The sequence below is a fragment of the Pseudoalteromonas sp. SR41-8 genome, from assembly GCF_014163915.1.
GTDB lineage: Bacteria > Pseudomonadota > Gammaproteobacteria > Enterobacterales > Alteromonadaceae > Pseudoalteromonas > Pseudoalteromonas rhizosphaerae.
The window spans coordinates 1-57,671 of sequence record NZ_JACJEE010000003.1 but is presented as its reverse complement, the minus strand read 5'-3'; the positions used below and the strand labels follow the sequence as shown (position 1 = coordinate 57,671).

48 protein-coding genes and 1 tRNA gene (1 of these 49 running past the window's edge) are annotated in these 57,671 nt (G+C 40.3%); 34 read left to right on the top strand and 15 right to left on the bottom strand.

The window, feature by feature from the left end:
• Positions 1-229, bottom strand: partial view of a spermidine synthase gene (locus H5162_RS03155; RefSeq protein WP_182777622.1) — the start only. It extends 536 nt beyond the left edge of the window; 229 of the gene's 765 nt are visible here — the first part of the coding sequence; its start codon is at positions 227-229; its stop codon lies beyond the left edge, outside the window.
• A gap of 135 nt (positions 230-364) precedes the next feature.
• Between H5162_RS03155 and H5162_RS03150 the strand changes: the two genes are divergently transcribed.
• From H5162_RS03150 to H5162_RS03130, 5 genes are all read left to right on the top strand, one after another.
• A complete protein-coding gene (locus H5162_RS03150) occupies positions 365-838 on the top strand; it encodes a DUF1456 family protein (RefSeq protein ID WP_145233406.1) in 474 nt (157 codons plus the stop codon).
• 334 nt (positions 839-1,172) lie between these two features.
• Positions 1,173-2,525, top strand: coding sequence for an NADP-specific glutamate dehydrogenase (gene gdhA, locus H5162_RS03145; RefSeq protein ID WP_145233158.1), 1,353 nt, complete (start codon positions 1,173-1,175; stop codon positions 2,523-2,525).
• 203 nt (positions 2,526-2,728) lie between these two features.
• Positions 2,729-4,126: a M28 family peptidase gene (locus tag H5162_RS03140; protein WP_182777620.1), complete on the top strand. Its 1,398-nt coding sequence runs from the start codon at positions 2,729-2,731 to the stop codon at positions 4,124-4,126.
• Positions 4,127-4,342: 216 nt separating this feature from the next.
• A complete protein-coding gene (locus H5162_RS03135; protein WP_182717430.1) occupies positions 4,343-4,774 on the top strand; it encodes a hypothetical protein in 432 nt (143 codons plus the stop codon).
• 14 nt (positions 4,775-4,788) lie between these two features.
• Positions 4,789-5,259, top strand: a complete 471-nt coding sequence (locus tag H5162_RS03130; protein WP_182759326.1) for a hypothetical protein — start codon at positions 4,789-4,791, stop codon at positions 5,257-5,259.
• A 147-nt stretch (positions 5,260-5,406) separates the two neighbouring features.
• Here H5162_RS03130 and H5162_RS03125 read toward each other — a convergent pair whose 3' ends face one another.
• Positions 5,407-6,582 carry a putative zinc-binding metallopeptidase gene (locus H5162_RS03125; RefSeq protein ID WP_149982509.1) on the bottom strand — a complete coding sequence of 392 codons (1,176 nt, stop codon included), beginning with the start codon at positions 6,580-6,582 and terminating at the stop codon, positions 5,407-5,409.
• Between the two features lie 128 nt (positions 6,583-6,710).
• Complete coding sequence (locus H5162_RS03120; protein ID WP_149982508.1) at positions 6,711-7,511, bottom strand: SHOCT domain-containing protein; 801 nt, start codon at positions 7,509-7,511, stop codon at positions 6,711-6,713.
• 575 nt (positions 7,512-8,086) lie between these two features.
• On the opposite strand from H5162_RS03120, the gene H5162_RS03115 reads away from it, so the two are divergent.
• The 5 genes from H5162_RS03115 to H5162_RS03095 all read left to right on the top strand — a co-directional run bounded on the left by H5162_RS03115 (position 8,087) and on the right by H5162_RS03095 (position 17,368).
• A complete protein-coding gene (locus H5162_RS03115) occupies positions 8,087-11,398 on the top strand; it encodes a DUF2126 domain-containing protein (protein ID WP_145233164.1) in 3,312 nt (1,103 codons plus the stop codon).
• Between the two features lie 146 nt (positions 11,399-11,544).
• Positions 11,545-14,064, top strand: a complete 2,520-nt coding sequence (locus tag H5162_RS03110) for a circularly permuted type 2 ATP-grasp protein (RefSeq protein WP_182777618.1) — start codon at positions 11,545-11,547, stop codon at positions 14,062-14,064.
• Positions 14,061-14,939: a transglutaminase family protein gene (locus tag H5162_RS03105; RefSeq protein ID WP_182777616.1), complete on the top strand. Its 879-nt coding sequence runs from the start codon at positions 14,061-14,063 to the stop codon at positions 14,937-14,939. Before H5162_RS03110 ends, H5162_RS03105 begins: the two co-directional genes overlap by 4 nt.
• A gap of 43 nt (positions 14,940-14,982) precedes the next feature.
• Positions 14,983-16,437, top strand: coding sequence for a circularly permuted type 2 ATP-grasp protein (locus H5162_RS03100; protein WP_182777613.1), 1,455 nt, complete (start codon positions 14,983-14,985; stop codon positions 16,435-16,437).
• 1 nt (position 16,438) lies between these two features.
• Positions 16,439-17,368 (top strand): alpha-E domain-containing protein, encoded by a 930-nt coding sequence (locus H5162_RS03095; RefSeq protein ID WP_182777611.1) that lies wholly within the window; start codon positions 16,439-16,441, stop codon positions 17,366-17,368.
• 81 nt (positions 17,369-17,449) lie between these two features.
• Here H5162_RS03095 and H5162_RS03090 read toward each other — a convergent pair whose 3' ends face one another.
• The 3 genes from H5162_RS03090 to H5162_RS03080 all read right to left on the bottom strand — a co-directional run bounded on the left by H5162_RS03090 (position 17,450) and on the right by H5162_RS03080 (position 20,922).
• Positions 17,450-19,195, bottom strand: coding sequence for an AMP-binding protein (locus H5162_RS03090; RefSeq protein WP_182777609.1), 1,746 nt, complete (start codon positions 19,193-19,195; stop codon positions 17,450-17,452).
• Positions 19,196-19,395: 200 nt separating this feature from the next.
• The gene (locus tag H5162_RS03085; RefSeq protein ID WP_145233170.1) at positions 19,396-19,842 is read right to left on the bottom strand and encodes a DUF3010 family protein; all 447 of its coding nucleotides are present in this window, start codon (positions 19,840-19,842) and stop codon (positions 19,396-19,398) included.
• Between the two features lie 66 nt (positions 19,843-19,908).
• On the bottom strand, positions 19,909-20,922 hold the full coding sequence (locus H5162_RS03080; protein ID WP_182734231.1) for an endonuclease/exonuclease/phosphatase family protein: 1,014 nt from the start codon (positions 20,920-20,922) through the stop codon (positions 19,909-19,911).
• Positions 20,923-21,180: 258 nt separating this feature from the next.
• Here H5162_RS03080 and thrS point away from each other — a divergent pair, with 258 nt between their 5' ends.
• The 6 genes from thrS (at position 21,181) to H5162_RS03050 (ending at position 26,569) form a co-directional block, all read left to right on the top strand.
• Positions 21,181-23,091 carry a threonine--tRNA ligase gene (gene thrS / locus H5162_RS03075; RefSeq protein WP_145233174.1) on the top strand — a complete coding sequence of 637 codons (1,911 nt, stop codon included), beginning with the start codon at positions 21,181-21,183 and terminating at the stop codon, positions 23,089-23,091.
• Between the two features lie 59 nt (positions 23,092-23,150).
• Positions 23,151-23,714, top strand: a complete 564-nt coding sequence (infC, locus tag H5162_RS03070) for a translation initiation factor IF-3 (protein ID WP_145233176.1) — start codon at positions 23,151-23,153, stop codon at positions 23,712-23,714.
• Positions 23,715-23,922: 208 nt separating this feature from the next.
• A complete protein-coding gene (gene rpmI, locus H5162_RS03065; RefSeq protein WP_004587840.1) occupies positions 23,923-24,123 on the top strand; it encodes a 50S ribosomal protein L35 in 201 nt (66 codons plus the stop codon).
• A gap of 15 nt (positions 24,124-24,138) precedes the next feature.
• Complete coding sequence (gene rplT / locus H5162_RS03060; RefSeq protein WP_008110477.1) at positions 24,139-24,501, top strand: 50S ribosomal protein L20; 363 nt, start codon at positions 24,139-24,141, stop codon at positions 24,499-24,501.
• Positions 24,502-24,674: 173 nt separating this feature from the next.
• On the top strand, positions 24,675-25,748 hold the full coding sequence (locus tag H5162_RS03055) for a sensor histidine kinase (protein ID WP_145233178.1): 1,074 nt from the start codon (positions 24,675-24,677) through the stop codon (positions 25,746-25,748).
• On the top strand, positions 25,745-26,569 hold the full coding sequence (locus H5162_RS03050) for a LytTR family DNA-binding domain-containing protein (protein ID WP_145233180.1): 825 nt from the start codon (positions 25,745-25,747) through the stop codon (positions 26,567-26,569). Before H5162_RS03055 ends, H5162_RS03050 begins: the two co-directional genes overlap by 4 nt.
• A 105-nt stretch (positions 26,570-26,674) precedes the next feature.
• Here H5162_RS03050 and pyk read toward each other — a convergent pair whose 3' ends face one another.
• Entirely contained in the window at positions 26,675-28,111 is a 1,437-nt protein-coding gene (gene pyk, locus H5162_RS03045) for a pyruvate kinase (protein WP_182777607.1), read from the bottom strand.
• Positions 28,112-28,515: 404 nt separating this feature from the next.
• Between pyk and gndA the strand changes: the two genes are divergently transcribed.
• Positions 28,516-29,889, top strand: a complete 1,374-nt coding sequence (gene gndA / locus H5162_RS03040) for an NADP-dependent phosphogluconate dehydrogenase (protein ID WP_145233185.1) — start codon at positions 28,516-28,518, stop codon at positions 29,887-29,889.
• Between the two features lie 86 nt (positions 29,890-29,975).
• Here the strand turns inward: gndA and ansA are convergent, their stop codons facing one another.
• Positions 29,976-30,986, bottom strand: a complete 1,011-nt coding sequence (gene ansA, locus H5162_RS03035; protein ID WP_182730605.1) for an asparaginase — start codon at positions 30,984-30,986, stop codon at positions 29,976-29,978.
• Positions 30,987-31,056: 70 nt separating this feature from the next.
• The gene (gene sppA / locus H5162_RS03030) at positions 31,057-32,922 is read right to left on the bottom strand and encodes a signal peptide peptidase SppA (protein ID WP_182759323.1); all 1,866 of its coding nucleotides are present in this window, start codon (positions 32,920-32,922) and stop codon (positions 31,057-31,059) included.
• A gap of 218 nt (positions 32,923-33,140) precedes the next feature.
• Between sppA and H5162_RS03025 the strand changes: the two genes are divergently transcribed.
• The 7 genes from H5162_RS03025 to H5162_RS02995 all read left to right on the top strand — a co-directional run bounded on the left by H5162_RS03025 (position 33,141) and on the right by H5162_RS02995 (position 38,437).
• Positions 33,141-35,102 carry an FAD-dependent oxidoreductase gene (locus tag H5162_RS03025; protein ID WP_182759322.1) on the top strand — a complete coding sequence of 654 codons (1,962 nt, stop codon included), beginning with the start codon at positions 33,141-33,143 and terminating at the stop codon, positions 35,100-35,102.
• A 64-nt stretch (positions 35,103-35,166) separates the two neighbouring features.
• Positions 35,167-35,844, top strand: a complete 678-nt coding sequence (locus H5162_RS03020) for a DoxX family protein (RefSeq protein ID WP_149982495.1) — start codon at positions 35,167-35,169, stop codon at positions 35,842-35,844.
• Between the two features lie 114 nt (positions 35,845-35,958).
• Entirely contained in the window at positions 35,959-36,507 is a 549-nt protein-coding gene (locus tag H5162_RS03015; RefSeq protein ID WP_182777605.1) for an NAD(P)H nitroreductase, read from the top strand.
• 202 nt (positions 36,508-36,709) lie between these two features.
• Complete coding sequence (locus tag H5162_RS03010) at positions 36,710-37,087, top strand: hypothetical protein (RefSeq protein WP_145233198.1); 378 nt, start codon at positions 36,710-36,712, stop codon at positions 37,085-37,087.
• 101 nt (positions 37,088-37,188) lie between these two features.
• Positions 37,189-37,279 (top strand) — tRNA-Ser (locus H5162_RS03005).
• A 49-nt stretch (positions 37,280-37,328) separates the two neighbouring features.
• Positions 37,329-37,715 (top strand): hypothetical protein, encoded by a 387-nt coding sequence (locus H5162_RS03000; protein ID WP_179959208.1) that lies wholly within the window; start codon positions 37,329-37,331, stop codon positions 37,713-37,715.
• Between the two features lie 104 nt (positions 37,716-37,819).
• Positions 37,820-38,437: an FKBP-type peptidyl-prolyl cis-trans isomerase gene (locus H5162_RS02995; protein ID WP_182717447.1), complete on the top strand. Its 618-nt coding sequence runs from the start codon at positions 37,820-37,822 to the stop codon at positions 38,435-38,437.
• A gap of 70 nt (positions 38,438-38,507) precedes the next feature.
• Here H5162_RS02995 and H5162_RS02990 read toward each other — a convergent pair whose 3' ends face one another.
• The gene (locus tag H5162_RS02990) at positions 38,508-40,901 is read right to left on the bottom strand and encodes a TonB-dependent receptor domain-containing protein (RefSeq protein ID WP_182777603.1); all 2,394 of its coding nucleotides are present in this window, start codon (positions 40,899-40,901) and stop codon (positions 38,508-38,510) included.
• Between the two features lie 150 nt (positions 40,902-41,051).
• Here H5162_RS02990 and H5162_RS02985 point away from each other — a divergent pair, with 150 nt between their 5' ends.
• Positions 41,052-41,579: a YaeQ family protein gene (locus H5162_RS02985; RefSeq protein ID WP_182717449.1), complete on the top strand. Its 528-nt coding sequence runs from the start codon at positions 41,052-41,054 to the stop codon at positions 41,577-41,579.
• A 4-nt stretch (positions 41,580-41,583) separates the two neighbouring features.
• Here the strand turns inward: H5162_RS02985 and yfaE are convergent, their stop codons facing one another.
• The 5 genes from yfaE to ubiG form a co-directional block, all read right to left on the bottom strand.
• Positions 41,584-41,856, bottom strand: coding sequence for a class I ribonucleotide reductase maintenance protein YfaE (yfaE, locus tag H5162_RS02980; protein ID WP_145233207.1), 273 nt, complete (start codon positions 41,854-41,856; stop codon positions 41,584-41,586).
• Positions 41,856-42,986 (bottom strand): class Ia ribonucleoside-diphosphate reductase subunit beta, encoded by a 1,131-nt coding sequence (nrdB, locus tag H5162_RS02975; RefSeq protein WP_145233209.1) that lies wholly within the window; start codon positions 42,984-42,986, stop codon positions 41,856-41,858. Before nrdB ends, yfaE begins: the two co-directional genes overlap by 1 nt.
• A 69-nt stretch (positions 42,987-43,055) precedes the next feature.
• On the bottom strand, positions 43,056-45,338 hold the full coding sequence (gene nrdA / locus H5162_RS02970) for a class 1a ribonucleoside-diphosphate reductase subunit alpha (RefSeq protein ID WP_145233211.1): 2,283 nt from the start codon (positions 45,336-45,338) through the stop codon (positions 43,056-43,058).
• A 401-nt stretch (positions 45,339-45,739) separates the two neighbouring features.
• Positions 45,740-46,423, bottom strand: a complete 684-nt coding sequence (locus H5162_RS02965) for an HAD family hydrolase (protein ID WP_182777601.1) — start codon at positions 46,421-46,423, stop codon at positions 45,740-45,742.
• A complete protein-coding gene (ubiG, locus tag H5162_RS02960; RefSeq protein WP_145233215.1) occupies positions 46,423-47,133 on the bottom strand; it encodes a bifunctional 2-polyprenyl-6-hydroxyphenol methylase/3-demethylubiquinol 3-O-methyltransferase UbiG in 711 nt (236 codons plus the stop codon). The genes H5162_RS02965 and ubiG overlap by 1 nt, the downstream gene beginning before the upstream one ends.
• 179 nt (positions 47,134-47,312) lie before the next feature.
• Here ubiG and gyrA point away from each other — a divergent pair, with 179 nt between their 5' ends.
• From gyrA to pyrF, 9 genes are all read left to right on the top strand, one after another.
• Positions 47,313-50,012 (top strand): DNA topoisomerase (ATP-hydrolyzing) subunit A, encoded by a 2,700-nt coding sequence (gyrA, locus tag H5162_RS02955; RefSeq protein WP_182734225.1) that lies wholly within the window; start codon positions 47,313-47,315, stop codon positions 50,010-50,012.
• 113 nt (positions 50,013-50,125) lie between these two features.
• A complete protein-coding gene (gene serC / locus H5162_RS02950; RefSeq protein WP_182777599.1) occupies positions 50,126-51,208 on the top strand; it encodes a 3-phosphoserine/phosphohydroxythreonine transaminase in 1,083 nt (360 codons plus the stop codon).
• Positions 51,208-52,485, top strand: a complete 1,278-nt coding sequence (gene aroA / locus H5162_RS02945) for a 3-phosphoshikimate 1-carboxyvinyltransferase (RefSeq protein WP_182717452.1) — start codon at positions 51,208-51,210, stop codon at positions 52,483-52,485. The genes serC and aroA overlap by 1 nt, the downstream gene beginning before the upstream one ends.
• Positions 52,486-52,592: 107 nt before the next feature.
• The gene (gene cmk, locus H5162_RS02940; RefSeq protein ID WP_149982486.1) at positions 52,593-53,303 is read left to right on the top strand and encodes a (d)CMP kinase; all 711 of its coding nucleotides are present in this window, start codon (positions 52,593-52,595) and stop codon (positions 53,301-53,303) included.
• Positions 53,304-53,396: 93 nt separating this feature from the next.
• Positions 53,397-55,064, top strand: a complete 1,668-nt coding sequence (gene rpsA, locus H5162_RS02935; RefSeq protein WP_029216020.1) for a 30S ribosomal protein S1 — start codon at positions 53,397-53,399, stop codon at positions 55,062-55,064.
• A 62-nt stretch (positions 55,065-55,126) separates the two neighbouring features.
• Complete coding sequence (gene ihfB, locus H5162_RS02930; protein WP_016707218.1) at positions 55,127-55,414, top strand: integration host factor subunit beta; 288 nt, start codon at positions 55,127-55,129, stop codon at positions 55,412-55,414.
• Positions 55,415-55,435: 21 nt separating this feature from the next.
• Positions 55,436-55,717: a lipopolysaccharide assembly protein LapA domain-containing protein gene (locus H5162_RS02925; protein WP_016707217.1), complete on the top strand. Its 282-nt coding sequence runs from the start codon at positions 55,436-55,438 to the stop codon at positions 55,715-55,717.
• Between the two features lie 2 nt (positions 55,718-55,719).
• Positions 55,720-56,856 (top strand): lipopolysaccharide assembly protein LapB, encoded by a 1,137-nt coding sequence (lapB, locus tag H5162_RS02920; protein WP_145233226.1) that lies wholly within the window; start codon positions 55,720-55,722, stop codon positions 56,854-56,856.
• A 49-nt stretch (positions 56,857-56,905) separates the two neighbouring features.
• The gene (gene pyrF / locus H5162_RS02915; protein ID WP_182777597.1) at positions 56,906-57,610 is read left to right on the top strand and encodes an orotidine-5'-phosphate decarboxylase; all 705 of its coding nucleotides are present in this window, start codon (positions 56,906-56,908) and stop codon (positions 57,608-57,610) included.
• Positions 57,611-57,671 lie beyond the last annotated feature (61 nt).

Here is a 57,671-nt window from a genome sequence, read left to right as displayed (position 1 = left end):
ATATCTGTGAGTAGGGTTCGCTACAAAGCAAAAATAGCAGCATAGCTTGATTTACCGGATTACATACTTGCTGCGGTTGTGATTTTTCCATTACACCTTGTAAAGTTAGCTTATCCCCGAGTGTAAGCCAACGATAATCAGCATTTTCAAAAATCTTTAGCGTGTCTTGCTTACTTTGGATCGTTGCTACTAGGTATGCATCGGTAGTAAATGGCGTTAAATCAATCATGCCGTTCCTTCATAATGGGGATGTTGAGCAAAACAAAAAATCAATAGGGTGGCCTTGTTAACTCTGCTAAACTGTATGGCTACTCATAAGCCAGCAATACCTGCTTGGTTGTCTTATCTTACTCTGGAATTTACTTTGACTAATAATGATATTTTACGCCGCCTTCGCTATACCTTTAATTTAGCTGATACTACCATGATTGAAATTTTTGCTGCAGCAGATCATGACGTGACTCAACAACAAGTGATTGGTTGGCTAACCAGAGAAGGGGAAGAGGGTTACGTAGATCCAAGTGATACTGAGTTTGCCATTTTTTTAAATGGTTTTATTAATACAAAGCGCGGTAAGCGCGACGGTGAGCAACCAGCGCCAGAAAGTAAATTAAATAATAATATTATTTTAATGAAATTACGTATCGCATTAAATATGAAAACGGAAGACGTGATCGATGTCCTTGCCTTAACTGATTTTAGTTTGAGTAAGCATGAGTTAAGTGCATTTTCTCGTAAAGCCGATAACAAGCATTATCGCGTATGTAATGACCAAATATTACGTAACTTTTTAACTGGTTTACAGCTACAACTTCGTCCAGAGGCAAGCGGCGAATAATTTACGTGTTCATATCCGTATTTATATCGTACGGATATGATTTTTAACCCCACTTTAAGCATCGGTGTTTTAAGCTGCTCTCTGCGTTAGTATTTAAATCTTTATTTATTCACATCTCATAAATTTATATTCTTTTTTAATGAGCGTTAATTGTTGCTCTTGCGTATCAACTCAAAAATAATTCACGTTATCGAACGTTAAATATATAGGTTTATCATGTTACAGTGTTAAAAATATTACAATTTTTAAGGCTCTTAACTAGATGACCCATAAACTTGATCACGTCTATTTTAACATCTGAGACAAGCATAACTTTTAACACGGAAGAATAATTATGAATTATATCCATGATACCATTGCACATTTAAAACAAACTAGCCCAGCACAATGCGAATTTTATCAAGCCGTTGAAGAAGTGCTTGAATCACTTGAACCTATTCTTGAAAACTCAGCCGACTATCAAAAAAATGCGATTATTCAACGTCTAGTTGAACCTGAACGTCAAATTATGTTTAGAGTCCCTTGGGTTGATGATGACGGTAATATTCATGTCAATAAAGGCTATCGAATTGAATTTAACTCAAGCTTAGGTCCATACAAAGGTGGTTTACGTTTCCATCCAAGTGTAAATGCCAGCATCATAAAATTTTTAGGGTTTGAGCAAATTTTTAAAAATGCGTTAACTGGCTTACCGATTGGTGGTGGTAAAGGCGGCGCAAACTTTGATCCTAAGGGCCGCTCTGACAGCGAAATAATGCGTTTTTGCCAATCATTTATCAACGAGCTGTATCGTCATATCGGCCCAACCACCGATGTGCCTGCGGGTGATATTGGCGTTGGGGCACGCGAAATAGGCTATATGTTTGGTCAATATAAACGGTTGACCGGACGTTACGACGGTGCGTTTACCGGCAAAAGTTTATTGTGGGGTGGATCATTGGCTCGAAAAGAAGCGACAGGATATGGCGCTGTTTATTTTGCCAATTACATGTTGCAAGACAATGATGACTCACTTAAAGGTAAGCGCTGTTTAGTTTCTGGTGCCGGGAACGTGGCAATTTACGCGATGGAAAAACTTTATCAATTAGAGGCAACACCTATCACTTGCAGTGATTCAAGCGGTACGCTGTATCATGAATCAGGTATTGATGTTGCACTTGTTAAAAAGCTTAAAGAAGGTGCGCGTGAAAGTTTAGCTGTCTATTTAGAAACCCACAGCGATGCGAAGTATATTGCTTGTGCAGATTACCCAAGTGATGGACATGCGGTATGGCGTTTTGTTGCTGATGCTGCTTTTCCCTGTGCGACGCAAAACGAGTTAACTGAAGCTGATGCGCGAACGTTAATAAGCAATGGCTGTATATTAGTTTGTGAAGGCGCAAATATGCCAAGTACTAAAGAAGCGGTCGATGTGTTGCTTGCTGCTAAAATAGCCTATGGCCCTGGCAAAGCAGCTAATGCGGGTGGTGTTGCGACGAGCCAATTAGAAATGGCGCAAAATGCCAGTATGCAAATGTGGACGTTCGAAGAGGTCGATACTAAGCTGCAACAAATAATGAAAAATATCTTTGATACTGCAAGTAATACAGCCGCTGAATTTGATCAACCTGGTAATTTAGTGTTAGGTGCTAATATTGCTGCTTTTCGTCGTGTAGCAGATGCTATGATTGAGCAAGGTGTTGTTTAACATACGATAGTTTTACTATGCATAAGCCCACTATATTGGTGGGTTTTTTATTGACGTATATTTGTTCATACCGCGATTATTATCCCGTTTATCTAACCAATCAGTGATTGAACGAGTTAAACAGGTGTTGGTCTCAAAATTATTTGCAGCAGGTAACTGCTCACGTATTGTATATTTATCAAATAATAAAGAGCATCAACACTATGTCTGATCATAAAACCTATCAGCTATCGACCCTCAAGCCCGCTATTTTAATAACTACATTGTTTATTTCAACAAGCACCTTGGCCGCTGAGCTAAATTATCAAGATCAAACCAAGCTTCATGATATTGCCACTGATGTTTCAGCAACACGTATTGGCAGTGATATTCAAACACTTGTTGATTTTGGCACTCGTCATACGTTATCAGAAACGAAATCAAACACCCGAGGAATTGGTGCAGCTCGGCGTTGGATCAAGGCTGAGTTTGAGAAAATTTCTCAGCAATGCGGTGGCTGTTTAGAAGTAATAGAAGTTAAAGATACCATTTCTGGCGAAAAGCGTATTCCAAATCCTGTTGAAGTGGTGAATATTATTGCTATTCAACGCGGTACTGATCAGCCAAACCGGATGGTGATGATGTCGGGCGATATTGATTCACGGGTCAGCGATGTAATGGATTTTACCAGCGACGCACCAGGGGCGAATGATAATGCATCGGGTGTTGCTGGGGTGATTGAATCAGCTCGCGTGTTATCTAAATATAAATTTAATGGCTCAATTGTTTATGCCGCGCTTTCAGGCGAAGAGCAAGGACTTTTTGGTGGTAAAATTTTAGCCGACTATGCACAAAAGCAAGGCTGGCAAGTACACGGTGTACTCAATAATGACATGATTGGTAATATTACTGGTATTAATGGCGTTACTGATAACACGACTGCACGTATTTTCTCTGAAGGTACGCGGGTTATTGAAACCAAAGAGCAAGCGCATAAACGCCGTTTTACCGGTGGCGAGGTCGATTCAGCTAGTCGTAATTTAGCCCGTTATATCGATACCATTGCCGATCGCTATATTCCCAATCTTGACACATTGTTAGTTTATCGACTCGATCGCTTTGGTCGAGGAGGGCATCATCGCCCGTTTAACGACATGGGTTATGCTGCTGTAAGGGTAATGGAAACGAACGAAAATTATAACCATCAACATCAAGACTTACGCACTGAGGATGGTATGGTTTATGGTGATACCATTGATGGCGTTGATTTTGATTATACCGCAAAATTAACAGCGCTTAATGCGGTAAGTTTAGCGTCAATGGCATGGGCACCTGCACCACCTAATAACGTTGAAATATCAGGTGCTGTGCAACCTAGTACGACCTTAAAATGGCAAAAAAATAATGATAAAACGACCACGGGGTACAGACTCTATTGGCGTTATACCAGTGAACCACAATGGCAGTTTAGCCGCTATGTGGGTGATGTAAGTGAAGCGACTCTTAAAAATGTAGTCATTGATAATTATTATTTTGGGGTTGCTGCGGTTAATAAAGACGGTATTGAATCACCGGTGGTTTTCCCTGGCGATGTAGGTGCGTTTGAGCAAACACTAAAGTAATGTGTAGCGTCTGATATTCAAGCGTAATTACAGTTGCGCTTGAATATCAGGCAAGACAATTTAGTAGCGGACTTCACAATTGAACAGCAATAGTTGTATTTTATGTTGACCTTAGTTTATGAATGTACGCTTTTCATACAATAATTTCAGTGAATACTTGAAGTTAATAGCTTTTTCGTATTATGGTGGAGTTAAATGTGAATTAGTTGACAGTGTATGAACCTATTTTTGCTGATTGCAGGCAGCTTAAGTGCTTTAGCCGCACTCGCTCACCTTGGTTGTATTGTTTTTGGTGCGCCGTGGTATCGCTTTTTCGGTGCTGGTGAGCACATGGCAATGCTCGCAGAGCAGGGTAAGTTGACGCCTTCGCTGATCACTTTCTTCATCGCTTTTGTATTAAGCGTTTGGTCGTTATATGCTTTTTCAGCCGCGGGTTTGTTCAAACAGCTACCTTTCATACGCTTTGTGTTAGTTGTGGTAACTGCGATTTATTTATTTCGCGGTATTGCAGGATTATATTTAATGACTAATCCGCTAGGACGCAGTGAGATGTTTTGGCTTTGGAGCTCGATCATTTGTTTACTGATTGGCGGCTTTCATTTTATAGGATTAAAACAACAATGGCTGGTTTTATCAGTTAAATATTAGCAAGGAAGGAAGCAATGTCTTTATTTGTATCGACGGATTTTAACCCCCCAGAAGCGCTGCAAACAACTGCGTTTTATTTTACTCCATTAAATGAGCAGGTAGTCGAGCTTGATTTTACTGCTGTAATGTCAAGTGTGCCGCAGCTAAAAGGTATATTCGCCCCCAAGCCTGATTGGCCAAAAGCCGATATGACCCTTGAAGAGAATCGTCAAAGCTTAGCTCAACATGCCGCAGAGTTTAACGAAAAAAAAGCATTTGCTTATGCGATATTAAACTCGAAAAAAACACGCTGCCTAGGCTCAGTGTATATTGATCCTGGGGTGAACAATGAATTCGATAGTGAGATTACTTTTTGGCTACGTAATGATAGTCAGGAATTAAATAATACCTTACGGTTATGCATCTTACATTGGCTCGCTGAGCATTGGCCATTTGAACGAGTACGATTAATTTCAACTAAGTATCAGGCAAGCTTTAGTTTGTAATACCAAAAGTTTATAACGCAATACAGGTCATACTCATTAGCGGATGTGTTGTGTTAGCTGGCTGATAACGTACTGCGGTTTGTTATCTGTGTCAGTGCTGTTAATCCGGATAGAGCATTTGCCGAAATTACATTATCAAAGCCGTTGTTATGTGTTCTCAGCTGTTGTATTTAAATCAGGCATAAGGTTAAGTCTGTTATGGATCGCGTGATGAACAAACGAAAGCTTAGTGCGTACCGCCTGTGTTAAAACAAATGGATAAGCATCAGCTAAGCCCATGCTGCGATTTAACGAATTTAAAATAATCGAAAATTCCATCCAGCTATCCAACATTACTGAGATTGATGTTTGGCTATTAAAGTAATACGAGTTTTGCGGTAGCCTTAACTCATCAGTGTCCTCAACTTCAAATTCATTACCGAGTGTAGAACCTGTAATAGAGAAATTTTTTGCTGTCTCTAAAGTATCAATAATATGCATGTAGTGCGCCCAAGTTTCTGCCCAGTCTTCAAAAGGGTGCATGGTGGCGTATTCACTAATATAGTTTTCATGCCAATTAGCAGGAGCGCCATTTTTATAATGGGCATCAATCGCTTGTTGGTAATCTAAAGAATCATCGCCAAAATATTGTTTACATAAAGCATGTTTTTGCGGTGAATTTGCAATTAACTGGTCAAAATAATAATGCCCTAACTCATGACGAAAATGACCAAGCAAAGTGCGATAGCGCTCACCCATAGCATGCTTTGTTTGTGATCGAGCGACATCATCAGCTTCAGCCAAATTAATTGTAATATGGCCGCAGTTATGGCCAGTAAAAACATTTTCTTGACCTGCTAATTTAGTCACGAAATGGTCATTAACACTGCGGTCGGTTATAAAATCAAAACTAAGGCCACCTTCGGCATCTTGGCTGAGGTTATTTAATGGTAAAGAAAGCGCTTTAAGCGTATACAATGCCCGGCGTTTTGCTGTTTCCATTTTGGTCCAAAGTGGAATGTGTTGATTAATACTTAGATCTGGGATTGTTTCATTAAACCGACATGCGAAACACAGCACTTCTTCTGTGTCTGGCGCTGGTACAAAACTGTCGATATCAACCATGCCATTGCATGCCTTATAGTGTGCATTGTTATCACATTTTTGATAGGGCACATCAGGGGCTGACGCTTTGTAATATAAGCCCGTTGTGTCATTAAATTCGTAGGGTTCTACAAGGTTAAAATTGTCATCAATACCAACAGTTTTGCCACAGGCAAGGCAGTGACTACTTTCAAAAAACAATATTTGATTATCTTTGCAGTTACATTTAAACGTTTTCATATTTTTTACCGTATCCGTTGATAAATACAATGACAAATTATTCAGTGAACAGACTTACATTAGCTATATTGCTAACAAATTATAAAGTTAGCAAATTATAAAATTAATAAGCCTGAGATTACTTGCCGTTAAATTCGTTGCAATAAATCTGATTTTTTCTCATTAAACTCAGCATCAGTGAGTGCGCCTAAATCACGTAATTGTGCTAATTTTTCAATAATGTCGAGGGTTTCATTCACTGAGTATTGCGAAGCATTAATAGCTGTCGACTCGCTACTCATCATTTTATCATTTGAGCCTGTCTCAGGGGGGGATTGCTGTTGTTTTGCAAAGTCTGTTGATTGGGCAAAGTTGGTATTGTGACTTGAATGCGTCTGAGTGAAGCTATCATCAGCTATCACTGGCAAACTATTTACGCTAATGTTTCCCCACTGGCTACTAAAGGTAAGCGATATATCGTTGCCTTGTTGCTGGCTTACTCCCCCGATCTGGTGATCGAGCGTATCATAGAGTGTGACCTGACCATTTTTTTCAATGGCTAAGCGATTAGGAAAAACAGCATAACGGGTGTTGTTTTGTGAACCGGTACTCGATGGATTACCTAAATTAACTGGCCACCACTGGTTGCTACCTAAAGTACCGGCAGGAATGACGGGGAAAACTTGGTTGTTTGCTAAAATAGTGGCAAGTTCGTTACATAAGTTATCAACGGTGTTTTTCAAGCCATTATTGAACATGTCTCCTACCATTGTCATTCCACCGCGCATCCATTGACCTGAGCCGCCAAGCTCTGGGCAATTAAACTGCGCCATTGAACCGCCGCCATTATTTACTGCAACTAACATATGTACTACTGCCTCATAACTTAAACCATAGCGGGCAGATATTCCTTTAACCAAGTTGTCACCAATGTTTGTTAATGTTTGCATAAATAGAGTCCTTAATATGAAGATAGGCGGGATGTGTATTACGTCATGATCTAACTGTGAACAATCTACCTTAAGCATTGATGCTAATAATAAATTAGCAAAATAAAATGCCAACATTGCTTGTTTAAAGACACTAAGCTTGCTAGTTTGGCTTTCAGGGCGATTAAAAATCAAACTACTATAACACTGTTAAGAAGCTTAATCGTGGTTTTATTGTGAACTATTTTTTAAGTTCGTTTTAGCGAAGCATTTAACTGGTGTTGTGATTAATTGGGACTTTTTTCTATTTAATCGCTAGAAAAAACAGGCATGCTTTATTGGTGAATTACATAAAATAATAAGCGCTGTGTGATTTTTAATACTTAGCTTTGTGCTAATTTGGTGCGAATGTCGCACCAAATAATTCTTCACAGCGCTCGCTCTTTGATTCTAAACAGTCAATAGTGACCAATATATAGGCTAACAGCCTAATTTTATTATGTAATCTATATGGAATGTATATTGCTTAAATAGCAGGCAGGTAGTAGTAAGTTATACTTAAATGGCTATACAAAAAATTAAAGAGGGATTAATCGATGACAATTACTGTTGGTATAGCGCACCATACTCAATACAAGTACGACCGCCCAGTAAATATGGGGCCGCATATTTTCCGCTTACGTCCAGCACCGCATAGCCGAACTAAAATTAAAAGCTATTCATTAAAAATAGTGCCGGAAGATCATTACATCAATTGGCAGCAAGACCCTTTTGGTAATTATCAGGCAAGAGTGGTATTTAATAGCCCCACAACTGAGTTTAGTTTTACTGTTGATTTAGTGGCTGAAATGACGGTAATTAATCCGTTTGATTTCTTTTTAGAAGAATATGCTGAAGAGTTTCCATTTGAATACGATAAAGTCGCAAAGGCTGAGCTTAATCCCTATTTAAAAAAACGTAAGGCGAGTCCTAAGTTTTTAGAATTGATTGATTCGTTACGTCCAGAAAAACCAATCAGAAGTGTTGATTTTTTAGTTGCGGTCAATCAGTCAATTTATAATCTTGTTGGCTACGGCATTCGTTTAGAGCCTGGAGTTCAAACGGCGAACGAAACCATCACAAAAAAAACCGGTTCATGTCGAGATTCTGCGTGGTTGTTAGTACAACTGTTTCGTCATTTAGGTTTGGCTGCTCGTTTTGTATCTGGTTATTTAATCCAACTTACATCAGATCAAAAATCACTTGATGGCCCAAGTGGTCCTGATGAAGATTTTACTGATTTACACGCATGGACGGAAGTATATATTCCAGGCGCAGGTTGGATCGGGCTTGATCCTACCTCCGGCTTATTTGCTGGCGAAGGCCATATTCCGCTTGCGTGCACACCTGAACCTAGCTCAGCAGCACCTGTCTCTGGTGGCATAGATAAGTGCGAATCAGAATTTAGTTTTTATAACAAAGTAACGCGCGTACATGAAGACCCTCGCGTTACAAAGCCGTATTCAGAAACACAATGGGCTGCAATAAACCGCTTGGGTCAGCAAGTTGATGATGTATATGTTAAGGAAGGTGTTCATTTAACAATGGGCGGTGAGCCGACGTTTATTTCTATTGATGATATGGAACATCCCCAATGGAACACAGAAGCCGACGGTAAAGAAAAACGAGTGTTAGCACAAAGCTTATTTATTGCGATGAACAAAGCATATACCAAAGGTGGCTTTACACATTATGGGCAAGGTAAATGGTATCCGGGAGAGTCACTGCCTCGCTGGCAATATGCATGTTATTGGCGAAAAGACGGTGAAGCTTTGTGGCAAGATGCCAGTTTATTAGCTGATCCCAATAAAGATTATAAATTAGACCACACAGATACCAAGCGTTTTACAGAACAGCTATGTGCAGAAATAGGCCTTGAAACCAAGGCTATCACTACAGCCTATGAAGATATTTTATATCATTTATGGCAAGAGGCATCGTTACCCAAAGAGGTGGGGCCTAAACAGCCTGAACTTCTTAGTGCAATGAGCCGTAAAGGCTTTTTAGCTAAAATGGAACAAGGTATTGAAAAGCCTGTTGGTTATGCATTGCCGCTGCAGTTTAATCAAGCGAAACATTGCTGGCAGTCATGCAAATGGGAATTTAAACGCGAATACTGTTTTTTATTACCAGGTGAATCACCCCTTGGTTATAGATTACCGCTTGATAGCCTTGAGTGGACAAGCAACATTATTGAGCGAGATCCGTTTGATATTCCAGATAACTTTACAAAAGCTAAAAAACTGCAAAAAGGCTTTATTGGTCAACAAATGATCAAAACCGCAATGGCATTGGAAGTAAGAGAAGGGCGGTTGTACATCTTTATGCCCCCAACGAGCCATTTTGAACATTATATGTCGCTATTAAATGCGATTGAAAGCACCGCAAAAGCCCTGCAAATCCCAGTTGTTATTGAAGGCTATAGCCCGCCTAAAGATAGTCGTGTAGAAAAATACGCCGTGACACCTGATCCAGGTGTCATTGAAGTGAACATCCACCCATCTTCGTCATGGCAGCAATTGGTAGATAGAACAACGACACTTTACGATCTAGCCAAACAAGCACGTTTAGGAACAGATAAGTTTATGGCGGACGGTCGTCATACCGGCACCGGGGGGGGTAATCATGTCACTTTAGGTGGTGAAACGCCGCAGCAAAGCCCGTTCTTACGACGCCCAGATATTTTAAGAAGTTTTATTACTTATTGGCAGCACCATCCTGGATTATCTTATTTATTTTCAGGTTTATTTATTGGCCCTACAAGCCAAGCACCTCGTGTGGATGAAGCACGTGATGAGTTGCTCTATGAGCTTGAAATCGCATTTTCACATATGCCTGAAGGGGAAGTACCTGAGCCATGGCTCGTTGATCGTTTGTTACGCAACTTACTTGTTGATTTAACAGGTAATACACACAGGGCGGAGTTTTGTATTGATAAGCTATATTCACCCGATTCAGCAACAGGACGACTAGGTATTGTCGAGTTTAGGGGGTTTGAAATGCCACCTCACTCACAAATGAGCTTAGTGCAAATGTTGTTATTACGGACTTTATTAGCTTGGTTTTGGAAAAAGCCTTATCACAAACCGTTGATCCGTTGGGGCACCGAATTACATGATAAATTTTTATTACCTCAGTATGTTGAAAATGATTTAGCTGAGGTTGTTAGAGATCTGCAGCAAGCTGGTTTTGCATTCCAAGTAAGTTGGCTAAACCCATTTTTTGAGTTTAGGTTCCCTGTTTGCGGCACCCGAGAACTCGATGATGTGACGTTAGAGCTTAGAACCGCGATTGAACCGTGGCATGTACTGGGTGAAGAAGCCAGTGCATCTGGTACTGCTCGGTATGTTGATTCGTCATTAGAACGCGTGCAAATCAAAGTAATTGGCACAATGAGTGACCGCTATATCGTTACATGTAATGGCCGACGCGTGCCGCTTAAAATTGTTAAAGGCAAAGCGAAAGATGAAATGGTTGCCGGGATCCGTTACCGTGCATGGCAGCCACCAACAGCGCTGCATCCTACAATTGGTGTACATGCACCGTTAGTATTTGATCTGATCGATACCTGGGAAGGCCGCTCAATGGGTGGTTTTGTCTACCATGTTAGTCATGCTGGTGGGCGAAATCCAGAAACATTACCCGTTAATGCATTTGAAGCTGAAGGGCGAAGGGTTGCACGATTTTGGGAGCATGGTCACACACCATCATTATTAGCATCTGATCAGCCTAGTTGGAGCCCATCGGCTGCGACACGAAGCTTTGAATCAGCACAATCGGTGAGTGAATTTGTTGTTCCCGATGAAGAAAATACTAATTCAGATTACCCTAATACGCTCGATTTAAGGAGACAACCTAAGTTCAAATAAATCATCTTTTTGGGTTGTTCATTGTATGACTCCACTTTGACATTACGCAAAGTAGAGTCATTATTTAACAGACGCTTTTGTTAATACAATTACCAACAAATTGAACTAGAATGATAGTTTACTTTCTATAGCGGAGCGCTTTTAGCTTGTACATTAATAATAATACGATGCCAGAGCTGCCTAATTGGTTGTCTTTATACCTTGATAAACGCCACGGTCATGATGAATTGGCGGATCACAGTGGCTTAAACCCTGAGCATTGGGATACTTTATTTAATCGTTTAGCAAGTTTAACCGCTGAAGATGTAAGTAGTCGTGCCATTGAAATTACGCAACTTTTGCAAAATGGCAATATTAAAAGTGAGAGTAATCAACAGTGGCACTTCGATCCACTGCCTTTTATGTTTTCTCGAGCAGATTGGAATACGTTAGAGCAAGGCATAAAACAGCGAACTTTATTACTTAATAAGATCCAACAAGATGTTTATTCTGAGCAAAAGCTACTTTTGAGTGGGCAAGTATCACCGCAGCAGCTGTACCAAGATAGTCATTACTTACGTGAAGGATTTAGCTTACCAAGTGATGAGCTAAAACTTTTTTTTACAGCGGTTGATGTGTATCGCGCACCATCGGGTGAATTTAAAGTCTTAGCTGATCATTGCCAATGTCCGTTAGGTCTAGGGCTATTGCTTAAAAACCGCATTATAGCTAGGCGCGTTATGGCTGAAGAGTTTGCTGAATGCAACGTGCAACAAATTAAAGAGTTTTTAAATTTGTTTCAAGAAGGCATTAACGAGTTTATTCATTATATGGATGATCCTCGTATTGTTATTTTAACTCAAGGGATCGATGATCCAAATTATAACGAGCATGCGTTTCTATCTACTTACTTTGGCTATACTTTAGTGCAAAGCGCTGATTTAACAGTGCGTAATGGCGAAGTGTGTTTAAAGTCATTACAAGGGTTGGGGAAAATCAATGTGATTTTACGTTGGATCCCAGATCAAAGTATCGATTCACTTGAACAAACACAATACTCGTTACATGGTATTCCAGGCTTATTACAAGCTGTACGTGAGGGCTCAGTAAAAGTATTAAATCCTTTTGGTAGCGGGGTACTCTCATCACCAGCAATACAATGTAATTTAGCCCAGCTATCAGAGCAACTTTTACAACAACCATTATTACTAGATTGCCCTAAGTACCACAGCATTGAAGATGTTAAATCATCGGATTGGTCACAGTTAGTGTTTGGTAGTTATAAAGATCCTAAACTAACACTTGATGGCCATTTAGACGCGGATAAAATTAAACAACTTATAACTAAGCAACCTAGCGATTATTATTTTCAAGATAAACCCGCATTTAGTAGCGCACCATTTTGGGATGACGGTAAGTTAATTGCAAAACCTGTGGTATTTAGGTGTTATGTATTAACCACAGAAAATGGCATCGAAGTGCTGCCATCGGCACTGTGTTTCTCTTATCAAAATAGTGCTAACGCTAAGGGCGCTGGTTGGCTCAAAGATACTTGGATAAATACCAGTAAAGATATTGATTTAACTGAGCAAAGTGTACCAACACCAATTAAAAAAAGAATGGATGTAAGCTTACTTGAAGGGGTTATATCAAGTCGTACTGCAGAACATTTATTTTGGCTCGGTCGTTATTTAGAGCGCTGTGAAAATACCATAAGAATATTACGTATCTTTATTGATCGTTACACTGAGTTGGCTATTTATCCAGATTTAATACGCCGCAGTACTGTTGCTCGTTTGTTGGCTGCTATCAGCGCTCAGCATATTGTTTACCCTTATGTAGAACAGGCCATCAAGCTTGAAGAATTTGATAGCGCAGTGTCTAAGCAAACAGCGTTTGCTTTACTCGCTGATGAGCTACGCGCGGGTAGCATAATAAATACGTTAAATTATTTAGCGAATGCATCAGTACAGATCCAAGAATTATTGTCTCATGATAGTCGTCGTATTATTGATGAAATCAATGAGCAAGTTAAAGTGCTAAAGCATATTAATATCAACATTTCATCACGTGCGATGCAAAGTATTTTAGATAAAGTGATTGGTTTGATCATGGCCTTTAATGGCTCGTTAGTGGATTGTATGCCAAACAGCAATGGCTGGTTTTTACTTGAGATGGGTCGCAGGATTGAGCGCAGCTTACAAATCACCTCATTAACAGGGGCTTTATTAACGCAAGAACTCGAGCAAGCTGAAGAGCTTGGTTTACTCGAAGCTGTTTTGAGTAGTCAAGTTAGCTTAGTGACCCATAAACGTCGCTATAGAATGTATCAAAGTATAGGTACTGGGCTTGAGCTGTTATTACTGGATGCAGAATACCCTCGCTCATTACTTTTTCAGTTAGAGCAAATAAACCAGTTATGCAAGCATTTACCGACTAAACGCAGACAGGGAGTGATAGCAGCACATGAAAAAGCAATTTTACTTTCTAAAACTAGTTGCTACGTCACAGAAAAAGATTACCTGCAAAGGACGGACGCTGGAGTTCGTAGACAGTTAATCGAGTTTAACCATAATATTCGCCTGAACTTAAATACCTTTTGTGATGTATTATTATTGCAGTATTTTTCTCATACACAAACGGCGAATAAATTGAATTGGACTAATATTGAGCAAGCTCAATCGTGAAATATAAAATAAAGCATTCCACAACTTACAGTTATGCCGATTTTGTTAGTTTGTGTCAAAACCAAGCACGGTTAACACCAAAAACAAATCGTGCTCAGATATGCCACAGTAGTCGCATAGATATTGAGCCGCCGGCAAATTATCTACAAGAATTTACGGATTATTTTGATAATAAAGTGACATCGTTTGAAATAGCAACACAGCATAAAAAATTAAAAGTGACTATGACCAGTGAAGTAGAACTTTTATTAAGTGCAAATATTAACCTCGCCGACACTGATATGCCTTGGCAAGAGGCTCGCGATATCGTCGCAAAGCCAAATACATATCAGCTGTTAAAAACATCGGAGTTTATTTTGCCATCTCAATATACTCCTTTTGTACAGGGTATAAAGGAATACGCTTTAACGTCGTTTTTAGATGATATTAGCTTGATTTGTGGCTGTAAAGATCTCATGGCACGGATTTTTCATGAGTTTCAGTATGATCCAGGTTTTACTACGATTAGTACGCCTTTGAGTGTTGTTTTTGCACAAAAAAGGGGCGTTTGCCAAGATTTTGCACATTTTGCGATAGCGTGCTTACGCAGTATTGGTTTAGCGGCACGTTATGTTAGCGGGTATATAGAAACAATGCCTCCCGAGGGCGAAGAAAAGTTAGCAGGTGCAGATGCGACCCATGCATGGTTTTCTGTGTTTGTGCCAAGATTTGGTTGGGTAGATTTTGATCCAACAAACAATGTTATGCCTAATGAGCAGCATATAACACTTGCTGTAGGCCGTGATTTTTCTGATGTCACTCCTTTGAAAGGCGTTGTTTTTGGTGGTGGTACACAATTGCTTGATGTAGCGGTTGATATGATTCGATTGGAGTGATTAAAACAACTCAATATTAATAATGAATAAGGCGGAAGGATGTATGAAAATTGACTGGAAAGCATATCAAACTAATGGCTTTTTTGATGAATTAATAGATGCACAAGGAAATGTTCGAACGCACGGTAAACAGTTAGCGCAGTTTTTTTCTAGCTTATCAAAAGAAGAATTAGTTAAAGCCAGAGCTGTTGCAGATTTAGCCATAAAAGAAATGGGCATTACTTTTACTGTTTATAATGAAGGCAATATGATCGATAGAGCGTGGCCGTTTGACATTATTCCGCGCACTATTGGTAAAAAAGAATGGCAAACTATTGAAGTAGGTTTAAAACAGCGTGTTGAAGCGTTGAATCTGTTTATAAATGATTTATACCATGATCAAAAAATAATAAAAGACGGTATTTTTCCAAAAGGCTTACTCGAAAAATCAGTTAACTTTCGCTCTCAATGTGTTGGAATTACTCCGCCAAATAATATATGGGCGCATATCTGTGGCTCTGATTTAGTGCGCGATGGAAATGGCACTATGTTTGTACTCGAAGATAACTTACGCGTGCCGTCTGGTGTGTCTTACATGCTTGAGAACCGCTCAGTAATGAAACGTGTTTTCCCTGAGCTATTCGAACAAGTGTCGATTTTGCCAGTTGATGACTATCCTTCACAACTGTTTGATATGTTGGCAGCAATGTCACCTCGTCCAGACGATAAGCCTGAGGTAGTGGTGTTAACACCCGGTGTATTTAACTCGGCCTATTTTGAACATTGTTACCTTGCTCAAGAGATGGGCTGTGAATTAGTCGAGGGGCGCGATTTAGTAGTCGAAAAAGACGACTGTGTCTATATGCGCACAATTACAGGCTTGCAACGCGTTGATGTAATTTATCGACGCATCGACGATTTATTCTTAGATCCCGAAGCTTTTTTACCTGAATCACAATTAGGTGTACCCGGTTTAATGCGAGCATGGTCGAAAGGTAATGTAGCGTTAGTCAATGCACCCGGTGCAGGGGTTGCGGATGATAAGGTGGTTTATGCCTATGTACCTGACATCATTAAATATTACTTGGATGAAGAACCCAAGATAGAAAATGTGCCAACCTATAAGTGTTTAGATCCTAAAGAATGTGATTACGTTATTAAAAATATCGATAAACTAGTTGTCAAACCTGCAAACGAGTCGGGTGGCTATGGTTTATTGATTGGTCCTAAATCGACTAAAAAAGAGCAACAAGCAACCATTGCACAAATAAAAGCCGATCCACGTAATTGGGTAGCGCAACCAACCCTTGATTTGTCTACGGTTCCTACCCTTGACGGCACCGAGCCAGAGGGACGTCACGTTGACTTGAGACCGTTTATATTATCGTCAGGTAAAGACACACAGATCACTACTGGTGGCCTTACCCGTGTTGCGATGGTGAAAGGTTCACTAGTGGTAAATTCATCTCAAGGCGGTGGTAGTAAAGATACTTGGATTGTTGACGAAGAGGCTAAATAATATGTTATCAAGAGTAGGTGAAACTTTATATTGGGTAGCTCGTTATGTTGAACGTGCAGAAAATGTTGCACGGTTAATTAATGTCAACAACATGCTGATGTTGGATTTACCTAAAGGCGTATGTACAGGCTGGGAGCCATTAATAGATATTATTGGCGCGCGTCAGGCGTATGAAGATAAACACTCTGATTACACAGAGCAAAAAGCGCTGCGTTATTTACTTGTCGGTAGTGATAATGGCTCGTCTATTTTAAACTCTATTATCTATGCAAGAGAGAGCGCTCGAACAATTCGAGACGTAATGCCTCGCGATGTATGGGAAGAAATTAACTCCCTTTATTACTATGTAAAAGATAATCAAAAAGAAGGGCTTGCTAAGCGTGGCAGATTTGCTTATCTAAAGAAAATCATCGAATCAGCCCATCAAATATTTGGTGCCTTAGATGCGACTATTAACCATGATCATGGTTTTACGTTTATCCGCTTTGGGTCGTTAATAGAACGTGCTGATATGACGTCACGGATATTAGACATTCGTTCAGAAACGTTGATCACCAGCGATGAAGCAAAACCTTATGAAAATATTCAGTGGATCAGCTTATTGCGCTCGCTTAGTGCTTATCAAATGTATCGACAAGAGATGAGCGTACGGGTGCAACGTGCTGATGTATTAGAATTCGTGATGCACAGTGAAGTATTTCCGCGGTCAATTTTGTTTTGCTTAATAGAGCTGAAAACGCTTATTTCACCTTTGCCAAACTCTACGGATATTATTAATTTAATAGATGCAGTGGTAAAACAATTGAAAGCTGAAGATGTAAGAGCGCTTAAAAATGGCCACTTACACAATTATATGGATCAAATCCAAATTGAATTAGCGAGCATTCATAATGCATTAGCCCAAACGTATTTTTTAAAACCGCCAGAATAGGCCTGTTAAGCTATTAATCTCATAATACGCCCAATGTTTAAATTACATTGGGCGTTATTAACTAACGTAAGCTTTTGCTAATTATGAAAACGCGTTGTCTTTTAATTGTGCTTGCATTTGTTCGCGCATTTTAAACTTTTGTAGTTTTCCGGTAACCGTCATAGGGTAACTTTCAACAAATTGAATGTGTTTTGGTATTTTAAAATAAGCTAATTTATCTTTTAAGAAGCTGCGAATTTCTTGCTCTGTTAACACTGCATCATCTTTAGGCTGCACCCAAGCACATACTTCTTCGCCGTACTTGTCGTCACTGATGCCAAAAATAGCAGCATCTTGCACGCCAGGGTAAGTGTAAAGTACTTCTTCAATTTCGCGCGGATAGATATTTTCGCCACCACGAATGATCATATCTTTAATTCTGCCCACTATTGCGACAAAACCTTCCGCATCCATTACACCTAAATCACCAGAGTGTAGCCAGCCTTCTTTATCGATAGTTGCGGCGGTTTTTTCTTCATCATTCCAATAGCAACGCATAATACCCGCACCACGGCTGCATACTTCGCCAGCAAGCCCTATCTTTTGTATATTACCCACTTCGTCAATAATTTTTACTTCTGTATGCGCCAGCGCGCGACCGACGGTCGTAACTTGTTTTTCAATGGATGAGTCAATCTCCGTGGCATTATTGATGGGACTACATTCCGTTTGGCCATAACCGATAACAACTTCATTCATATGCATCAGCGATTGTACTTTACGCATTACTTGCTCAGGACACGTAGAGCCTGCCATGATACCCGTACGTAAACTTGATAAGTCAAAGCGAGCAAAATCTTTTAGTTCCAGTTCAGCAATAAACATCGTAGGTACGCCATGCAGTGCAGTACAGCGTTCTTTTTCAACCACCTCAAGCGTGATTGTTGGATCAAAAGAATCTCCCGGAAATACTGCCGTAGCTCCTTTACTTATACATACTAAATTACCTAATACCATTCCAAAACAGTGATATAACGGCACTGGAATACACAGCTTATCGTCTGCAGTTAAGCGCATTGCATTAGCCATAAGAAAACCATTATTTAAAATGTTTTTATGGGAGAGCGTAGCGCCTTTAGGATTGCCTGTTGTTCCGGAGGTAAACTGAATGTTGATGTCTTGATCTGGTTGCAAAGTTACACCAATGGCGTTGAGTTCAACGCGGTGGGCGGCAGTTGGCATTGCCATAACTTGACTAAAACTAAACATGCCAGCGGCAGGCTCATCACCAATGCGAATAATATTTTTTAAATAGGGGAGGTTTTTTGCGTGCAGTTGTCCAGCTTCTGCAGCGGCAAGTTCAGGCAGTAATTCATTGAGCATGCCTAGGTAATTACTGGCTTTGAAACTCGAAGCCGTTATAAGAGTTGAACACTCGACTGAATTTAGTGCAAATTGTAGTTCGTTTGGACGATACGCTGGGTTAATACAGACCATGAGGGCGCCAATTTTGGCGGTCGCAAATTGGGTTAAGCACCACTCAAGGTTGTTAGGTGACCAGATACCAACACGATCACCTGGTTTTACACCTAAAGCCAGTAACCCCATTGCCAGCTGGTTGATCTGCTGCTGATATTCTTTATAGCTTAAACGAATGTTTTGATGATGCAGCACTATTGCAGGGTGGTCTGGGTTATTGTCGACAATGGAGTCGAAGTAATCACCTATGGTTTTATGGATCAATGCAGGGCTTTGTGCTCCTTGATAGTAGCTATGCTCTAAGCCCGCTGCATCTTTGACTGTTTTATTCGCATCGGTTGCAGTTGTATTATTGTTACTTATTTGCATGTACGGTCTCCGTGTCAATGTTGTGAGAGTCTACTCAGTTAGAAAAACACAGATTGTCGACAAATGAAAGCGCTATACGACCAATGTAGTAATAAAAATGATAAATATTAGGCAATAAAAAACGCTAGCTGTAGCTACAACAAAACATTGCAGCACATACTAGCGTAGTATCTGATTATAAATTGAACTCTAATTGAAAATTAAAGTTCTTCGCTGCGGTAGGTTTTTTTCATTAAATGTACATACGCATTTACAAACGCATTTTCTTGGTACTTTTTAAGCCCCGTTTCAGCGAAATCAATAGGAATAGGATTACGTTTTAATTGCTCTTTGATCTCGGTTGTGCTGAATAAATAAACACTCAGCTCAGGGATCAATTGAATTGCAGTTTCCATTTTGAAACCGTTCGCACTACCGGCAAATTTACCTTTAGGCGCACGTTGACGAATAGCAACTGAGTCAATTTGATAGTCCTGCATAAGTTTCGCAAAATCAAATTGGAATTTACGCATTACTTCAGTGTCATTACCATTACCTAAGGTAAAGCGAGTTTGGCGAATATCTCGTATATCAAATACATCGTTATCTTTTGTTAAAATACACAGTAGTACGTCACTACCGGTAATTTCTACACCGCATGTTCTCATTGTCATTCTCTAAATAACTAATTTGGGCAGCATTATATCAATTAAACGCCTTAAAAACAGTGCATTTTAAAAACCGATTTCAATCCCAATGCCGCTGTGGTCGCTTACGCAGATATCTTCATCAATTTGGTTTGGATTTAAGTGTTTATCAAAGCTTAGATAGTGCAACGATTTTATCCGCGATAATGCACAATCAGTATTAAAGTGTCCTGAGGTCAAAATATAATCAAGCACATTGCCACGACCTTGATAGTAATGTGTTGCTGGTTTTACTTTACCATTTGCCGATTCACTGCTTAATTCAAACGAATCAGTTAATCCTACAATGGGTTGTTCAAGCTCTAAACAGGGCTCGCAACGAGTAGGGTGAAATCCTTGGGTCATGAATGACAGCGCAGGGCTGTCAATATTGTCGTTAAAATCCCCCATTACTAATGTTGCACAGTTTTTTTCACGCTGGGTTTTTAGCGCATCATAATAAACAATCGAAGCTTCCAGTGAGCGTGATATTTGCGATTGCATCATGCCAACGGTTTGTTGTAATAGATTTAATAAGGGATCGTCTTGATTATGAATGTTTAAAATATGCGCCATTGAATGCACCCGTTGTGATTTAAAGTGCACCACATAGCAGGTTAAATCACCAAATTCAGGTACATCAAAACTGCATTTAATAGGTGTGCGATTAAATTTAAATTCATTTTGATTATTTAAGTACTCGAGTAGTTCTGGGCAAGGGGTGAGTTCGTGGCATGCTTGAAAAGGGATTTTCGCGGCAATCGCCACCACAGGGTTAAATAATACCTGTGGATAGAGATGATCACTGCGTGGACTGGCAACAGTAGCAAAATAGTCATAGCCTTGCTCTTTACACAAAATGGCTAATTCTTTGGGGCTAAACACCTCTTGGAAAGCAACAACCGTTGCTTGACTTTGCTGTAGGAAGTCAGTGATAAATTGCTGTTTTTGCCGCCATTGCGTTGCGTTGTAACGTTCATGTAATTGATAAAAAGAATAAGGTGGCGCCGTAAAATTAAGTAAATTTAAAGTGGCAAAACGGATACGATTAGACGTCGTCATTAGGTTATCCAACAGCTGAAATTAAATTAAGTATGAAATGCGAGGGTTATTTGTCAATTTGTCTGGCTAAATACTTGTATTTAGTGGCTCCAAACGCGACAATAACTGCTTGTGTTTGCTAAGACTCAACAAATACATTAACCAAATACGGTTAAAATTAACAATGCTTATTCGTAAAAGCGTTGTCGAGTTATTCATTTTAATTTAATAAATACATGTGATGCATTGTAGGCGTCACCACTGTAGTAAGGACTTATAATGCCAGTTATTACTCTTCCTGACGGCAGTCAGCGTAGTTTTGAAAACCCTGTAAGTACACTTGATGTAGCCAATGATATCGGCCCAGGCTTAGCAAAAGCCACTATCGCTGGTCGTGTTAATGGCACTCGCGTTGATGCCTGTGATTTAATTTCTGACGATTCTCGTCTTGAAATCATCACCGCAAAAGATGATGACGGCTTAGAAATAATTCGTCACTCATGTGCTCACTTGATAGGTCATGCAGTTAAGCAACTGTTTCCTGATGCAAAAATGGCAATTGGTCCAACGATTGATAATGGTTTTTACTATGATATCGATATGGAACATTCATTAAGTCAAGATGACTTAGAAGCTATTGAAAAGCGCATGTTGCAACTTGCTAAAACAAACTACGACGTGGTTAAGAAAACCGTAAGCTGGCAAGAAGCCCGTGATGCATTTGCAGCGCGCGGCGAAATGTACAAAATTCAAATCCTTGACGAAAACATCGCTAAAGATGACCGTCCAGGATTATATCACCACGAAGAATACATCGATATGTGTCGTGGTCCACACGTACCGAACATGCGTTTTTGCCAACATTTCAAAATAATGAAAGTAGCCGGTGCCTACTGGCGTGGCGATTCAGATAATAAAATGTTGCAGCGTATTTATGGCACTGCATGGGGCGATAAAAAGCAACTTAAAGCCTACTTACAACGTTTAGAAGAAGCCGAAAAACGTGATCACCGTCGTATTGGTAAAGCACTTGATTTATGGCATTGGCAAGAAGAAGCGCCAGGCATGGTGTTTTGGCACAACGATGGGTGGAGCATTTACCGTGAACTTGAAGAGTTTGTGCGTGAAAAGTTACGCGAGTACCAGTACGAAGAAGTAAAAGGTCCAATGATGATGGATCGTTCTTTATGGGAAAAATCAGGTCACTGGGAAAAGTATTCAGAAGCAATGTTTACCACTGAATCTGAAAAGCGTGAATACGCAATCAAACCAATGAACTGCCCAGGTCACGTACAGATCTTTAATCAAGGTTTAAAATCGTACCGTGATCTTCCACTGCGTATGGCTGAATTTGGTTGTTGTCATCGTAACGAGCCGTCAGGCGCACTTCATGGTCTAATGCGCGTACGTGGCTTTACTCAGGATGATGCCCATATCTTCTGTACTGAAGAGCAAATCATGGACGAAGTATCAGCGTGTATCCAAATGGTTTACGATACGTACGAAACATTCGGCTTTGAAAAAATTGTGGTGAAGCTGTCAACACGCCCTGAACAGCGTATTGGCGAAGATCATATGTGGGACAAAGCAGAGCTTGCATTAGCTGATGCACTGAAAGCAAATAACATCGAATTTGATTATTTACCGGGTGAAGGTGCTTTCTATGGTCCAAAAATTGAATTTACTTTGTACGATTGCTTAGACAGAGCGTGGCAGTGTGGTACAGTGCAACTAGATTTTGCATTACCGGGGCGTTTAGGGGCAACTTATGTTGCTGAAAACAACGAACGTCGTACACCTGTTATGATACACCGTGCAATATTGGGCTCTATCGAGCGCTTTATCGGTATTCTTACAGAAGAGTACGCGGGTTTATTCCCGACTTGGCTTGCACCAAAGCAAGTAGTGATTATGAATATCACTGATAAACAAGCTGCTTATGTGCAGGAAATTGTACAAAAATTAAATAAACTTGGAATTAGAGCCGCTGCTGACTTGAGAAATGAGAAGATTGGCTTTAAAATCCGTGAACACACATTAAAACGTATCCCATATTTACTTGTTGTTGGTGATAAAGAAGTTGAACAACAAGAAGTAGCTGTACGTACCCGCACAGGTGAAGACTTGGGCAAATTTAATGTTGATGAATTTGTCGCTAAAATTAGCGAAGAAATTAAAAATCGACTATAAAAACTCTGCGTGTAGGGCATACATTTAATTGCTAACTACACGCTTATTATTTGATATTCTTGGAGGAACGTACTATTAGAGGCGGCAAGAAAGGGCAACAAACAGCCCAAAAAAATCGTATTAACGAAGAAATTACAGCTCAAGAAGTTCGCTTAATTGACATTGAAGGCGAGCAAGCTGGAATTCAGTCATTAAAAGACGCGCAAACTATGGCTGATGCCGCTGGTGTTGATCTAGTAGAGATTAGCCCAAATGCTGAGCCGCCTGTTTGTAGAATCATGGACTACGGTAAGTTCATCTTTGAAAAAAGCAAAGAACTAAAAGAGCAGAAGAAGAAGCAAAAGCAAATCCAGATAAAAGAAATCAAATTCCGTCCTGGCACGGATGAAGGTGATTATCAGGTTAAGCTTCGCAACTTACGTAAGTTCTTAGAAGGTGGCGATAAAGCTAAGATTACCATCCGCTTCCGTGGTCGTGAAATGGCCCACCAAGAAATTGGTATAGAATTATTAAACCGTATCAAAGGCGATTTGGAAGAGCTTGCAGTTGTTGAGTCTTTCCCTAATCGTGTTGAAGGTCGCCAAATGGTTATGATGATGGCACCTGTTGCTAAAAAGCAATAAACAAGCTAAGATACGCAGCGAATTTAGCTCAGGTCACCAAGTAATATGCAAATATTCACCTGTGCTAACCGGTAATAAAGTAAAACTGCAGCATTTATGTTGGGTTTTCACCGGAATATGGCAGTAAGTTAGGCCTAAAAGTGGAGCTATAGCAATATATCTCACGCCTGCTTACTAATTTTAAAGCAATACATTTGGAGTTATTGCAATGGCTTATAAGCTAAAAAGTCACAGAGGCGCGGCTAAGCGTTTCAAAAAGACTGCTTCTGGCGGTTTCAAGCGTAAACAAGCGCATCTTCGTCACATTCTGACTAAGAAAACTTCTAAGCGTAAGTTACACCTACGTCCTAAGATGATGGTTCATAAGAACGACCATGGTCTAGTTTCACGTATGTTACCATTCGCTTAATAGGGGTTTTTAGAAATGGCAAGAGTTAAACGCGGCGTTGTCGCACGTGCACGTCACAAAAAAGTTTTAAAACAAGCAAAAGGTTACTACGGAGCACGTTCACGTGTTTACCGCGTAGCTTTCCAGGCTGTTACTAAAGCGGGTCAATACGCTTACCGTGACCGTCGTGCGAAGAAACGTACTTTCCGTCAATTATGGATTGCACGTATCAATGCTGCTTCACGTCAAAATGGTCTGTCTTACAGCCGTTTTATCAATGGTCTTAAAAAGACATCTGTAGAAATCGATCGTAAGATCCTTGCAGATATCGCTGTTTATGACCAAGTTGCATTCGCAGCGCTTGTTGCAAAAGCTAAAGAAGGCCTAGCGGCAGCTTAAGCTTTTAAAATAAGTATTAAAAAGGAGCCTATGGCTCCTTTTTTTGTGGCTAAAATAAAGTTTTCACCAACAGTTATTTGCGGTAAGGCTCGTGAAAAGCGAGATAGTCGGTAGTGATCCCAACCGCGCTAACGCTATATAATAATTACAAATAAATGAGGTAATTAACTATTTTGAATTGGCAATCCTTAGTTGATAACCGCCAACGCTTTTTCTGGGTATTACAGATTGCGGGTTGGATCGGTTATGCACTTGTTAACTACATTGGCTCAAAAGTCTTTGAGATGCGCGATATTTATGTATTTGTGATCGTACTCAATGCTTACGCCGGGTGTTTAATGACTGTGCCATTGCGCTATATGTATCGCAAAGCCTGGAATGCATCTCCTTGGGTTTTAATGTTAGTAGTGTTCGGCGCTTCGTACATTACAGGCACTTTATGGGCGGTAATACAGAAATTTAATTTATGGGAGATTTATCGCCATGGTTATCGTCCTACAGAATGGTTTTACTATCTGCAACAAGGCTTAGATTCGGTTTATATTATTCTTTGTTGGAGTGGTTTGTACTTTGGCATTAAATATTATCAACTACTGCAAAGTGAGCGCCAAAAAGCCCTTAAAGCAACAACGATGGCGCATGAAGCACAACTGAAAATGCTACGTTATCAATTAAATCCTCATTTTTTGTTTAATACTCTTAATGCTATATCTACGTTGATTTTGGTAAAAGAGAATAAAGATGCTAATTTAATGGTGTCAAAGTTGAGCGACTTTTTACGTTATACACTCAATACCGATCCGATAAAAAAAGTCCCACTTGAACAAGAGTTGCATGCACTGATGCTTTATCTTGAAATAGAGCGAGTACGCTTTGATGAACGGTTGCAAGTGAATGTGCAAATCAGTGATGAAGCAAAAAATGCATTAGTGCCGAGTTTAATATTGCAACCGATCATCGAAAATGCGATTAAATATGCAATAGCTCATCTTAGCGAAGGGGGAGTAATTGATATTAAAGCACAAGTTTTTGCTAATGAACTATTATTGGAAGTAGGCGATAATGGCCCCGGTACTGAATTACTTAATGGGCAATTAGTTAATTCACAAGGGGTAGGGGTGGCAAATACGAAAGACCGCCTGAAAACTTTGTATGAAAATAACTATTCGTTTGTGTTATCACATAATACGCCAAGTGGATTGAAAGTGAATCTGCGCGTTCCGTTTGAGAAGGCTGTGAAGAAATGAGCAAGATTAAGACCCTGATTGTCGATGATGAACCATTAGCCCGTAGAGGGTTAGCGGTAAGATTAGAGGAGTTTGATGATATCGAAGTCATTAAGTTATGTAACTCTGGTCAAGAGGCTATCGATGCATGCCAAGCAGGGAAAATAGATTTAGTTTTTTTAGATATTCAAATGCCTGGAATGAATGGGTTTGAGGTTGCCAGAGCACTCAGTGAAAGTGTCAGAGCGTTACCTGCTATTGTATTCGTAACCGCATTTGATCAGTTCGCAGTCAAAGCATTTGAGATCCATGCTTTAGATTACATCCTTAAACCAGTCGACGACAACAGACTAAAACAGGCGGTAGAAAAAGTGCATACCTACTTGAAGACGCAACAAGACAACGCCCATAAAAAGAAATTGGCGAGTTTTGTAGCTGGAATTACTGGTAATAATTGTGAAGAGATTTTGAAAAAACTGGCAACTGGCGATACATTAACAGATCGCCGTTACCCAGAATCTTTAGCGGTGAAAGAGCAGGGTGAAATAATCCGTGTACCTGTAGCGACAATTCAATGGGTTGATGCCGCTGGTGACTATATGTGTTTACATTGCCAAGATGGTCAAACGCATATTTTACGAAAAACTATGAAAGAACTAGAACAGGAACTTGATCCTCAGCTATTTGTACGTGTACACCGCAGTGCGATTGTAAATACTAAACAAATTAGCAAGCTTGTAACTCAGGTAAGTGGTGAGTATTTATTAGTGCTTGAGAACGGCCAAGAATTAAAAGTAAGCCGTAGTTATCGCGATAAAGTAAAAGCTGCGTTAGCAAGTTAACTTAGAAACGGGCTCAATAGCTGTTATATAACGAAGTAAATTAAACCATGTGTTTTAAATAAAAAAACGCGAGCCTTGGCTCGCGTTTTTTTATAACTGCGTTAATTAAGCAACAGTAACAATTTTCATAGTATTGGTTGCACCAATCGTTTCCATAGCATCACCATGAGTGATGATCACAGTATCGCCAGATTGTAATGAACCCGCATTCACAAGTGTGTTAAGGGCATCTTTTACCATGTTATCTTTTTCACATTGTGTTGAGTCAAAGAATACCGGGTAAACACCACGATATAATGCTGTTTGACCAAGCGTACTGGCATGACGAGACAATGAATAAATAGGTAAGCCAGAGCTGATACGTGACATCAATTTTGCTGTGCTACCTGATTCAGTTAAAGTAATAATCGCTTTTACTGAATCTAAATGGTTTGCCGCATACATAGCTGACAATGCAATTGATTCTGCATTAGAAGAGAAACGACTATCTAAGCGATGTTTAGAAACGTGAGTTTCTTTTTGTGATTCTGCCCCTAAACAAACGCGCGCCATGGTTGCCACGGTTTCTTCTGGGTAATCGCCTGCCGCTGTTTCAGCTGAAAGCATTACCGCATCAGTGCCATCAAGGACTGCGTTGGCAACATCCATAACTTCTGCACGGGTAGGCATTGGGTTATCGATCATTGATTCCATCATTTGTGTTGCTGTGATCACAGTACGGTTAAGTGAGCGAGCACGACGGATAATGAGTTTTTGTTTACCCATTAAGGCAGCATCACCAATTTCAACACCTAAGTCACCACGAGCAACCATCACCGCATCTGAAGCAAGGATAATATCATCAACTGCTTCTACCGTTTCAACGGCTTCAGCACGCTCAATTTTAGCTAAAAGCTGTGCTTTAGAGCCTGCAGCTTCAGCTAGTGAACGCACATAACGCATATCATCGCCACTGCGTGGGAACGATACTGCGATATAATCAACATCAATTTCTGCTGCAGTTAATAAATCTTCTTTATCTTTATCAGTGAAGGCTGGAGCAGTTAAACCACCACCTAAGCGGTTGATGCCTTTATTGTTAGATAACACGCCACCAACAGTTACTGTGGTATGCACTAAATGACCTTCAACATTTACTACTGTTAATTGAATTAAACCATCGTTTAAAAGTAGTAAGTCACCAGGGGCAACATCTTGTGGTAATTCTTTATAATCAATACCTATGGCGTTGATATCGCCTAGGCCTTTTTCCATTTTTGCATCAAGAATAAATTTTGCACCAACAGGTAGCGTTACTTTGCCATCTTTAAATGTCGATACACGAATTTTTGGGCCTTGTAGATCGGCTAAAATAGCAATGTGCTTGCCTAGTTTTTTGGCAATGTCACGCACTGCTTGGGCACGGTCTTTGTGATCTTGTGCAATGCCGTGTGAGAAATTCAAACGCACTACGTTTGCACCAGCACGGATTATTTTTTCTAAGTTGTTATCTCGATCGGTTGCAGGTCCAAGGGTCGCGACTATTTTTGTGCGTCTAAGCATCAAATTCTCCTGTAGGCTTACAATGTTGTAAGCAGGTTGACGGTTTTTCGTTATTTATAGGTGTTAGTTTAACTGACACGCATAATACAGTTTTTACTGACAGCAAATAGCGCGTTGACATCAAGGTAACGTGTAAAGCTGTCATTATTTTATACAAAAAAATTATGACCACATTATGACACCGGTGTCAGGTCTCGTCAATGCTCGACTCAGAAATCCATATCAGGAAAATTTATCGCCCCGAGGCAACGGTTGTTTGATATAATCACTGTATCTTGCGTGTTTGTCTTGCGCAAAGCGTTGTATCTGTTGTCTAGGCTCGCAATTTTAAGTGGCTTGGGTATATAATGCGCGCGGTATTATTTCATTTACTAACCAATAGTTGTTACCGAGGAGGACACTAAATGCAAGTTGCATTAGTAGGGTTAGGCGTTATGGGTAAAAATCTTGCTCTCAACTTGATTGAACAAGGGATGACGCTAGTAGCTTATGATAAAAACCCAGACGCGGGCGAAGAGCTATTAAGCTGTGCTAAATTACAAGGCATGGCAGATCGTCTGCACATTGTGTCTGATTTAGGTGATATGGTAAAACGGTTAACGCCGCCTCGCTCAATTTTGTTATTAGTGCCAGCGGGTGAGTTAGTCGATAAAGTTTGCAGCGATTTAGTTGATGCAGGCGTTGATTGTGACGATATTATCGTCGATTGTGGCAATAGTAATTATAAAGACGGTATTACTCGTAAACTAAAATATCAAAATAAATTTGAATTTGCCACTATGGGGATTTCTGGCGGTGCTGAAGGCGCGCGTCATGGTCCTGCGATGATGGCAAGTGGTTCAGAAGGCGGCTGGGAACGCGTTGAGCCATGGTTTGAAAAAGTAGCAGCAAGCTACAAAGGTGAATCGTGTTTTGCCCGTGTTGGTCAATCAGCCAGTGGTCACTTTGTAAAAATGGTGCACAATGGAATTGAATATGCGTTAATGCAACTAATCGCAGAAATGTATCAATTATTACGCTTAGGCACTAACCGCACTCCACATGAAGTTGCAGAGATTTTTAATCAATGGTCTGAAGGCACACTCAATAGCTATTTATTATCTATCTCAAGTCATATTTTATCGTTAGAAACCGATGCGGGTGAAGCGTTGGTTGATTTGATTGATAATAAAGTTGGCGCGAAAGGCACGGGTTTGTGGACGGCACAAAATGCATTAGAACTGGGTATCGCCGTTCCTTCATTGGTTGCAGCTGTGCAAGCGCGTCACTTAACCAATACTGGTGACACACATGCAGCGAAAGAAATGACGTATGCAGCTAAATCAACTTCACAGGTTGAATTAGATTTAGATGAACTTAAAGATGCCTTCTTGTTTGCAAGTTTACTGGCTTATCGTCAAGGCCTTGCGCTGATCAAAGGTGCATCACGTGCACATCAATGGAAAGTCGATTTATCTAAAACACTGCAAACATGGCGTGCTGGTTGTATTATCCGTGCTGATTACTTAGATAACATCGCTGAAGGTGTTGAGTTTATCGACACTTTAGAAAAAGAGTCATTAGCGCTGCGTAAAATAACAGGTCAAGCAATGATGACTGGATTAGCATTTCCGGTACTTAGCTCAACGCAAACGTATTTTGCGACGTTGACGACACCAAGCAATGGTCATCTAGTACAAGCACAGCGAGATTATTTTGGTGAGCATGGCATTAAAACTCATAGTGGTGAGGTATGTCATTTAACTGATTTAGTAGAGATTGACGCGAAAGTACGTTAATTAGGCCAATAAGTTAAAATGAAAGGCACGCTAATTAGCGTGCCTTTTTAGTTTAAAAAAATAGTTTTTATTATAAAGCGCTCAGCTTATCTGCTTAACTCACCACGTAAGTTGTCTTGCATTAAATGGCGAATAGTTTCAATTTCAAGCTTTTGGCTAAATAAGTAGTGTAATTTAGTTAAGCATGCCTCTAAGGTCATATCGTAACCGCTGATCACACCAATGTTAAGTAATGCGTTACCAGTTGCATAGCCGCCCATATTTACATGCCCTTTTAAACACTGGGTTAAATTGATGATAACCATACCGCGCTTACTTGCGCTGGAGAGGATCTCTAAAAAGTCTGGATCTTGTGGTGCATTGCCCACACCAAAGCTCAATAATACGAGGGCTTTGATATTGTCGTTTACCAGACTTTTAACTACAGCATGACTGATCCCTGGATACAAGTATAAAACACCAATAGGTTGCGGCGTGATGTTGGTGACTTGTAGCTCATTTTCAACATACGGGCTCAACTGGCCTTTTAATAATTGAATATTAATACCTGAGAGAGCCAGTGGGTCTAAGTTAGGGGATGCAAAGGCATCAAAGCCATCGGCATGTGCTTTAGTTGCACGATTGCCGCGAAATAATTGATTATTGAAAAATAGACTAACCTCAGCAATCGGATAATTAGCCGCTAAATACATCGCATTAAGTAAATTTACTTGGCCATCAGAGCGCAATTGCGACAGTGGAATTTGCGAGCCTGTCACTATCACTGGCTTTGTTAAGTTTTCAAACATAAAGGACAAAGCAGATGCGGTATACGCCATGGTATCTGTACCATGAAGCACGACAAAGCCATCATAATCTTGGTATTTACTTTTAATATCATCAGCAATTAGTTGCCAATGAGCAGGGGACATGTCTGATGAGTCAATCAGCGGGCAATACTCGTGGATATCGAATAAGGGCATTTCATCACGATTAAATTCGGCATTGTTTTCTACGGTTTGTGTTAAAAAACCTTCAGCGGGAATATAGCCTCGACTCGATTTTTTCATCCCAATCGTACCGCCAGTATATGCGATATAAATACGTTTACGTTTCATAAAAAAAGCCCAGTAAAAAAACTGGGCTTAGTATAACGGTTAGTTGCTGCGATTACAGCCTATACACTATTTATTGCGAAATATTACACACTAAGCAGCGGGCATAAATGCCTTGCGGATCGTTGTAATCTTTTAGACCTTCAACCTCAGTTGTTAATTGCTTAACTAAACCATTGATAGATGCTTGGTTTGAGAGTGCGTTTTGTAGCGTACTTTGTGAGCCAATTAGCGATCTAATCGATGCATTTCCAAAAATATCCTGCATTAATTTCTCTTCCGCCGATAGACTCTGCTTAATGGTTTTAACTTCATAAAAATCAAGCTTAGCCAGTTCAGCTGCCGCTTTGATAGCGTCTTGCTTATTGCCTAATTTGTCAACTAAGCCAAGCTCTTGCGCTTGGCTTGCAATCCAAACACGGCCTTGTGCAATAGAGTCAACTTGCTCAGGGGTCATATTTCGTGCTTCACCAACAACCTCTAAGAAGCGTTGATAAGCATCTTCTACACTTAGTTGAATAACCTGTGCCATTTTTTCATTAAGCGGGCGAGCGATTGATAGACCAGCCATTTCAGTTGTGGCAACGCCATCGGAATAAACACCTAATTTAGCCATGGTGTTTTCAAAGGTCATAAAGTTACCAAATACACCAATTGAGCCGGTAATTGTGCTCGGCGCTGCCCAAATTTCGTTGGCAGCAGAGGCAATCCAGTAGCCGCCAGAAGCTGCTACTGAGCTCATTGAAGCAACCACTGGTTTACCAGCTGCTTTAAGAGCAAGCACTTCAGCACGAATAACTTCAGAGGCAAACATACTGCCACCGCCAGAATCAATACGCAGTACAACCGCTTTTACTTTATCATCTAAGCGTGCTTTACGTAGTAAAGCCGCTGTAGAGTCACCACCAATTTCACCGGCTTTACGTTCGCCGTCAGAGATAGTACCGCGTGCAACCACAACGGCGACTTTTTCTGTCATTGGGTTATCAAACTCAATCGGCGATTTAACTAATGAGAGATATTCTTTAAACGATACTTGGTTAAAGGTTTTGCCTGTTTCTTCAGTGCCTACTAAGGCAATTAATTGTTGACGCACTTGTTGATTGGTTTTTAAAGAATCAACCCATTGATGTTCAAGAGCATATTTACCTGAATCGCCATTAACTGCTTGCATTTTTGCCAGAAACACGTCCATTGTTTCATCAAAGTTTGCTTCATCAAATGGGCGCACAGCGGCAACGTCTTGTTTGTATTCTTTCCACAATGCACCTAGCCATACATTATTAGCTTCTTTTGCTGCATCTGACATATCGTTACGAATAAACGGTTCAACAGCCGATTTAAATGTACCAACACGGAAAATATGCTGAGTGATACCGAGTTTTTCAAGCGCATCTTTAAAATATAACGGGTACATGCCAAAGCCTTGGATCTCTACACCACCATAAGGGTGCATAGATATTTCATCAGCGTGCGCAGCAATGTAATATTGTGCTTGTGAGTAATAATAACCAGAGGCAATTACTTTTTTGCCGCTCGCTTTAAACCGCTCTAACGCTAGAGTGATTTGTTTTAATTTATTTAAATGCGCGCTAGGCATTTTTTGTAAATCCAGCAAGATCACACTAATGCGTTTATCTTCAGTGGCTTGATCAATTACATTGATAATATCATCAAGTAAAATTTCAGCGGGCTCATCGTTGCTCTGTGTTGCGTCATTGATGGCAGATTCAATTGGATCAACGTAAACTTTTTCCTCTACGATTGGACCATTGAGGTTTAACCTGAGCACAGATGTGTCAGCAACATTAATTTCATTGTCATCACTTATGATTGAAACAATGAAAAGAATGACAAGTAACACAAATAAAAAATTGAGGACTAAACGACGAGAAAAGTTAATTCCTGCCCACAGTCCTTTAAATAGCTTTGCAATCAAAATAAATCCTTAGTCTGGTACAACTTATATCTGTCACCATCTTAGCTCAGAATAAAAATTAATTTAACTGTTAAATCGTAACTAAGTATTTATGAGCGAGGTTTTAACCGTGAGAATGTGAACATATTAACTAATTTATCGCTTTTGTTGCTTATTGCTTGCCAATCGAGCAAAATTGGCTAATGTATAGAGGTTAGACCAGTTCATTGGGGCAGAGGATGTTAGAACAACAATTACAATTGAAACACACACAGCTACGTAACCGTTTGGTAATGGGCTCAATGCACACGGGGCTTGAAGAGGGATGGCATAACCGAAAACGACTGCGTGCTTTTTATGAAGCGCGCGCTAAAGGTGGTACTGCGATGCTCATTACGGGGGGCTACAGTCCTAATTTGCGTGGCAAATTAACCCCAATCTCATCGTCTTTTAATAGCTATTATGATGTGTTTAAGCACCGTGCATACACTGATGTTGTCCATCAACACGGCGGTAAGATTTGCTTACAATTATTACATGCTGGACGTTATGCGTATCATCCATTTAATCAAGCACCAAGTGCAATTAAAGCACCTATTAACCCATATCAACCCAAAGCAATGTCGCTCAGTGCAATAAAAAAAACCATCAAAGACTTTGCTCATTCCGCCTATTTAGCACAAAAGGCAGGCTACGATGGCGTTGAAGTGATGGGCTCAGAAGGTTATTTGATTAATGAGTTTATGGCACCGCATACCAATAAACGCTCAGATGAATACGGTGGAAGTTTAGAAAACCGTATGCGTTTAGCGTTAGAGATAGTCAAAGCTGTACGTGCCAAAGTAAATAAAGAATTTTTAATTATCTTTCGATTATCGGTGATGGATTTAATTCCGAATGGGTCAACACCTGAAGAGGTTACTATCCAGGCCAAAGCATTAGAGCAGGCTGGAGTTGATATTTTAAATACCGGCATAGGCTGGCATGAAGCACGAGTACCTACTATTGCGAGTATGGTGCCAGCAGGTGCATTTAAAGAAGCTTCAAAACGTTTAAAAGAAGTGGTATCGGTTCCTGTCATTGCTGTAAATCGTATTAATACTCCTGAGATTGCCAATGAAATTTTAACTGCAGGGGATGCCGATCTGATTTCGATGGCACGACCACTATTAGCCGATCCAGAGTTTTTTAATAAATATCAAGCACAACAAAGTAAACACATTAATATTTGTATCGGCTGTAATCAGGGCTGTTTAGATCATGTATTTAAAGGTAAACGAGCAACATGCTTAGTGAATCCTCAAGCGGGGTTTGAGCTAGATTATCCTCTTGAGCTGACCAACAAGGCTAAAAATGTGTTGGTTGTAGGTGCTGGGCCTGCGGGCTTATCTGCCAGTTGTTACTTAGCGCAAAAAGGTCATACGGTAACGCTGATTGATAAAAATACAGATATGGGCGGCCAATTTAATTTAGCGATGCGAATTCCTGGTAAAGAAGATTTCAATCATACCTTGCGTTATTTTATTAATGAACTTGAACGTCTAAAGGTCACGGTAACACTCAATACTCCTTTTACCGATAAAATGCTTGAGCAATACGATGACGTGGTGTTTGCAACGGGGGTGCGCCCGCGTGAGGCAAACTTTACCTGCGCGGATAATAAACGTGTTTTTTCATACGATGAAGTTATTCGTGGTGAAGTTGAATTAGGGCAATCGATTGCAATTTTAGGTGCCGGCGGGATTGGCTTTGATATGGTTGCTTTTTTAAGTGAACATAAAGATCAAAGTATTGCTGATTTTAAATCGCAGTGGGGAATTGAATGTCAGCCAAGTCCAGATAAAGATAATCGTCAATTGTTTATGCTAAAACGCAGCGCCGGGCGTTTTGGCAGTGAGCTTGGTAAAACAACGGGCTGGATACATCGTCAAGTTGCAAAGCAACATGGTGTAAAACAGATCGCTGATTGTCAGTATCATCATTTTGATCAGCAAGGTCTAAAGATTACTGTGGCAGGAGAGGAGCAGGTGCTACCTGTTGATACAGTGATCGCTTGTATCGGGCAAGTCTCTAATAACGAATTAATGTCGGGGTTAATCGGTAATCCTAAAGTACATGTAATTGGCGGGGCCAAATTAGCATCTGCAATTGATGCAAAACGAGCTATTTATGAAGCGCTTCAGGTCGCGCGTAAAATTTAACTGAAATAAACTTTTAATCGTAGCGGTCTTTGTTTAATACATTTCAAAAGACTAGACTGCTACGATGAATACATTGATCACACTATATAAAACTTCCCTACAAAAAATAGCCATTTTTGATGGTATCCCTGCTTTACTATTTAGACTGATACTGGCGCCAGTTATGATCATCGCAGGTTATAACAAGCTAAATATCAGTGGTAATGGTAATGGTTTTTTTGAATTCTTTTTAGCTTCTCCAGATGTTGTTGCTTGGTTTGGTAACCCAGACTGGGGCTTAGGCTTACCTTTTCCTGATTTACTGGCTTTTTTAGCTGGCTGGAGTGAATTTCTCGGTGGCTGGCTGCTCTTAGTTGGTTTATTAACCCGTCTGGTTAGCATACCGCTGATGTTTACTATGGTCGTTGCCGCAACTTCTGTACATTGGCACAATGGCTGGTTTGCGATTGCGCCGACAGATCCAGATACCAGTGCTGCACAAGTACTTGATTGGTTGGCGATCCCCGGTGCAAAAGAAAGTTTAGATAATTCCCGAGAAGTAAAAGAACGTATTGAGAAAATTCGAGGACTTGTACAAGAACATGGTTTCCCCGATTACCTTTATGAAAAGGGTAAACCGTCGATTTTGAATAATGGCATTGAGTTTTCAGCAATTTATTTTGCGATGTTATTGAGTTTATTTTTTACCGGCGGTGGGCGTTTTGTTAGCCTTGATCACTGGTTACGGAAAAGATTCGAATAATCTAAATCTCTACCTGTCAGTTTGCGACGGCCGTCGCAAAATTTCTAACTTTCAAACTTTCTCAGCAATCCCTATCAATGCTATGCTAGTTTCTTTTTTAATTAGAGAATCGCTATGGACGCTATTGAGCTTTTATTGACTCGTCAGTCAGATCCTCGACTGATTGCACCTGCCCCAAACAACAGTCAACTTGATATTATTAAACAAGCAGCGCTTCGTGTGCCTGATCATGGTTGCCTTGCGCCTTGGCAATTTATTGTTGTTGCAGAAGATGCGCGAGAACGACTCGGCGAAATTTATTATCAAAGTGCAGTTGCAGAACAACAAGATGAAAAAGTAATTAATCGTGCCAAAGAGTTACCGCTGCGTGCACCGATGATAATCATTGCCATTGCCAAATATCAATCGCACCCAAAAGTGCCGCGTATAGAACAAGTACAAAGTGCTGGTTGTGCTGTGTTAGCTATGCAACAAGCAGCTTTTGCGCAAGGACTGGGTGGTGTCTGGCGTACTGGTTACTTTGCGCAAAGTGAGGCGGTAAAAGCGGCGTTAAAGCTTGATAATGAAGATGAGATTGTCGGTTACCTGTATTTAGGCACTCCAGAAGTGGACTGTAAAAAGGCTGTTCGTCATAGCCCAGAACACTTTTTCACAAACTTATAGTTGCCAAAACGTAATTAATTGGAACTTTGTCGTGTTATTTCAGTCAGAGTGCATTAAGGCTACCTTTGTTATTATCTTTAGGTAGCTTGGCTGTCTGAAGCGCTTGGATGCAATAACCCTCAATACAATGGTTTGTTATTTTTCTGCAGTTTGTTAATGTATGGAGTGTCTTAATTAGAATAACAACAAGAAGACGAGGATAATGGGAAATTTATTTTTACGTGAAAAAGAAAAATGGTTAACGTGGTCCTTATGGGGTTTTGTTGGTGCGGCTATCACTCTTTACACAGCATTTAGTACACAGACTCCTCATTTAATCGCGATCTCATCAACTGCTATTGTGGTTATCTTAGCGTGGTGGATGCAACGCACAAGACGATTTGATTTTGGTAGAGCGTTTAAAGTGTGTTGTTACGTGTTGTTTGTGAGTATTTTACCCGCTTTTGTATTGGTGCTTGTACCAAGTGATGATCTAAACCGCTTTGATTTAATCTTTCAGAGCTTAAGTTTTGTAACTTTTAGCTTATTAGTCTGCTTACTGTGTTCGTGGGTCGCGAAACGTCCAAAACAGTATTATTGATGTATTTTTAAGCGCTTCGAGTAATTGTAACGATTAATTTGAACTTTTTTACTTTTAGGGCTTTACAACAAGGCGGCTAACCCCTATTATCCGCGCCGTACGGAGAGATGGCAGAGTGGTCGAATGCACCGGTCTTGAAAACCGGCAGGGGTTTATAGCCCCTCTAGGGTTCAAATCCCTATCTCTCCACCATATTTAAAAAGCCGCCTTATGGGCGGCTTTTTGCTATCTGGAGTTTAAGATGTCACAGCAAAATCAATTAAACACCACACAACGGGTGCTAAAACACGTACTGTTATGGTCGGTGTTTGGCTACTGTTATCACAGTGCTATTAACTTACTCGTTAAAATGGCGATGGATGCACAACCAGAGCATGTATTGCTCACAGCTATGCTTTACTGCCTAGGCTTTAATCTATTAGCTGGGCATTTAATTACTAAATATGATAAATACTGGCCAGAAATTGCGGCAATATTTATTGGTTGTATCGGTTTATTAGTCGTGCCGGTGTTATTAGTTGGTACGCAGGCATTACTGAGTCGTCCATTACTTGCTGGTATTTTAATCAGCTTGCCAATCTTGACTTTTGCTGTGCGCTTAATAAAGCGAAAACTCACTAAAAACTAGCTCTAAAGAAGCCCAAAAGGGCTTTTTTTTATGATAGCATAGGCGCGTCTTTTAACTGATACCAGCGTTATTAAGCTTGGTATAAACAAAACGTGAAACATATTATGTCAGATAATTTTACTACAGATGCTGAAAAAGCAAGTTACGGTATTGGCCTACAGATGGGTGAGCAACTTAAAGCTAACCCTTTCGAAGGTTTAAACTTAAATTCAGTATTTGCAGGCATGAAAGATGCGTATGTGGGCGGCGATTTCCAAGTTGAGATCCCTGAGATCCAAGCTGCATTCGAAAAAATCAACACTGAAATCCAAGCACGTCGTGAAGAAGAAGCGAAAGTACTTGCAGCTGAAGGCATTGCATTCTTAGAAGAAAATGCAAAACGTGCTGAAATCACAGTGACTGAGTCTGGTCTTCAATATGAAGTACTAGCAACAGGTGAAGGCAACAAGCCAACTGCTGAGTCAACAGTGCGTGTTGATTATCACGGTACACTTATCAACGGTACTGTATTTGACAGCTCTTATGAGCGTGGTCAACCTGCTGAGTTTCCAGTTGGTGGCGTGATCAAAGGCTGGACTGAAGCATTACAAATGATGCCTGAAGGCACCAAATGGCGTATCTATGTTCCTCATGAGCTTGCTTATGGAGAACGTGGTGCCGGTGCTGCAATTGCACCATTCTCAACACTGGTATTTGACGTTGAGCTACACGAAATTCTTTAATTAGAAATTGAGTAATAAAAAGCCGCGCTAATAACTATTAGCGCGGCTTTTTTATGGTTATTTACTGAGATCAGAAATAACCACGTAGACCAATTCTAAAGTTACGCCCAGGAAGTGGCGCTTCATCTTTAATAAATGAACTATGTACAAAACCCAGTTCATCCGTAATATTATCAACGTTGATATAAAACTGTGTATCTACCGGACCGACACTTAATTGATAATTTGCTTGCGCATCAAACAGTGTATAGCCATCAGTTGCGGTTTCATAAGCCGTAATATCACGTTGTTCAAAGTAGTGTGTGCCAGTTAAGCTGAACTGCCAATCACTGATATTATACTGAAATTCTGAACCTAACTTATTCGCCGGAATACGCGGTAAATACCCTTCATCATCAGCAAGTTTTGCAGTGGTTGAGTCACCAAATACTTTTACCATCGCATTTGAATTTAATTGATAATGTGCATCAAATTCAATGCCGTATAATTTCGCATCTTTACTGACAAATTGATAAACAGCCATACCATCATCGTGGCCAGGCTCTGCAGCTTCAAGGCCGTGCTCTTCATCAAACATTAACCCCGTGTTTTGCTGATAGTAAAAATTGGCAATGTCGTTATAGAAAAAGTTAACCGTATAACCAAAATCGCCACTAAAGCGTCTAAAGCCAAAATCAATATTGGTTGATGTTTCTTGTTTGATATTTTCAGGTTCGAAGTGAATTTCACCGTCTTCTATCGCGTAGCCTAAACCAAGCTCATAGGTGCCAGTTGCAATATGGACACCATTTGATAATAGCTCGGCTGATAACGGTGCGCGTTCAGAGTGTGACACGCTCAGCGCAATACTTTGTCCGGGTGTATATTGCCAAATAGCGCCTGCTGAAGCGCTCAGATTAGTAAAGCTTTTACTGTAAGGCGTTATTTCATTGGCGTGTTCATCAGTATGATCATCTTCATGGTCATGCGCAGCAGCACCGACATTACTATCAATATTATAATCTTCAATACGCGCACCTAATTCTAATGTCACGTTGCCAAACTGTTTTTCTTCGAGGATAAATAATGCATGAGTAGTCGTTTTGCTAGCGGGTGTGAAGGCTTCTTCACCATCGGCATCATAATCAGATTCACTAAAATGATAACCAGCCATACCATGCCAATTACCTAACTTATGCTCGATATTTAAACGTGCTTCAGTGGTTTCATTACTAAAGATAGTACCGATCGCGCCATCTTCAATTTCAGCATGGCGATAATCAGTATAACCTAGACGTAAATTAATAGTTTCAATCCAGTTGTTGTGTAATGCATAGCTCATCAAACCTTGCCAGCGATCTTGTTCTACACGCGCATAAACGGCTTCTTCTTCGCCTTCATCATGGTCGTGTTCGTGTTCGTGATCATGGCCATGTTCATGGCTATGTGCTGGAATACCGTAGTCGGTTTCAATACGGCCATAAGAAACACCTAGCGTTAAATGCTCACCTACATAGCTAGTACCAAAGTTAACGGTTTGGCTATCAATAAAGGTATTTTTTACCGAGGTGGCTGTTTCATGCTCTTCTTCGTCATGACCCTCATGACCCTCATGATCTTCGTGCTCTTCTTCAGGTAAGTTAAAACGCGGAGTTTGGTAGTCATCACCAGTGCGTTTGGTACCGTCAAAATGGAAGTTAAAGTTGTTATGGCCCGTCTCAAGCTTGGCAGCATAGGTGTTGGCATTTGAAACCGTGTCATGGCTGTATTCAACAGCCCCAGTTAACTGCTCGATATTATCAGTTGGAATGCGGTTATCTACTACGTTAACTACGCCACCAATCGCGCCTGAGCCATAAAGTAGCGTAGCTGGGCCACGCAAAACTTCAATCTGTTCTGCAGCTAGGCTGTCATTCGATGTTGCGTGATCTGGGCCAATACGTGATGCATCGCTGCTGTCTAAGCCATTTTGGGTGATTTTAACGCGAGGGCCATCTAGGCCACGGATTATAGGGCTAGATGAAACAGGGCCAAAATAGCTGGCATTAACACCCGGAAGCCCTTTGAGCGTTTCGCCTAACGTGGGTTTTGCTTTATTGCGCAGTTCATCACCACTGAGTACACTCACTGGTGAAATCATCTCTAAGCTATTTTTATGCAGGGCAGAGGCGTACACAACGACAGATTCAACTGACGTAGGTACAAGCGTGATATTTAGAGCAGAACTGGTTTCAGTTACTTGAACTCTAGCATCAACAAAATTATTTTTACTAATATGTAATTGGCTATTAGCATCAATATTAATACTAAATCGGCCATTCTCGTCAGTTTTAATTGACTGTGCTTTACCGTGTACGTGCACATCGGCATAGCTGAGTGGTTGCTTGTTATTGTCAAAAACTTGCCCAGTTACCAGCGCAGCATGAGCAGAAAAAGAGCTTAAAGCAGTGATAATTGCAGTTGATATTAATGAATGTCGGATCATGGTTACTACGTTGTTGCTATTATGTTGTGATATAATATAACACCATCATTTGTGCTGATCAATAATGTTATACCATAACTTTTAAAATAAACGTGCTTATATCAGATTGGGCTATACTCAATAGGAGTAACGGCGAGACTGGTGAATATTATGTCTGATAAAACACGTATTTTTAAAGCACGATTTAGCATAGCTGATCTGCGTCATCAGCGTAATCACAAAGAAATTTTTACCACAGCGTTGACTAAAAATGAAACACTGGAGCATTTTGTTTTAAAGCTGTTAGGCTATTGTATTTTATCTTATGACAGCCATGCAGTGCTTAATAAACTTGCTGATAAACTACAGCCAGATGTAGGAATTCAAGCGTTGGATGAACATTATAAAACCTGGTTAAGTGTTGATAAACCTGACCTTGATGAATTAGTTAAGATCGCTAAGCAAGTGGATGAATTATTAATTTTAACAACGGGCAATAGTGAATGGTTAACGCAATCTCAGTCACGGTTAAAGTTATTTGATAATAGCCATATTATTGAGATTGACCAGCAGTTTATTGATGATATTCAGGTGGATTTAACCCGCAGTTTAAATTGGGATGTAACCATAGATGAAAGTAGTTTAATGATCAGTGATAAAATACATTGCTATGAAACAAAGCAGTTTGACTGGCATTAAAAAATTACTTCAAATTGAGAGTGATATTGCCATCGGGTTTACAGCAGCACAGCAGTACTTCTCCATCACGTACAAAGGCGAGTGGTTCTTCGTTATAGGTGACTTGCCCTGCTACTAGGGTTGCTCTACAGGCACCACAATATCCTTCTCTACACTGAAAAGGAATTTCATATTGCTGTTGTTCTAGGCAGTCTAAAAGGGAATGACAGCCAGTGTCAAAATCTACACACTGGCTATTATCTGCAAAGTGGATCTTTGCAGTTTTGTTGCTGGTCATTAGAGATCGAAGTCACCGAAATCAGAGGCATTAACTTGAGAGTCAATTTGGCCTACAAGGTATGAGCTGATCTCCGCTTCTTGTGGAGCAACTTGTACATTGTCTGACACCAACCATGAATTGATCCATGGGATAGGGTTACTGCTGGTTTTAAACTGTGTTGGTAAACCAACTGCAGTCATACGAGCATTAGTAATGTACTCAACGTATTGGCATAAAATATCTTTGTTTAAGCCAATCATTGAACCATCTTTAAACAGGTATTCAGCCCATTCTTTTTCTTGTTCAGCAGCATCAACAAACATCTTGATCGCTTCATCACGACACTGGGCTGCTACGATAGCCATTTCAGGATCGTCTTTACCATCTTGCATAATATTCAAAATATGCTGAGTACCAGAAAGATGAAGCGCTTCATCACGGGCGATCAGCTTAATAATTTTAGCGTTACCTTCCATTAATTCTCGCTCTGCAAACGCAAATGAACAGGCAAAACTGACATAAAAACGGATCGCTTCTAAGATATTCACTGACATCATTGCAAGGTATAAAAGCTTTTTAAGTTCAAATAAACTGATATGAACTGTTTCGCCATTAAGTTCATGTTTACCTTCACCGTATAAGTTATACACAGCCACTTTATTAATTAATTCATCGTAATATTTAGTTACGGCATCAGCACGTTCACTGATCTTTTCGTTACTAACGATATCATCAAAAATAAGCTCAGGGGCTTGGGTAACGTTACGAATAATATGTGTATATGAACGGCTATGGATTGTTTCACTAAATGCCCATGTTTCAATCCAGGTCTCAAGTTCTGGGATCGACACAATTGGCAGTAACGCAACATTAGGCGAGCGACCTTGCACACTATCAAGTAAGGTTTGATATTTTAAGTTACTTAAAAATATATGTTTTTCGTGATCAGGTAAGGCCTGAAAATCTAACCGATCTTTACTTACATCGACTTCTTCAGGACGCCAAAAAAACGATAGTTGTTTTTCAATTAGCTTTTCGAAAATAGGGTACTTCTGTTGATCATAACGCGATACGTTAACGGTTTGGCCGAAAAACATCGGTTCTTGTAGTTGGTTATTATGGTTTCGGCTAAAAGTAGTATAAGACATAAGATCACTCAAAAAACGAACAGGGCAAAGCGGGCGTATAGCCCGCTTCCAATTTATATTTATTACCGATTAGATTTTACACGCACCGCCTGCACAATCATCATCTTCCACTTCTGGTGTATCTTCTTGCATATCAGATGCACCATCACGGGTGTTATGGTAGTAAAGGGTTTTAACGCCAAGTTTGTAAGCACCCAGTAAATCTTGTAATAAGACCTTCATTGGTACTTTACCACCTTCAAACTTATTTGGATCGTAGTTAGTATTGGCAGAAATTGTTTGGTCAACAAACTTTTGCATAATACCCACTAATTCTAAATAACCTTTATTTGATGGGATATCCCACAATAATTCATAATTATTTTTAAGGCGTTCATACTCAGGTACAACTTGTTTTAAAATACCATCTTTACTGGCTTTAACACTGATATGACCACGTGGTGGTTCAATACCATTAGTTGCATTTGAAATTTGCGACGATGTCTCAGATGGCATCAACGCAGATAACGTTGAGTTACGCATACCATGCTCTTTAATATTGGCACGTAATGTATCCCAATCTAAATGCAATGGTTCATCACAAATTTTATCCAAATCACGTTTGTATGTATCGGTTGGCATAATACCTTGCGAATACGTTGTTTCGTTAAATTTAGGACATGCACCACGTTCTTTAGCCAGTTCATTTGAGGCTTTCATTAGGTAATACTGAATTGCTTCAAATGTTTTGTGAGTCAATGCATTAGCACTGCCATCAGAATAACGTTTGCCATTTTTAGCAAGGTAATATGCGTAGTTGATTACGCCTATTCCGAGTGTACGACGGCCCATCGTTGCATTATGTGCTGCTGGCACCGGGTAGTCTTGGAAATCCAGTAAGTTATCAAGTGCACGTACCGCAAGTTCTGCAAGCTCTTCAAGTTCATCCAGTGACTCAATCGCACCTAAGTTAAAGGCCGACAGCGTACACAGTGCAATTTCACCTTCTTCATCATTAACATTGTTAAGTGGTTTAGTTGGCAATGCAATTTCTAAACATAAGTTAGATTGGCGAATTGGTGCCACTTTAGCAATGAACGGGCTGTGTGTATTACAGTGGTCAACGTTTTGTAAATAGATGCGGCCAGTGCTAGCACGCTCTTGTGCAAACATTGAAAACAGCTCAATAGCTTTAATACGTTTTTTACGAATTGACTCGTCTTGTTCATATTGTACGTAAAGACGATCAAATTCATCTTGATCTTCAAAAAATGCATCATATAAACCAGGCACATCAGACGGGCTGAATAATGTGATGTAATCATCTTTGATCAAACGTGAGTACATTAGTTTATTAAACTGTACACCGTAATCTAAGTGACGAACGCGGTTATCATCAACACCACGGTTGTTTTTAAGCACTAATAAGTTTTCAACTTCTAGATGCCAAAGTGGATAGAACAGGGTTGCTGCGCCACCACGGACACCACCTTGCGAACAACTTTTAACGGCCGTTTGAAAGTGCTTATAAAACGGGATACAACCGGTGTGGTATGCTTCACCATTGCGAATAGGGCTACCTAGGGCGCGAATACGACCAGCATTAATACCAATACCTGCACGTTGCGATACGTATTTTACAATCGCTGATGAGGTTGCATTAATTGAATCTAGGCTGTCACCGCATTCAATCAGTACACATGAACTGAATTGACGCGTAGGGGTACGAACTCCCGCCATAATAGGCGTAGGTAATGAAATTTTGAACAATGACACTGCATCGTAAAAACGCTTTATGTAGTCTAAACGCGTTTCTTTTGGGTAATCAGAGAACAAGCTGGCTGCAACTAAAATATACAAAAACTGTGCGCTTTCATAAATTTCACCCGTAACACGGTTTTGTACTAAATATTTACCTTCAAGCTGTTTAACAGCAGCATAGCTGAAGTTTAAATCACGTCCATGATCAAGGTATTCATCCAGTTGATCAATTTCTTGCTCTGTGTAGTCAGCTAGTAAGTGTGCATCGTAACGCTTATCTTCAACTAACTTAACGATATGATCATACAAGCGCGGTGGCTCAAATTGACCATAGGCTTTTTTACGCAAATGGAATACAGCTAAGCGGGCTGATAAATATTGATAATCAGGCGACTCTTTAGAGATCTGATCAGCGGCCGCTTTGATGATGGTTTCATGGATGTCTTCAGTACGAATACCATCATAAAACTGGATGTGCGATTTCAGCTCAACTTGTGAGACAGACACATTATTTAGACCTTCGGCGGCCCAAGCAATAACGCGATGGATCTTATCTAAATCAAGTGACTCTTTACGGCCGTCACGTTTGCTTACAGATAGCTGTTGGTTCATAGTTTTGCCTGTATTCCTTGGGATATAATATTTTTTAGTGACACATTTTTCTTAAAATAAATTTTTTATTGCAATAAAATTGTATTAGCGCGAATTTAATTGAATAACATTTAGCCACAACATCTGGTGTTCATCAAATTCTAGATCACAAGATAGTGTGGTATGCGATCATTTGCAAGGGGCATAAACGCCCCTAATTGTGGATAAGGTTGGGATAACACGCTTGTGTTAGTAGCCATTAACCTTTGACCATCTGATTAAAATGAAATTTATAAAAATCAACTGATGATCGATTAAATTTACGCATTTTAAAAATAAATTTTGGCTGCTTTTTTTATCAACAAACAATGTGCAAAAAGTAACACGATCACAATATGTAGTGGTTAAAATTTAACATGGCACTATATATGGTTAAATGCATCAATAGGTGATTGCCAATTAAAATCGGCTTGCCAACTCAATGCTTCAGCTTCACTAGGGATGTAGCCCCACAACGCAGCAGCGCTGTGCATGTTTGCAGCCTTGGCTGCAATTATGTCACGCTGCGCATCACCGATATACAAACAACGACTCGGATCAACATCTAACAGTTGGGCTGTATGCAGTAAAGGTAAAGGAGATGGTTTAGCGATATCGAGGGTGTCACCACTGACAATTGCCTGTGCATCTTTTAGTTCAGCAATTGCAGCAACTAATGGAATAGTCAAAAATTCAGGTTTATTAGTCATGATCCCCCATTTGATCTGTTGTTGATCAAGCGCGATCAATAATTGTGCAATTCCAGTAAAGCATTGACTATGGGTGGCAATATTATCTGCGTAGGCCGTTAATAGCTGCCGGCGTAAGTCAGCTTGATTTGGGTGATCGTGCCATTGCTGACCAAATCCAGCTGCAAGCAGCGCCATTGCACCGTTAGAAGCTGCAGGACGATATATATCAGCGGTTACTAATGGTTGGTTATGATCAGCGAGTACGTAATTAAGCGCAGCCCCTAAATCATCTGCGGTATCGAGTAATGTACCGTCTAAATCAAAAATAAAGGCGTCGTAATCAATTGCGGAGGTTGCTGTGTTAAAACCAGCCATTACGCTAGTTTCTCAAAATGCAGAATATAATTAACGCTTACATCGGTATTTAAGCTGTACTGCTTTGATAAAGGGTTATAACTCAATCCCGCACTAGCACGTACTTTGAGGCCCGCTTGTTCTGCCCATGCAATGAGTTGTGCTGGTTTGATAAACTTTTTGTGATCATGGGTTCCATCAGGCACCATCTTCAATAATTTTTCCGCCCCGATAATTGCGTACAAATATGCTTTTGGGGTTTTGTTTAATGTAGAGAAAAATACATCGGCACCAGGTTTCGCTAATTCTGCTACTGCATGAATGATAGATGCAGGGTCTGGCACATGCTCTAACATTTCCATACAAGTAATAGTATCAAAGCGGGCAGGGTGTTCGCTGGCATACTGTTCGGCAGGTATTTTTATATAGTCAACGTTTACACCGGTTTCTAAACTGTGCAGTTTCGCAACGGTTAACGGCTCTTGACCCATATCAATACCAGTCACATGTGCGCCCATTCGCGCCATACTTTCACTTAATATACCGCCACCACAGCCGACATCGAGTGTTTCTTTGTCGAATAAGCCTTTGGCCTTGTCGGCAATAAAATCTAATCTTAATGGATTAATTTCATGAAGGGGTTTAAATTCGCCTTCACGATCCCACCAACGCTCAGCGATGGCTTCAAACTTTGCAATTTCTGCACTATCTACATTCTGATGTTCGGTCATAAAAAACTTCCTCGTCAATCTCAGGCCATTATATAGGGGTAAATTAATAAATCGCAAAGATTTAGCGCCTGTAAATCTAAATTAATTGTGGTAGCATGACTTGGTAATAATAACTAAATCCCCGCAAGCGCCCATATGTGGCACTTTCGTGGGTCAATACTGAAGGAATGTGATATCAAATGACTGATTTCGCCAATGAAATTCTGCCAGTCAATATTGAAGACGAGTTAAAAAACTCCTATTTAGATTACGCAATGAGCGTAATTGTAGGACGAGCACTACCAGACGTACGTGATGGTTTAAAACCTGTTCACCGCCGCGTTTTGTTTGCTATGAACGAGCTTAATAATGATTGGAATAAGCCTTACAAAAAATCAGCCCGTGTGGTTGGTGATGTAATTGGTAAATACCATCCCCATGGCGACAGTGCGGTGTATGACACAATCGTACGTATGGCCCAGCCATTCTCTTTACGTTATATGTTAGTTGACGGCCAAGGTAACTTTGGTTCAGTTGATGGTGACTCAGCAGCAGCAATGCGTTATACCGAAGTCCGTATGGCGAAAATGTCTCATGAGCTTTTGGCTGATCTTGAAAAAGAGACTGTTGATTTTGTACCTAACTATGATGGTACAGAGCAAATTCCTGACGTATTACCGACCAAAGTTCCTAACTTATTAGTGAACGGTTCATCGGGTATTGCGGTAGGTATGGCGACGAACATTCCTCCTCATAACTTAACTGAAGTTGTGAATGGCTGTTTAGCACTTATTCAAAACCCTGAATTAACCATTCATGAACTAATGGATTATATTCCGGGCCCAGATTTTCCAACTGCAGCAATTATCAACGGTAAAAAAGGCATTGAACAAGCCTATTTAACTGGCCGTGGCAAAGTGTACATGCGTGCACGTGCGGAAATTGAAGTTGACGAAAAAACCCATCGTGAAACGATCATCGTTCACGAGATCCCTTATCAAGTAAATAAAGCCCGCTTAATCGAAAAGATTGCTGAGCTTGTTAAAGATAAGAAGATTGAAGGCATTAGTGCATTACGTGATGAATCAGATAAAGACGGTATGCGTATCGTTATCGAGATCAAACGTGGTGACGTAGGCGAAGTGATCTTAAACAACCTTTATGCACAAACTCAGTTACAAACTGTGTTTGGTATGAACATGGTTGCGTTGATCAATAACCAGCCTAAGTGTTTCAACTTAAAAGAAATGCTTGAAGAATTCATCATTCACCGCCGTGAAGTAGTGACTCGTCGTACGGTATTTGACCTACGTAAAGCCCGCGATCGTGCACACATGCTTGAAGGCTTAGCAATTGCACTTGCTAACATTGACCCAATTATCGAGCTTATTCGTAACTCACCAACGCCAGCTGAAGCTAAAGTAGCACTTGCTAGCCGTCCGTGGGAATTAGGTAATGTGAAAGCCATGCTTGAAAAAGCCGGTGAAGCAAATGTTGCCCGTCCAGATTGGTTAGCGGATGACTTAGGGATTCGTGATGGTCAGTATTATATTTCTGAGCAACAAGCCCAAGCAATTCTAGATTTACGCTTACACAAGCTTACTGGTCTTGAACATGAAAAGATTCTAAGCGAATACCAAACGTTATTAGATTTAATTGCCGAGCTTTTATATATTCTTGCTAATCCTGAGCGTTTAATGGAAGTTATCCGCGATGAGTTAGTTGAAATTAAAGAGCAATACGGCGACGAACGTCGTACTGAAATTAATGCTGCGGCTCATGATATTAGTCTTGAAGACTTGATCACTGAAGAAGACGTAGTAGTAACCCTATCTCACGAAGGGTATGTGAAGTATCAGCCATTGTCTGATTACGAAGCACAGCGTCGTGGTGGTAAAGGTAAATCAGCAACCAAGATGAAAGATGAAGATTTCATTGAACGTCTACTAGTTGCTAATACTCACGACACGATTCTTTGTTTCTCAACGGCGGGTCGCTTATATTGGCTTAAAGTGTATCAATTACCACTTGCCAGTCGTGCAGCCCGTGGTAAGCCAATTGTAAACTTATTGCCGCTTGAAGCAGACGAACGTATTACGGCTATCTTGCCAGTACGTGAGTATGAAGAAAATAAATACATCTTTATGGCAACTGCATTCGGTACCGTGAAGAAAACACCATTGACTGCGTATAGTCGTCAACGTGCTAGCGGTATTATTGCCGTTAACTTAAACGACGGTGATAGCTTGATTGGTGTCGATATCACTGATGGTAGCAACGAAATCATGTTGTTTACTGATGCTGGTAAAGTTGTTCGCTTTAAAGAAGCAGAAGAATCACCTGTTTTAGATGAAAATGGCAACCCAGTACTTGATGAAAACGGTAACCCGGAAATCAAGTTTAAGGGTGTTCGTCAGATGGGCCGTACTGCAACAGGTGTTCGTGGTATTAAGATGCCTGAAGGGCAACGTGTTGTATCATTAATTGTACCTAAGACGAATGGTGCTATCTTAACCGTGACAGAAAACGGCTACGGTAAGCGTACATTGCTCAGTGACTACCCTGCTAAGAGTCGTGCGACTCAAGGTGTGGTATCAATCAAAGTAAGTGAGCGTAACGGTGCTGTAGTTGGTGCTGTACAAGTTGACGATAACGATGAAATCATGATTATCTCTAATCGAGGTACTCTGGTGCGAACTCGCGTTAATGAAGTTTCTACCGTTGGGCGAAATACCCAAGGTGTTATTTTGATAAGAACTATTGACGAAGAGCAAGTAGTTGGTTTACAACGTATCGAAGAGATCGAAATCGATGAGCTTAACGCTATTATCGAAGGTGAAAGCGTTGAACTAGTCGACACTGTTAATGATGACGCTGGGGATAATCCTCCAGAGGCATAACATTAATCATTAAAGCGGCTTCGGCCGCTTTTTTTTACTATAAAAATCAAAAAATTAATTGTTAAAATTAGCAATTAAAAACAATTGTTAAATTACTGGAATGAGGAAAGGTAATGAGTATATATAATTTTTGTGCTGGGCCTGCAATGTTACCGCCAGCTGTGATGGAAAAAGCACAAAAAGAATTTCTTGATTGGCAAGATTTAGGTGTATCGGTGATGGAGATCAGTCACCGTAGTAAAGAATTTTTAGCATTAACGGCACAATGTGAAGCAAGCTTACGCCGGTTAATGAATATCAGCGATGAATTTGAAGTGCTGTTTATGCATGGCGGTGGTCGAGGCCAATTTGCTGCTGTGCCACTGAACTTGCACCAAGCAGGTAAAGACGCCGTATATTGTGAAAATGGTGTGTGGTCTAAAGGTGCGGTTGACGAAGCGGTCAAATTCACTACCGTCGCTGAGCTTGATGTCCGTAATGACACAAATGAGCAATTTTCTATCAAACCAGTTAGTGAGTGGCAATTTCCAGCCGATCCTTCATACATCCACTATTGTCCAAATGAAACCATTGATGGCATTGAAGTGTTTGATGTACCAAGTCACCCAACAGCGCCGATCGTTGCAGACATGTCATCAACTATTTTATCGCGTGAATTTGATGTTGATCAGTTTGATTTAATTTACGCTGGTGCACAAAAGAATATTGGTCCATCAGGCCTTGCCATTGTGATTATTCGTAAAACGTTGCTTGAGCGTGAAGGGGTTGCAAAGCCAGGTATATTTGATTACGCACTCGAAGTAAAACAAGGCAGCATGTATAACACGCCACCTACTTTTGCTTGGTATTTAGCGGCAGAAGTATTTGACTGGCTTGAGCAAAACGGTGGTGTTAAAGCCATGGAACAGCAAAATATAGCAAAAGCCGAACTGCTGTATGGCTTTATTGATGAATCGCCATTTTATAGCAATAAGGTTGCTAAGCATTGTCGTTCACGTATGAATGTGCCTTTTTGGCTCAATGATGAAAGCTTAAATGCACAGTTTTTAGCTCAAGCAAAAGAAGCTGGCTTACTTGCACTTGAAGGTCACCGTATTGTTGGCGGTATGCGTGCGAGTATTTACAACGCCATGCCACTTGCCGGTGTACAAGCGTTAGTTGACTTTATGGCGAAATTTGCCAAGGAGCACAGTTAATGGAGCAGTTACGGTTAGAGCCAATCAATCTAGTAAATGGCAGTGTTACCTTACCTGGCTCAAAAAGTTTATCAAATCGTATTTTATTGTTAGCGGCACTTGCGCAAGGCACAACGGTTGTAGAAAACTTATTAGACAGTGATGATATTCGTCATATGCTTGGTGCATTAAAATTATTGGGCGTTGATGTCAGTCTTAATGATGATAAAACTGTAGCCACTGTAAAAGGTGTTGGCGGGCAGTTTTTAACTCCAGCTGAGCCATTGTTTTTAGGTAATGCAGGCACCGCGTATCGTCCACTGACTGCGGTATTAGCAGCGGTGAAGGGAAACTATGAACTAATTGGCGAGCCACGTATGGAAGAGCGCCCAATTGGTCACCTAGTTGATGCATTACAAGCGCTCGGTGGGGATGTTAGTTATTTAAAAAATAAAGACTATCCGCCACTTAAAATTGTTGGTGGGCAAATTAATGGCGGCAACGTTGCAATTGATGGCAGTATTTCGAGCCAATTTCTTACAGCATTATTAATGGCTGCGCCGTTATTTAATGGCGATACGTGCATTACAATTAAGGGTACGCTGGTATCTAAACCGTATATTGATATTACCTTAGATGTAATGGCTCGCTTTGGCATATCGGTAACTCACGATAACTATAAAACCTTTACTGTAAAAGGTGCGCAGCAATACCAAGCTGTTGAGCGTATTATGGTTGAAGGGGATGCATCAAGTGCATCTTACTTTGTCGCTGCGGCGGCAATTGCCGGTGGTGAAATCGAGATCAAAGGTGTAGGTGCCAAATCTGTGCAAGGCGATATTGGCTTTGCAAAAGTGATGGAGCAGGTCGGTGCTAAAATAGATTGGTATGACGAGCGCTTAGTGGTACGTAAAGGTGAATTAAAAGGTGTTGATATCGATGCCAATGCTATTCCTGATGCGGCGATGACCCTTGCAACAGTGGCGTTATTTGCAGATGGTCCAACCGCTATTCGTAATATTTATAACTGGCGCGTAAAAGAAACTGACCGTTTACATGCAATGGCGACAGAGCTGCGTAAAGTCGGTGCAGAGGTTATTGAAGGTGAAGATTTCATCGAAATAACACCGCCAAAACACTTTAACGATGTGGCGATTGATACCTATGACGACCACCGTATTGCGATGTGTTTTGCCATGGTAGCGGTAGGCGGCAAGCCAATAACTATCAATGATCCTAAGTGTACATACAAGACATTTCCAACATTTTTCAATGTACTAGCATCGGTTAGTCAATAAATGACTAAAGTTGAAATATAAAAAGTTACATACAAAAAGCGGATATATTTAATTAAGTAACGTATAATGTCGCAGTTTTATTTTGGTGTGCATTGCAGGAGGTTTAAATGCAGGCGTTATTAATGCCCGTGATCACCGTTGATGGCCCAAGTGGTTCAGGTAAAGGAACTGTTTGTCGCTTGTTAGCCGATAAATTAGGGTGGGATGTACTGGATAGTGGCGCGATTTATCGCGTATTAGCACTAGCAGCACTTCATCACCAAATTGCACTAGACAACGAAGAGGCATTGGTGCCTTTAGCTGCTAACTTAGATGTGCAGTTTTTAGTTGATAGTCAAACTAACGCTGGAAAGGTTATTCTGGAAGGTGAAGATGTATCAACAACAATTCGAAATGAAGAAGTAGGAGCTGCCGCTTCAAAAGTAGCAGCCTTACCGCGCGTTAGAGAAGCATTATTACGGCGCCAACGCGCATTTCGAACTGAAAATGGGCTAATAGCCGATGGCCGCGATATGGGCACTGTGGTGTTCCAAGATGCTCCATTAAAAATTTATTTAACCGCTAGTGCAGAAGAACGCGCGCGCCGACGTTTTGTTGAGTTGAATGAACGCGGTCTTGATGTTACACTAAGTGGTCTATTAGAAGATATTCAAGCACGTGATGACCGCGATATGAATCGTGCTGTTGCGCCGCTTGTACCAGCTGACGATGCTATTGAACTCGATACTAGCGAGCTTAATGCACAGCAAGTGTTTGATAAGGTTATGACTTTATTAGATGCAGCGATTGTCGAAGGTAAACTTCCAAAGCGACGATAAACTATTTATGCGCCAGCAGGATGCCAGTGCTATTTTAACAACCCCATGCAGCATGGTTGCTTATTGGTAATAATATATGAGACGTATATTCGTATGTCAGAAAATTTTGCGCAGTTATTTGAAGAAAGCTTAAAGGGTTTTGAAGCAGAGCAAGGCTCTATCGTTAAAGGTACAGTTATCTCTATCGAGAACAACATTGTACTTGTAGATGCTGGTCTTAAATCAGAAAGTGCTATCCCTGCAGAGCAGTTCAAAAATGCTGCTGGTGAACTAGAAGTTGCTGTTGGCGACGAAGTAGATGTTGCACTAGATGCAATTGAAGACGGTTTCGGTGAAACTATCCTTTCTCGTGAGAAAGCGAAGCGTCACGAAGCGTGGATCCGTCTTGAGAAAGCATGTGAAGAGCAAGAGACTGTTACTGGTGTTATCAACGGTAAAGTTAAAGGCGGTTTCACTGTTGAAGTTGATTCAATCCGTGCTTTCCTACCTGGTTCACTTGTTGATGTTCGTCCAGTACGTGACACAACTCACCTTGAAGGCAAAGAGCTTGAATTTAAAGTAATCAAGCTTGATCAAAAACGTAACAACGTTGTTGTTTCACGTCGTGCAGTTATCGAATCTGAAAACTCACAAGAACGTGAAGAGCTTCTTGCTAACCTTGTTGAAGGTCAAGAAGTTAAAGGTATCGTTAAGAACCTTACTGACTACGGTGCGTTCGTTGACCTTGGTGGTGTTGATGGTCTACTACACATTACTGATATGGCGTGGAAGCGTGTTAAGCACCCTTCAGAAATCGTTAATGTTGGCGACGAAATCGCAGTTAAAGTTCTTAAATTCGACAAAGATAAAACTCGTGTATCTCTAGGCCTTAAACAGCTTGGTGAAGATCCATGGGCAGCTATCGCTGGTCGTTACCCAGAAGGTTCTAAACTTTCTGGCCGTGTAACTAACCTTACAGATTACGGTTGCTTCGTAGAAATCGAAGAAGGCGTTGAAGGTCTAGTACACGTTTCTGAAATGGATTGGACTAACAAGAACATCCATCCTTCTAAAGTTGTTAGCTTAGGCGACACTGTTGAAGTTATGGTTCTTGAAATCGACGAAGAACGTCGTCGTATTTCACTTGGTCTTAAGCAATGTATTGCTAATCCTTGGCAAGAATTTGCTCGTCTACAAAACAAAGGCGATCAAGTTACTGGTAAGATCAAATCAATCACTGACTTCGGTATCTTTATCGGTCTTGACGGTGGTATTGACGGTCTTGTACACCTTTCAGACATTTCTTGGAATACACCTGGCGAAGACGCTGTACGTGAATTCAAGAAAGGCGACGAAATCACTGCTATCGTATTGCAAGTTGACCCAGAGCGTGAACGTATCTCTCTAGGTGTTAAGCAAATCGAAGCTGACCCATTCAATAACTACCTTGATGCAAACAAAAAAGGTGCTATTGTTAAAGGTAAAGTGACAGAAGTTGATGCGAAAGGCGCAACTGTTGAACTTATCGAAGGCGTTGAAGGTTACATCCGTGTAGCTGATATCGCTCAAGAGCGCGTTGAAGATGCAACTACTGTTGTTTCTGTAGGCGACGAAATTGAAGTGAAATATGTTGGTGTTGATCGTAAGAACCGCACTTTAAGCCTTTCAGTTAAAGCTCTTTTCGAAGCAGAAGAGAAAGAAGTACTAGAAAAGCTTAAGAAAGAAGAGCCAGTGTTCGAAAACGCAATGGCAGCTGCATTCGCAAATGCACAAAAAGACTAATTAATCAGTCTTAATTGGAAGGGCAGTGTTGCCCTTCCTTTATCTCTTTTTAAGGAAACGTTATGACTAAGTCAGAATTGATAGAACAATTAGCCGAGCAACACGCGCATGTACCTGTGAAAGATGTTGAGAATGCTGTTAAAGAAATTCTTGAACAAATGGCCGGCTCATTATCAAGCTCAGATCGTATTGAAATCCGTGGCTTTGGTAGTTTCTCATTACACTTTCGTTCACCTCGCACAGGTCGTAATCCAAAGACTGGCGACACGGTTGAGTTAGAAGGTAAGCACGTACCACATTTTAAACCAGGCAAAGAGTTACGAGATCGCGTAAACGCGAGCATTGCCTAGTTACTTAGTTGGAGTAGTTACTTGTTTAGGGTATTAAAAATTATCCTGGTAGCAATATGCTTAATTTTTGCATTTGTACTTGGTTCGCAAAATCCACAGTTAGTGCAAATAAATTATATTATTGCCAGCAATACTTTACCCCTCGCAATGATAATAAGTATCTGCTTTGCTTTAGGTGTCGCAATTGGTTGTTTTATTAGCTTTAAATTGTTTTCGCAATTAAAGTGGCAAAACTATCGTTTGAAAAAAAAATTAGCGCCTGAAAAAGATAATAATAAGCTTGTTGCTAATAAAGACACCTAACTATGATTGAGCTTTTGTTTTTACTTTTACCTGTTGCGGCTGGTTATGGCTGGATCATGGGTAAAAATAGCGCTAAAAACCAAGCTCATCAACTTAATCGTCAGATCACATCTGAATACAGTAAAGGCTTAAAGTTTTTACTCGACAGAGAGGAAGATCAAGGCCTTGAGCACTTAATCAACTTGCTTGAAGTCGCCGCTGACTCTGTTGAACATTATTCTACATTAGCAACGATGTTTCGCCGCCGAGGTGAATTAGATCGTGCAATAAAAATCCACGAATTACTGCTCAAACACCCAAGCCTTAATGAACAACAAGCTGCTGCTAGTCGCCTTGAACTTGCTGAAGATTATATTATGGCGGGTTTGCTTGATGGCGCCGAAGAACATTTAGTGTGGTTAGTAAAAGCCAACCACAGTGATGCATTAGAGCCGATACTTAATTTATATTCGCAAACACGCGAATGGGAAAAGGGTATCAATATGTTCGAAGCACACAGTGATTTATTTTCAAAGCCGCAACATTTCAAAGCCATTGCTAACTTTTATTGTGAAGCTGCGTTGCTTAGCAATGATCCGCAAATTATGCGCAAAGCCATTAGCCTAAATCATAAAGCGATCCGCCCATTATATGAATTAGGTAAATCAGCATTTGCAAAAGAAGATTACGTAAAAGCAATTTATTATTGGCGTGAGCTGATCTGTAGTTTCACTTTTTTTGCTCCCTTGTTTATAGATGATTTAGCTCACAGTTATGAGCAATTAAACCTAACCCACCAATTTCATGAATTATTACAGCAGCTACTTGATAAAGGTGGGGTGCTAATAAAAATAAAACATTGCCAAGCATTACTTGAGCAAGGGCATACCGAACAAGCAATTAAGTTTTTAACTGATAGTTTAAAACGTCAGCCAACAATTCGTGGCTTTAGTTTTTTATTACAGCTATTAGCAAAACAAAATAATGATATTAAAGATGTACTAGATCAAATAGATAAACTGGTCACATCTTATATTGCGACCAAGCCAGATTTTCAGTGTCAACACTGTGGCTTTACCAGTCATACAATTTATTGGGTTTGTCCTTCGTGCAAACATTGGGAAACCATAGTACCGAGCCGTGGTTTAGACGGTTTTTAGTTTTCTATAAAAATATTCACTTACTTCTACAATCAGTTTTAGGAAAGTTATGTCTCTCGAACATTCAAAAAAAGTTCTTATCGCCCTCGATTACGATGATCAGCAAACCGCTTTAAACTTTGTAAAGCAATTATCGCCTGATACATGTCGTTTAAAAGTAGGCAAAGAAATGTTTACCTATTTTGGACCTGCTTTTGTAAAAGAATTAATTGACCTTGGCTTTGACGTATTCTTAGATTTAAAGTTTCATGATATTCCAAATACAGTTGCCAAAGCGGTTACCGCAGCTGCCAAAATGGGTGTTTGGATGGTTAATGTTCACGCCAGTGGCGGTGTCGAAATGATGACTAAAGCCAAACAAGCGCTTGAGCAATTTGGTGATAAAGCGCCATTATTAATTGCCGTTACCGTTTTAACCAGTATGGATGAAAACGAGCTAAAGCGTTTAGGTGTTGATAAAACACCAGAAGAGCAAGTGATTTATTTAGCAAAACTTGCAAAAGAGTCAGGCCTTGACGGGGTCGTGTGCTCAGCGCAAGAAGCAAAAAAATTAAAAGCAGAGCTAGGTGAAGATTTTAAATTGGTAACGCCAGGTATTCGCCCTGCGGGAAGTGATGCAGGAGATCAAAAACGTATCATGACACCAAAGCAAGCAATTGAAGATGGCAGCGATTATTTAGTTGTTGGCCGCCCAATTACGCAAGCCGCAGACCCAGTCGCAGTTCTTAAAGAAATTAATGACTCGATAAAATAAACAAGCGTTATTTTAATTAGTACTAATACTAAGAACTAAGAACTAAGAACTAAGAACTAAG

Bases quoted from the DNA above. Each gene is read 5' to 3' on its own strand.
- H5162_RS03090 (WP_182777609.1), bottom strand. From the start codon at position 19,195: ATGCAAATAAGTAACAATAATACAACTGCAACCGATGCGAATAAAACA.
- H5162_RS03015 (WP_182777605.1), top strand. From the start codon at position 35,959: ATGGACGCTATTGAGCTTTTATTGACTCGTCAGTCAGATCCTCGACTG.
- H5162_RS03140 (WP_182777620.1), top strand. From the start codon at position 2,729: ATGTCTGATCATAAAACCTATCAGCTATCGACCCTCAAGCCCGCTATT.
- H5162_RS03025 (WP_182759322.1), top strand. From the start codon at position 33,141: ATGTTAGAACAACAATTACAATTGAAACACACACAGCTACGTAACCGT.
- H5162_RS02985 (WP_182717449.1), top strand. From the start codon at position 41,052: ATGTCTGATAAAACACGTATTTTTAAAGCACGATTTAGCATAGCTGAT.
- serC (WP_182777599.1), top strand. From the start codon at position 50,126: ATGAGTATATATAATTTTTGTGCTGGGCCTGCAATGTTACCGCCAGCT.
- H5162_RS03100 (WP_182777613.1), top strand. From the start codon at position 14,983: ATGAAAATTGACTGGAAAGCATATCAAACTAATGGCTTTTTTGATGAA.
- H5162_RS02995 (WP_182717447.1), top strand. From the start codon at position 37,820: ATGTCAGATAATTTTACTACAGATGCTGAAAAAGCAAGTTACGGTATT.
- H5162_RS03085 (WP_145233170.1), bottom strand. From the start codon at position 19,842: ATGAGAACATGCGGTGTAGAAATTACCGGTAGTGACGTACTACTGTGT.
- rpsA (WP_029216020.1), top strand. From the start codon at position 53,397: ATGTCAGAAAATTTTGCGCAGTTATTTGAAGAAAGCTTAAAGGGTTTT.
- gndA (WP_145233185.1), top strand. From the start codon at position 28,516: ATGCAAGTTGCATTAGTAGGGTTAGGCGTTATGGGTAAAAATCTTGCT.
- H5162_RS03000 (WP_179959208.1), top strand. From the start codon at position 37,329: ATGTCACAGCAAAATCAATTAAACACCACACAACGGGTGCTAAAACAC.
- nrdB (WP_145233209.1), bottom strand. From the start codon at position 42,986: ATGTCTTATACTACTTTTAGCCGAAACCATAATAACCAACTACAAGAA.
- thrS (WP_145233174.1), top strand. From the start codon at position 21,181: ATGCCAGTTATTACTCTTCCTGACGGCAGTCAGCGTAGTTTTGAAAAC.
- H5162_RS03120 (WP_149982508.1), bottom strand. From the start codon at position 7,511: ATGCAAACATTAACAAACATTGGTGACAACTTGGTTAAAGGAATATCT.
- rplT (WP_008110477.1), top strand. From the start codon at position 24,139: ATGGCAAGAGTTAAACGCGGCGTTGTCGCACGTGCACGTCACAAAAAA.
- H5162_RS03125 (WP_149982509.1), bottom strand. From the start codon at position 6,582: ATGAAAACGTTTAAATGTAACTGCAAAGATAATCAAATATTGTTTTTT.
- H5162_RS03010 (WP_145233198.1), top strand. From the start codon at position 36,710: ATGGGAAATTTATTTTTACGTGAAAAAGAAAAATGGTTAACGTGGTCC.
- pyk (WP_182777607.1), bottom strand. From the start codon at position 28,111: ATGCTTAGACGCACAAAAATAGTCGCGACCCTTGGACCTGCAACCGAT.
- gyrA (WP_182734225.1), top strand. From the start codon at position 47,313: ATGACTGATTTCGCCAATGAAATTCTGCCAGTCAATATTGAAGACGAG.
- H5162_RS03135 (WP_182717430.1), top strand. From the start codon at position 4,343: ATGAACCTATTTTTGCTGATTGCAGGCAGCTTAAGTGCTTTAGCCGCA.
- rpmI (WP_004587840.1), top strand. From the start codon at position 23,923: ATGGCTTATAAGCTAAAAAGTCACAGAGGCGCGGCTAAGCGTTTCAAA.
- ihfB (WP_016707218.1), top strand. From the start codon at position 55,127: ATGACTAAGTCAGAATTGATAGAACAATTAGCCGAGCAACACGCGCAT.
- H5162_RS02990 (WP_182777603.1), bottom strand. From the start codon at position 40,901: ATGATCCGACATTCATTAATATCAACTGCAATTATCACTGCTTTAAGC.
- yfaE (WP_145233207.1), bottom strand. From the start codon at position 41,856: ATGACCAGCAACAAAACTGCAAAGATCCACTTTGCAGATAATAGCCAG.
- H5162_RS03080 (WP_182734231.1), bottom strand. From the start codon at position 20,922: ATGACGACGTCTAATCGTATCCGTTTTGCCACTTTAAATTTACTTAAT.
- H5162_RS03050 (WP_145233180.1), top strand. From the start codon at position 25,745: ATGAGCAAGATTAAGACCCTGATTGTCGATGATGAACCATTAGCCCGT.
- lapB (WP_145233226.1), top strand. From the start codon at position 55,720: ATGATTGAGCTTTTGTTTTTACTTTTACCTGTTGCGGCTGGTTATGGC.
- ansA (WP_182730605.1), bottom strand. From the start codon at position 30,986: ATGAAACGTAAACGTATTTATATCGCATATACTGGCGGTACGATTGGG.
- nrdA (WP_145233211.1), bottom strand. From the start codon at position 45,338: ATGAACCAACAGCTATCTGTAAGCAAACGTGACGGCCGTAAAGAGTCA.
- H5162_RS02965 (WP_182777601.1), bottom strand. From the start codon at position 46,423: ATGGCTGGTTTTAACACAGCAACCTCCGCAATTGATTACGACGCCTTT.
- H5162_RS03130 (WP_182759326.1), top strand. From the start codon at position 4,789: ATGTCTTTATTTGTATCGACGGATTTTAACCCCCCAGAAGCGCTGCAA.
- H5162_RS03020 (WP_149982495.1), top strand. From the start codon at position 35,167: ATGAATACATTGATCACACTATATAAAACTTCCCTACAAAAAATAGCC.
- cmk (WP_149982486.1), top strand. From the start codon at position 52,593: ATGCAGGCGTTATTAATGCCCGTGATCACCGTTGATGGCCCAAGTGGT.
- gdhA (WP_145233158.1), top strand. From the start codon at position 1,173: ATGAATTATATCCATGATACCATTGCACATTTAAAACAAACTAGCCCA.
- ubiG (WP_145233215.1), bottom strand. From the start codon at position 47,133: ATGACCGAACATCAGAATGTAGATAGTGCAGAAATTGCAAAGTTTGAA.
- H5162_RS03115 (WP_145233164.1), top strand. From the start codon at position 8,087: ATGACAATTACTGTTGGTATAGCGCACCATACTCAATACAAGTACGAC.
- H5162_RS03095 (WP_182777611.1), top strand. From the start codon at position 16,439: ATGTTATCAAGAGTAGGTGAAACTTTATATTGGGTAGCTCGTTATGTT.
- pyrF (WP_182777597.1), top strand. From the start codon at position 56,906: ATGTCTCTCGAACATTCAAAAAAAGTTCTTATCGCCCTCGATTACGAT.
- aroA (WP_182717452.1), top strand. From the start codon at position 51,208: ATGGAGCAGTTACGGTTAGAGCCAATCAATCTAGTAAATGGCAGTGTT.